General features: G+C 65.6%; 57 protein-coding genes and 3 tRNA genes (1 of these 60 cut by a window edge). 46 read left to right on the top strand and 14 right to left on the bottom strand.

Annotation, left to right across the window (positions count from 1 at the left end):
- From AC1DR7_RS06830 to AC1DR7_RS06710, 25 genes are all read left to right on the top strand, one after another.
- Positions 1-301 carry the 3' portion of an NADH-quinone oxidoreductase subunit A gene (locus tag AC1DR7_RS06830; protein ID WP_038691968.1) on the top strand. The gene continues 56 nt to the left of window position 1, outside the view, so the window shows 301 of its 357 coding nt (coding positions 57-357); the start codon falls outside the window, past its left edge; its stop codon occupies positions 299-301.
- Positions 292-846 carry a NuoB/complex I 20 kDa subunit family protein gene (locus tag AC1DR7_RS06825; protein WP_038687233.1) on the top strand — a complete coding sequence of 185 codons (555 nt, stop codon included), beginning with the start codon at positions 292-294 and terminating at the stop codon, positions 844-846. Before AC1DR7_RS06830 ends, AC1DR7_RS06825 begins: the two co-directional genes overlap by 10 nt.
- Before the next feature lie 32 nt (positions 847-878).
- Positions 879-1,631 carry an NADH-quinone oxidoreductase subunit C gene (locus AC1DR7_RS06820; protein WP_256774634.1) on the top strand — a complete coding sequence of 251 codons (753 nt, stop codon included), beginning with the start codon at positions 879-881 and terminating at the stop codon, positions 1,629-1,631.
- A complete protein-coding gene (locus AC1DR7_RS06815) occupies positions 1,628-2,935 on the top strand; it encodes an NADH-quinone oxidoreductase subunit D (protein WP_256774635.1) in 1,308 nt (435 codons plus the stop codon). The genes AC1DR7_RS06820 and AC1DR7_RS06815 overlap by 4 nt, the downstream gene beginning before the upstream one ends.
- Positions 2,936-3,029: 94 nt before the next feature.
- Positions 3,030-3,557: an NADH-quinone oxidoreductase subunit NuoE gene (nuoE, locus tag AC1DR7_RS06810; protein WP_121038421.1), complete on the top strand. Its 528-nt coding sequence runs from the start codon at positions 3,030-3,032 to the stop codon at positions 3,555-3,557.
- Positions 3,558-3,560: 3 nt separating this feature from the next.
- The gene (nuoF, locus tag AC1DR7_RS06805) at positions 3,561-4,901 is read left to right on the top strand and encodes an NADH-quinone oxidoreductase subunit NuoF (protein ID WP_123730636.1); all 1,341 of its coding nucleotides are present in this window, start codon (positions 3,561-3,563) and stop codon (positions 4,899-4,901) included.
- A complete protein-coding gene (nuoG, locus tag AC1DR7_RS06800; RefSeq protein WP_478052692.1) occupies positions 4,898-7,144 on the top strand; it encodes an NADH-quinone oxidoreductase subunit NuoG in 2,247 nt (748 codons plus the stop codon). The genes nuoF and nuoG overlap by 4 nt, the downstream gene beginning before the upstream one ends.
- A complete protein-coding gene (gene nuoH, locus AC1DR7_RS06795; protein WP_457319426.1) occupies positions 7,141-8,232 on the top strand; it encodes an NADH-quinone oxidoreductase subunit NuoH in 1,092 nt (363 codons plus the stop codon). Before nuoG ends, nuoH begins: the two co-directional genes overlap by 4 nt.
- Before the next feature lie 3 nt (positions 8,233-8,235).
- Positions 8,236-8,724 (top strand): NADH-quinone oxidoreductase subunit NuoI, encoded by a 489-nt coding sequence (gene nuoI, locus AC1DR7_RS06790; protein WP_038687244.1) that lies wholly within the window; start codon positions 8,236-8,238, stop codon positions 8,722-8,724.
- Between the two features lie 6 nt (positions 8,725-8,730).
- A complete protein-coding gene (locus AC1DR7_RS06785; RefSeq protein ID WP_256774638.1) occupies positions 8,731-9,390 on the top strand; it encodes an NADH-quinone oxidoreductase subunit J in 660 nt (219 codons plus the stop codon).
- Positions 9,387-9,692, top strand: coding sequence for an NADH-quinone oxidoreductase subunit NuoK (gene nuoK / locus AC1DR7_RS06780; protein WP_256774639.1), 306 nt, complete (start codon positions 9,387-9,389; stop codon positions 9,690-9,692). The genes AC1DR7_RS06785 and nuoK overlap by 4 nt, the downstream gene beginning before the upstream one ends.
- Positions 9,693-9,699: 7 nt before the next feature.
- On the top strand, positions 9,700-11,889 hold the full coding sequence (gene nuoL, locus AC1DR7_RS06775; protein WP_256774640.1) for an NADH-quinone oxidoreductase subunit L: 2,190 nt from the start codon (positions 9,700-9,702) through the stop codon (positions 11,887-11,889).
- Between the two features lie 23 nt (positions 11,890-11,912).
- Positions 11,913-13,421 carry an NADH-quinone oxidoreductase subunit M gene (locus AC1DR7_RS06770; RefSeq protein WP_256774641.1) on the top strand — a complete coding sequence of 503 codons (1,509 nt, stop codon included), beginning with the start codon at positions 11,913-11,915 and terminating at the stop codon, positions 13,419-13,421.
- A gap of 36 nt (positions 13,422-13,457) precedes the next feature.
- Entirely contained in the window at positions 13,458-14,918 is a 1,461-nt protein-coding gene (nuoN, locus tag AC1DR7_RS06765; RefSeq protein ID WP_256774642.1) for an NADH-quinone oxidoreductase subunit NuoN, read from the top strand.
- Positions 14,919-15,039: 121 nt separating this feature from the next.
- A tRNA-Met gene (locus AC1DR7_RS06760) sits at positions 15,040-15,116 on the top strand.
- A gap of 71 nt (positions 15,117-15,187) precedes the next feature.
- Positions 15,188-15,487: a hypothetical protein gene (locus tag AC1DR7_RS06755; RefSeq protein ID WP_478076429.1), complete on the top strand. Its 300-nt coding sequence runs from the start codon at positions 15,188-15,190 to the stop codon at positions 15,485-15,487.
- 113 nt (positions 15,488-15,600) lie between these two features.
- A tRNA-Met gene (locus AC1DR7_RS06750) sits at positions 15,601-15,677 on the top strand.
- Between the two features lie 1,117 nt (positions 15,678-16,794).
- Positions 16,795-17,385, top strand: a complete 591-nt coding sequence (rimP, locus tag AC1DR7_RS06745; RefSeq protein WP_256774644.1) for a ribosome maturation factor RimP — start codon at positions 16,795-16,797, stop codon at positions 17,383-17,385.
- 4 nt (positions 17,386-17,389) lie between these two features.
- On the top strand, positions 17,390-18,901 hold the full coding sequence (gene nusA / locus AC1DR7_RS06740; RefSeq protein ID WP_478076428.1) for a transcription termination factor NusA: 1,512 nt from the start codon (positions 17,390-17,392) through the stop codon (positions 18,899-18,901).
- A gap of 95 nt (positions 18,902-18,996) precedes the next feature.
- Entirely contained in the window at positions 18,997-21,642 is a 2,646-nt protein-coding gene (gene infB / locus AC1DR7_RS06735) for a translation initiation factor IF-2 (RefSeq protein WP_478076427.1), read from the top strand.
- 75 nt (positions 21,643-21,717) lie between these two features.
- The gene (rbfA, locus tag AC1DR7_RS06730) at positions 21,718-22,143 is read left to right on the top strand and encodes a 30S ribosome-binding factor RbfA (RefSeq protein WP_256774647.1); all 426 of its coding nucleotides are present in this window, start codon (positions 21,718-21,720) and stop codon (positions 22,141-22,143) included.
- Between the two features lie 118 nt (positions 22,144-22,261).
- Entirely contained in the window at positions 22,262-23,185 is a 924-nt protein-coding gene (gene truB / locus AC1DR7_RS06725; protein ID WP_457318549.1) for a tRNA pseudouridine(55) synthase TruB, read from the top strand.
- 161 nt (positions 23,186-23,346) lie between these two features.
- Positions 23,347-23,607: a 30S ribosomal protein S15 gene (gene rpsO / locus AC1DR7_RS06720; RefSeq protein WP_128097467.1), complete on the top strand. Its 261-nt coding sequence runs from the start codon at positions 23,347-23,349 to the stop codon at positions 23,605-23,607.
- Between the two features lie 147 nt (positions 23,608-23,754).
- Entirely contained in the window at positions 23,755-25,863 is a 2,109-nt protein-coding gene (gene pnp / locus AC1DR7_RS06715) for a polyribonucleotide nucleotidyltransferase (protein WP_478076425.1), read from the top strand.
- 303 nt (positions 25,864-26,166) lie between these two features.
- Complete coding sequence (locus AC1DR7_RS06710; protein WP_478076424.1) at positions 26,167-27,351, top strand: glycoside hydrolase family 18 protein; 1,185 nt, start codon at positions 26,167-26,169, stop codon at positions 27,349-27,351.
- Here AC1DR7_RS06710 and AC1DR7_RS06705 read toward each other — a convergent pair.
- The gene (locus tag AC1DR7_RS06705; RefSeq protein ID WP_478051690.1) at positions 27,339-27,722 is read right to left on the bottom strand and encodes a VOC family protein; all 384 of its coding nucleotides are present in this window, start codon (positions 27,720-27,722) and stop codon (positions 27,339-27,341) included. The two genes, AC1DR7_RS06710 and AC1DR7_RS06705, sit on opposite strands and share 13 nt — an antisense overlap.
- Before the next feature lie 122 nt (positions 27,723-27,844).
- Here AC1DR7_RS06705 and AC1DR7_RS06700 point away from each other — a divergent pair, with 122 nt between their 5' ends.
- Positions 27,845-29,416 carry a winged helix-turn-helix domain-containing protein gene (locus AC1DR7_RS06700; RefSeq protein ID WP_478051686.1) on the top strand — a complete coding sequence of 524 codons (1,572 nt, stop codon included), beginning with the start codon at positions 27,845-27,847 and terminating at the stop codon, positions 29,414-29,416.
- Here AC1DR7_RS06700 and AC1DR7_RS06695 read toward each other — a convergent pair.
- The 4 genes from AC1DR7_RS06695 to AC1DR7_RS06680 form a co-directional block, all read right to left on the bottom strand.
- Positions 29,385-30,461 (bottom strand): serine hydrolase domain-containing protein, encoded by a 1,077-nt coding sequence (locus tag AC1DR7_RS06695; RefSeq protein ID WP_256774652.1) that lies wholly within the window; start codon positions 30,459-30,461, stop codon positions 29,385-29,387. The genes AC1DR7_RS06700 and AC1DR7_RS06695 overlap by 32 nt on opposite strands.
- Positions 30,462-30,594: 133 nt before the next feature.
- Positions 30,595-32,175, bottom strand: coding sequence for a PepSY-associated TM helix domain-containing protein (locus AC1DR7_RS06690; RefSeq protein WP_478051688.1), 1,581 nt, complete (start codon positions 32,173-32,175; stop codon positions 30,595-30,597).
- Positions 32,176-32,185: 10 nt separating this feature from the next.
- Positions 32,186-32,449, bottom strand: coding sequence for a hypothetical protein (locus tag AC1DR7_RS06685; protein WP_256774654.1), 264 nt, complete (start codon positions 32,447-32,449; stop codon positions 32,186-32,188).
- A complete protein-coding gene (locus tag AC1DR7_RS06680) occupies positions 32,449-32,778 on the bottom strand; it encodes a hypothetical protein (RefSeq protein WP_256774655.1) in 330 nt (109 codons plus the stop codon). Before AC1DR7_RS06680 ends, AC1DR7_RS06685 begins: the two co-directional genes overlap by 1 nt.
- Before the next feature lie 366 nt (positions 32,779-33,144).
- Here AC1DR7_RS06680 and thrS point away from each other — a divergent pair, with 366 nt between their 5' ends.
- From thrS to panB, 11 genes are all read left to right on the top strand, one after another.
- A complete protein-coding gene (gene thrS / locus AC1DR7_RS06675) occupies positions 33,145-35,049 on the top strand; it encodes a threonine--tRNA ligase (RefSeq protein ID WP_478051689.1) in 1,905 nt (634 codons plus the stop codon).
- Between the two features lie 48 nt (positions 35,050-35,097).
- The gene (infC, locus tag AC1DR7_RS06670) at positions 35,098-35,637 is read left to right on the top strand and encodes a translation initiation factor IF-3 (protein ID WP_256774732.1); all 540 of its coding nucleotides are present in this window, start codon (positions 35,098-35,100) and stop codon (positions 35,635-35,637) included.
- A gap of 513 nt (positions 35,638-36,150) precedes the next feature.
- Positions 36,151-36,348 carry a 50S ribosomal protein L35 gene (gene rpmI / locus AC1DR7_RS06665; RefSeq protein ID WP_017355265.1) on the top strand — a complete coding sequence of 66 codons (198 nt, stop codon included), beginning with the start codon at positions 36,151-36,153 and terminating at the stop codon, positions 36,346-36,348.
- Positions 36,349-36,358: 10 nt separating this feature from the next.
- Complete coding sequence (gene rplT, locus AC1DR7_RS06660; RefSeq protein WP_017355264.1) at positions 36,359-36,718, top strand: 50S ribosomal protein L20; 360 nt, start codon at positions 36,359-36,361, stop codon at positions 36,716-36,718.
- 196 nt (positions 36,719-36,914) lie between these two features.
- Entirely contained in the window at positions 36,915-37,910 is a 996-nt protein-coding gene (gene pheS / locus AC1DR7_RS06655) for a phenylalanine--tRNA ligase subunit alpha (RefSeq protein WP_256774657.1), read from the top strand.
- 93 nt (positions 37,911-38,003) lie between these two features.
- Positions 38,004-40,385 (top strand): phenylalanine--tRNA ligase subunit beta, encoded by a 2,382-nt coding sequence (gene pheT / locus AC1DR7_RS06650; RefSeq protein WP_478076423.1) that lies wholly within the window; start codon positions 38,004-38,006, stop codon positions 40,383-40,385.
- A gap of 26 nt (positions 40,386-40,411) precedes the next feature.
- Positions 40,412-40,711: an integration host factor subunit alpha gene (locus AC1DR7_RS06645; RefSeq protein WP_005410432.1), complete on the top strand. Its 300-nt coding sequence runs from the start codon at positions 40,412-40,414 to the stop codon at positions 40,709-40,711.
- Complete coding sequence (locus AC1DR7_RS06640) at positions 40,692-41,048, top strand: MerR family transcriptional regulator (RefSeq protein ID WP_068853353.1); 357 nt, start codon at positions 40,692-40,694, stop codon at positions 41,046-41,048. Before AC1DR7_RS06645 ends, AC1DR7_RS06640 begins: the two co-directional genes overlap by 20 nt.
- 67 nt (positions 41,049-41,115) lie before the next feature.
- Positions 41,116-41,192: transfer RNA gene (locus AC1DR7_RS06635), tRNA-Pro, on the top strand.
- 154 nt (positions 41,193-41,346) lie between these two features.
- Complete coding sequence (locus AC1DR7_RS06630) at positions 41,347-41,607, top strand: hypothetical protein (RefSeq protein WP_256774661.1); 261 nt, start codon at positions 41,347-41,349, stop codon at positions 41,605-41,607.
- A gap of 107 nt (positions 41,608-41,714) precedes the next feature.
- Positions 41,715-42,566, top strand: coding sequence for a 3-methyl-2-oxobutanoate hydroxymethyltransferase (gene panB, locus AC1DR7_RS06625; protein ID WP_478052245.1), 852 nt, complete (start codon positions 41,715-41,717; stop codon positions 42,564-42,566).
- Between the two features lie 367 nt (positions 42,567-42,933).
- Here panB and AC1DR7_RS06620 read toward each other — a convergent pair whose 3' ends face one another.
- Complete coding sequence (locus AC1DR7_RS06620) at positions 42,934-43,407, bottom strand: hypothetical protein (RefSeq protein ID WP_478052699.1); 474 nt, start codon at positions 43,405-43,407, stop codon at positions 42,934-42,936.
- A gap of 115 nt (positions 43,408-43,522) precedes the next feature.
- Between AC1DR7_RS06620 and AC1DR7_RS06615 the strand changes: the two genes are divergently transcribed.
- Together AC1DR7_RS06615 and AC1DR7_RS06610 are read left to right on the top strand one after the other, a co-directional pair.
- Positions 43,523-43,993, top strand: a complete 471-nt coding sequence (locus tag AC1DR7_RS06615) for a GNAT family N-acetyltransferase (protein WP_457321081.1) — start codon at positions 43,523-43,525, stop codon at positions 43,991-43,993.
- A gap of 96 nt (positions 43,994-44,089) precedes the next feature.
- Positions 44,090-44,263, top strand: coding sequence for a DUF1328 domain-containing protein (locus AC1DR7_RS06610; RefSeq protein WP_256774665.1), 174 nt, complete (start codon positions 44,090-44,092; stop codon positions 44,261-44,263).
- A gap of 64 nt (positions 44,264-44,327) precedes the next feature.
- Here the strand turns inward: AC1DR7_RS06610 and AC1DR7_RS06605 are convergent, their stop codons facing one another.
- From AC1DR7_RS06605 to AC1DR7_RS06590, 4 genes are all read right to left on the bottom strand, one after another.
- A complete protein-coding gene (locus AC1DR7_RS06605) occupies positions 44,328-45,098 on the bottom strand; it encodes a transporter (protein ID WP_457320929.1) in 771 nt (256 codons plus the stop codon).
- Between the two features lie 75 nt (positions 45,099-45,173).
- On the bottom strand, positions 45,174-45,599 hold the full coding sequence (locus AC1DR7_RS06600; RefSeq protein WP_457320928.1) for a hypothetical protein: 426 nt from the start codon (positions 45,597-45,599) through the stop codon (positions 45,174-45,176).
- 44 nt (positions 45,600-45,643) lie between these two features.
- Positions 45,644-45,883, bottom strand: coding sequence for a hypothetical protein (locus AC1DR7_RS06595; protein ID WP_457320926.1), 240 nt, complete (start codon positions 45,881-45,883; stop codon positions 45,644-45,646).
- Between the two features lie 2 nt (positions 45,884-45,885).
- Entirely contained in the window at positions 45,886-46,728 is an 843-nt protein-coding gene (locus AC1DR7_RS06590) for a MipA/OmpV family protein (RefSeq protein WP_478076422.1), read from the bottom strand.
- Positions 46,729-46,840: 112 nt separating this feature from the next.
- Here AC1DR7_RS06590 and AC1DR7_RS06585 point away from each other — a divergent pair, with 112 nt between their 5' ends.
- Positions 46,841-47,515: a response regulator transcription factor gene (locus AC1DR7_RS06585; protein ID WP_457320922.1), complete on the top strand. Its 675-nt coding sequence runs from the start codon at positions 46,841-46,843 to the stop codon at positions 47,513-47,515.
- On the top strand, positions 47,512-48,867 hold the full coding sequence (locus AC1DR7_RS06580) for a sensor histidine kinase (RefSeq protein ID WP_478051841.1): 1,356 nt from the start codon (positions 47,512-47,514) through the stop codon (positions 48,865-48,867). The genes AC1DR7_RS06585 and AC1DR7_RS06580 overlap by 4 nt, the downstream gene beginning before the upstream one ends.
- 25 nt (positions 48,868-48,892) lie before the next feature.
- Here the strand turns inward: AC1DR7_RS06580 and AC1DR7_RS06575 are convergent, their stop codons facing one another.
- Entirely contained in the window at positions 48,893-49,135 is a 243-nt protein-coding gene (locus AC1DR7_RS06575; RefSeq protein WP_256774672.1) for a peptidase, read from the bottom strand.
- Between the two features lie 174 nt (positions 49,136-49,309).
- Between AC1DR7_RS06575 and AC1DR7_RS06570 the strand changes: the two genes are divergently transcribed.
- The gene (locus AC1DR7_RS06570) at positions 49,310-50,368 is read left to right on the top strand and encodes a linear amide C-N hydrolase (RefSeq protein WP_457321587.1); all 1,059 of its coding nucleotides are present in this window, start codon (positions 49,310-49,312) and stop codon (positions 50,366-50,368) included.
- Between the two features lie 136 nt (positions 50,369-50,504).
- Positions 50,505-50,711: a hypothetical protein gene (locus tag AC1DR7_RS06565; RefSeq protein ID WP_256774674.1), complete on the top strand. Its 207-nt coding sequence runs from the start codon at positions 50,505-50,507 to the stop codon at positions 50,709-50,711.
- Between the two features lie 12 nt (positions 50,712-50,723).
- On the opposite strand, the gene AC1DR7_RS06560 is transcribed toward AC1DR7_RS06565, so the two are convergent.
- A complete protein-coding gene (locus AC1DR7_RS06560; protein WP_457321585.1) occupies positions 50,724-51,161 on the bottom strand; it encodes a MarR family winged helix-turn-helix transcriptional regulator in 438 nt (145 codons plus the stop codon).
- A 78-nt stretch (positions 51,162-51,239) separates the two neighbouring features.
- Between AC1DR7_RS06560 and AC1DR7_RS06555 the strand changes: the two genes are divergently transcribed.
- From AC1DR7_RS06555 to AC1DR7_RS06545, 3 genes are all read left to right on the top strand, one after another.
- The gene (locus AC1DR7_RS06555) at positions 51,240-52,349 is read left to right on the top strand and encodes an FAD-dependent oxidoreductase (RefSeq protein WP_478051840.1); all 1,110 of its coding nucleotides are present in this window, start codon (positions 51,240-51,242) and stop codon (positions 52,347-52,349) included.
- 185 nt (positions 52,350-52,534) lie between these two features.
- The gene (locus AC1DR7_RS06550) at positions 52,535-53,074 is read left to right on the top strand and encodes a DUF3011 domain-containing protein (RefSeq protein WP_457320312.1); all 540 of its coding nucleotides are present in this window, start codon (positions 52,535-52,537) and stop codon (positions 53,072-53,074) included.
- 172 nt (positions 53,075-53,246) lie between these two features.
- Entirely contained in the window at positions 53,247-53,450 is a 204-nt protein-coding gene (locus AC1DR7_RS06545) for a hypothetical protein (protein ID WP_256774678.1), read from the top strand.
- A gap of 205 nt (positions 53,451-53,655) precedes the next feature.
- On the opposite strand, the gene dxs is transcribed toward AC1DR7_RS06545, so the two are convergent.
- The gene (dxs, locus tag AC1DR7_RS06540) at positions 53,656-55,566 is read right to left on the bottom strand and encodes a 1-deoxy-D-xylulose-5-phosphate synthase (protein WP_478076421.1); all 1,911 of its coding nucleotides are present in this window, start codon (positions 55,564-55,566) and stop codon (positions 53,656-53,658) included.
- 112 nt (positions 55,567-55,678) lie between these two features.
- On the bottom strand, positions 55,679-56,263 hold the full coding sequence (locus AC1DR7_RS06535) for an HNH endonuclease (RefSeq protein WP_478076430.1): 585 nt from the start codon (positions 56,261-56,263) through the stop codon (positions 55,679-55,681).
- Positions 56,264-56,269 lie beyond the last annotated feature (6 nt).

The following is a 56,269-nucleotide window of genomic DNA, read 5'->3' as shown; positions in this document are numbered from 1 at the left end:
CGTTTCGCTGATGCTGGTTGGCCGATTCCTCGGTCCACGACGTCCTGATCTGAAAAAGCTCTCGCCGTACGAATGCGGCTTCGAGGCTTTCGAGGACGCGCGCATGAAGTTCGATGTGCGCTACTACCTGATCGCGATCCAGTTCATCGTATTTGACTTGGAAATCATCTTCATCGTGCCGTGGACCCAGGTCTTCATGGAGCTGGGCGCACGTTCGCTGGTCACGATGGGCCTGTTCGTGGGCATGCTTTTCCTCGGTTTCATTTACGTCTGGAAGAAGGGAGCGCTGGAATGGGAGTGATTCAGACGCTCGACGGCCTGATGAACAACCCGGTCCCGGAAGGGCGGGTCGATGACATCCTGCGTCCCGAAGGCGACAACCCGCTGCTGGAAAAGGGTTACCTGACCACCAGTGTCGATGCGCTGCTCAACTGGGCACGCACCGGCTCGATGTGGCCGATGACCTTTGGTCTGGCGTGCTGCGCCGTGGAAATGATGCATGCCGGCGCCGCGCGTCTGGACCTTGACCGCTACGGGGTGGTGTTCCGCCCGTCGCCGCGTCAGTCCGACGTGATGATCGTCGCCGGTACCCTGGTCAACAAGATGGCCCCGGCGCTGCGCAAGGTCTATGACCAGATGCCGGACCCGAAGTGGGTCATCTCGATGGGCAGCTGCGCCAACGGTGGCGGCTACTACCACTACTCGTATGCAGTAGTGCGTGGCTGTGACCGCGTGGTGCCGGTGGACATTTATGTTCCCGGCTGCCCACCTACCGCCGAAGCGCTGGTGTACGGGATCCTGCAATTGCAGAAGAAGATCTGGCGTACGCAGACCATCGCCCGCTGACATCCCTCCTGACAAGAGCACGCCAAGCCCCCATGGCAGAGCAAGCACCTTCCTTCATCGACCGACTTTCCGCACGTTTCGCAGGTGCGCAGGTCTTCGTGGTCGAACCCCGCGGCGAAGTGACGCTGGAAGTGCCCGCCGCTGACTGGCATGCCACTGCTGTGGCGCTGCGCGACGAATTCGGTTTCGAGCAGGCCGTTGACCTGTGCGGCCTGGACTACCTCGGCTACGGCAGCGACGAATGGGATACGGCCGATGTGTCGTCCCAGGGCTTTAGCCGTGGCGTCGAGGGCAAGTCTGTCGGTCGTTTCGCCTGGGGTGAATTCCCCACCCGCGAAACCAGCGATGGCGCCCAGCCGCAGCCGATCCCGCTGCAGCGTTTCGCCGTGGTCGCCCAGCTGCGCTCCTACCAGCACAACCTCACCATGCGCATCCGTTGCTTTGCGCCGAATGAGGAACTGCCGGTGGTTGCCTCGCTGACCAACGTGTGGCCGGGCCTGAACTGGTTCGAGCGCGAAGCGTTCGACCTGTTCGGCGTGATCTTCGAAGGCCATCCGGACCTGCGCCGGATCCTGACCGACTACGGTTTCGTCGGCCATCCGTTCCGCAAGGATTTCCCGCTGATCGGCAACGTCGAAGTGCGCTACGACGAAGAAAAGCAGCGCGTCATCTACGAACCGGTCACCTCGGTCGAACCGCGCGTCGGCGTGCCGCGCGTGATCCGTGACGACGCCCGTTTCCAGACCGCTGCCGGTGAATCCGCGCAGTCGGAGGCAAGCAAGTGAGCGAATTCACCCAGGCCCACCAGGCCTTTGCGAGCAACCCGGCCGAACTGCGCCAGGAAATCCGCAACTACACCATGAACTTCGGTCCCCAGCATCCGGCCGCGCACGGTGTGCTGCGCCTGATCCTGGAAATGGACGGCGAAACCATCATGCGTGCCGACCCCCACGTGGGCCTGCTGCACCGTGGTACCGAAAAGCTGGCCGAATCCAAGCCGTTCAACCAGTCGATCGGTTACATGGATCGCCTGGATTACGTGTCGATGATGTGCAACGAGCACGCCTACGTGCGCGCGATCGAAACCCTGATGGGGATCGAAGCGCCTGAGCGTGCGCAGTACATCCGCACCATGTTCGACGAAATCACCCGCATCCTGAACCACCTGATGTGGCTGGGCTCCAACGCGCTCGATCTGGGCGCGATGGCGGTCATGCTGTACGCCTTCCGTGAACGCGAAGAGCTGATGGATTGCTATGAAGCGGTCTCCGGCGCGCGCATGCACGCGGCGTACTACCGTCCGGGCGGCGTTTACCGCGACCTGCCGGACCGCATGCCCAAGTACAAGGAATCGCGCTGGCACAAGGGCAACGCCCTGAAGAACCTCAACGCCTCGCGCGAAGGTTCGCTGCTCGATTTCCTGGAAAACTTCACCGCTGAGTTCCCCAAGCGCGTGGACGAGTATGAAACCCTGCTCACCGACAATCGCATCTGGAAGCAGCGCACTGTCGGCATCGGCGTGGTCACCCCCGAGCTGGCGCATGCCTGGGGCATGACCGGCGTGATGCTGCGCGGCTCGGGCATTGCTTGGGATCTGCGCAAGAAGCAGCCCTATGCCAAGTACGACGCGGTCGATTTCGACATCCCGCTCGGCAAGGAAGGCGACTGCTACGACCGTTACCTGGTGCGCGTGGCCGAGATGCGCGAGTCCAACCGCATCATCAAACAGTGCGTCACCTGGCTCAAGGCCAACCCCGGCCCGGTCATGGTCAAGAACTTCAAGGTCGCGCCGCCCAGCCGCGAAGACATGAAGGACGACATGGAAGCGCTGATCCATCACTTCAAGCTGTTCAGTGAAGGCTACTGCGTCCCGGCCGGCGAAACCTACGCCGCCGTCGAAGCGCCCAAGGGCGAGTTCGGCTGCTACCTGATGTCTGATGGTGCCAACAAGCCGTTCCGCGTGCACCTGCGCGCGCCGGGCTTCGCCCATCTGTCCTCGATCGACTCGATCGTGCGCGGGCACATGCTCGCCGACGTGGTCGCCATGATTGGTACCTACGATCTGGTGTTCGGCGAGGTGGACCGGTGATCGCATCCGCTTGCACGATGCCTGACACCCGCCGGCTGTTGCCGGCGCTGCAGGTTCTGGTTTTTAACGATTTCGTATTCGCTGAGGTCGGCCGATGAAGGCGACAGGTAATTTCGAGGCGGCGCGCGACGTCGACCCGATGGTGGTCTTGAACGACAAGACCCGTGCGCACATCGATCACTGGCTGGCCAAGTTCCCGCCGGATCGCAAGCGCTCGGCTGTCCTGCAGGGCCTGCACGCCGCACAGGAACAGAACGCAGGCTGGCTGACCGACGAGTTGATCGCCGGCGTCGCCAAGTACCTGGACCTGCCGCCGGTGTGGGCCTACGAAGTGGCCAGCTTCTACTCGATGTTCGAGCTGGAGAAGGTCGGTCGCCACAACGTTGCCTTCTGCACCAACATCAGCTGCTGGTTGAACGGCGCCGAAGACCTGGTCGCGCACGCCGAAAAGAAGCTCGGCTGCAAGACCGGTCAGTCCACCGCCGACGGCCGCATCTACCTCAAGCGCGAAGAAGAATGCCTGGCCGGTTGCGCCGGCGCGCCGATGATGGTCATCAATGGCCATTACCACGAGCGCCTGACCGTCGAGAAAGTCGACGAGCTGCTGGACGGGTTGGAGTAAGACATGGCACATCATCACGCACCCAGTGGTCCGGTCGGTCCCGCACCGTTGCCGCACCAGGTGGTCTACACCACCCTGCATTACGACACTCCGTGGTCGTATGAGAGCTACCTCAAGACCGGTGGCTATGCCGCGCTGCGCAAGATCCTCGAAGAGAAGATCTCGCCGGAGCAGGTCATCGAGATGGTCAAGCAGTCCAACCTGCGCGGCCGTGGCGGCGCGGGCTTCCCGACCGGCCTGAAGTGGTCCTTCATGCCCAAGGGCACCATGCAGAAGTACATCCTGTGCAACTCGGATGAATCCGAGCCGGGGACCTGCAAGGACCGCGACATCCTGCGCTACAACCCGCATTCGGTCGTGGAAGGCATGGCGATCGCCTGCTACGCCACCGGCTCGACCGTGGGCTACAACTACCTGCGCGGTGAGTTCCACCACGAGCCGTTCGAGAACTTCGAACAGGCCCTGGCCGACGCGTACGCGAACGGCTGGCTGGGCAAGGACATCCTCGGCAGCGGCGTGGACATCGATATTTACGGTGCGCTGGGCGCCGGCGCCTACATCTGCGGCGAAGAAACCGCGCTGATGGAATCGCTGGAAGGCAAGAAGGGCCAGCCGCGCTACAAGCCGCCGTTCCCGGCCAACTTCGGCCTGTACGGCAAGCCGTCGACGATCAACAACACCGAGACCTATGCCTCGGTGCCGGCGATCATCCGCAACGGCCCGGAATGGTTTGCAGGCCTGAGCCTGACCAAGAACGGCGGCCCGAAGATCTTCTCGGTCTCCGGCTGCGTGCAGAAGGGCGGCAACTTCGAAGTGCCGCTGGGCACCACCTTCGACGACCTGCTGGAAATGGCCGGTGGTCTGAAGCCGGGCCGCACCCTCAAGGGCGCAGTCCCGGGCGGCGTCTCGATGCCGGTGCTGAAGGCCGAAGAGCTCAAGGGCCTGCAGATGGACTACGACACCCTGCGTGCCTTGGGCACCGGTCTGGGCTCGGGGGCCATCGTGGTGCTCGACGACAGCGTCTGCTGCGTCAAGTTCGCCTGCCGCATCAGCCAGTTCTTCCACAAGGAATCCTGTGGGCAGTGCACCCCGTGCCGTGAAGGCACCGGCTGGATGCACCGCGTGCTGGAGCGCATCGTCGCCGGCAAGGCCACGATGGAGGACCTGCATCAGTTGAAGACGGTGGCCGGCCAGATCGAAGGCCACACCATCTGCGCGTTCGGTGAAGCGGCGGCATGGCCCATCCAGGGCTTCCTGCGCCAGTTCTGGGACGAATTCGAGTATTACATCGTCAACGGTCATTCGATGGTTGACGGCAAGAAGGTGGAGGCAGCCGCCGCATGAGCGCGCAACCCGTGAACCCGAGCGTGCCACCGGACCACGTGACCGTCGAAATCGACGGCCAGTCGCTGGTCGTGCCCAAGGGCTCGATGATCATCCAGGCCGCCGACAAGGCCGGCATTCCGATCCCGCGCTTCTGCTACCACGAGAAGCTGCCGATCGCCGCCAACTGCCGCATGTGCCTGGTCGACGTGGAAAAGTCGCCCAAGCCGGCACCGGCCTGCGCCACGCCGGTCATGGATGGCATGAAGGTCGCCACCCGCAGTGAAAAGGCGCTGAAGTTCCAGCGCTCGGTGATGGAATTCCTGCTGATCAACCACCCGCTGGACTGCCCGATCTGCGATCAGGGCGGCGAGTGCGAACTGCAGGACGTCTCGCTGGGCTATGGCCGTTCGGTCAGCCGTTTCAACGAGCGCAAGCGCGTGGTGCCCGATGAGGACATCGGTCCGCTGGTCGCCACCGAAATGACCCGCTGCATCCAGTGCACCCGCTGCGTCCGCTTCACCGCCGACGTCGCCGGTACCTACGAGCTGGGTGGCATGTACCGCGGTGAAAACCTGCAGATCGGCACCTACGACGGCAAGCCGCTGACCACCGAACTGTCCGGCAACGTCGTGGACGTCTGCCCGGTCGGCGCGTTGACCAACAAGGTGTTCCAGTTCCGCGCCCGTCCGTGGGAACTGACCGCACGCGAGTCGCTGGGTTACCACGACGCGATGGGCTCGAACCTGTTCCTGCACGTGCGTCGCGGCGAAGTGCTGCGCGCGGTGCCGCGCGACAACGAAGCGGTCAACGAATGCTGGCTGTCCGATCGCGACCGCTATTCGCACCAGGGCCTGTACAGCGAAGACCGCGCGGTCAAGCCGCTGCGCAAGGTCAATGGCGAGTGGAGGGAAGTGAGCTGGGCCGAAGGCCTGGCCGCGGCCAAGGACATCCTGACCGCCCACCAGGGCGATGACCTCGGCGTGCTGGTGCACCCGTCGGCCTCCAACGAGGAGGGCGCGCTGCTGGCCCGTCTTGCTGCCGGCCTGGGCACCACCAATATCGATCACCGCATCAACAACCGCGACTTCTCCGACGCCGCCACCGCCGAAGTGTTCGGCCTGCCGCTGGCCGAGATCGAAGGCGCCGACAGCATCGTCGTGCTCGGCAGCAACATCCGCCACGAACTGCCGCTGCTGCACGCCCGCCTGCGCAAGGCGCAGACCACGCGCAACGCGAAGATCCACGCCGTCAACCCGGTGGACTTCGATTTCGCGTTCAAGCTGGCCAGCAAGCAGATCGTCGCTCCGTCGGCCTTCATCGATGCGCTCGGCAACGCCGACCTGCGCGATGCGGTCAAGGGCGCCAGCAACGCCGTGCTGATCGTCGGTGGCATCGCTGAAAACCACCCGCAGGCGGCCGCGATCCGCGCCGCCGCGCGTGATTTCGCCGCCGCCACCGGTGCCAGGCTGTGCCGCATCCCGCAGGGCGCCAATGCCGTGGGCCTGACCCGTGCCGGCGTGCTGCCGGCCGGCAAGGACGTCAATGCCATGTTGGCCCAGCCGCGCAAGGCCTATGCCATCTACGGCATCGAGCCGGGCCTGGACTTCGCCGACGCCGCCGCTGCCCGCAAGGCGTTGGCCGGTGCCCAGGTGGTGGCTTTCAGCCAGTTCGCCTGTGCCTCGACCCGCGACGTCGCCGACGTGATCCTGCCGATCGGCGCACTGCCGGAAGTGGATGCCACCCTGACCAACCTCGATGGTCGCGAGCAGTCGGCCCGTGCCGGCGGCAAGCTGCCGGGCGAGGCGCGTGAAGGCTGGCGTGTGCTGCGTGCACTGGGCGGCGAGCTGTCGCTGGCCGGTTTCGAGTTCACCGACCTGGCCGGCCTGCGTGCCAGCCTGGCCCCGGTCAGCGTCACCGTTTCGTCCTCGGCGGCCGTGCCGGCGGCTGTGTCGGGCGCGGGCGAGGGCCTGGAAGTGACCTCCACCGCCGCGATCTACCGCACCGATGCGGTTGTCCGCCGCGCCCAGGCGCTGCAGTCGCATCCGCTCAACAACGCCCCGCGCATCGTGCTCAATGCCGACGATGCCGCCCGCCTGCAGTTGGTGGAAGGGCAGATGGCCAAGGTCGGCACCGACGCCGGCCTCGCCACCCTGCCGGTGGTGGTCGACACCCGCGTCGCCGCGGGCTCGGTCTGGATTGAATCGGGCCACGGTGCAACCGCACCGCTGGGTGCCGCACGCGTAACGGTGGTGGCTGCATGAACGAATTGCTGTTGAACGCGGTCGACCCGCTGCACCAGTGGCTGCTGTCACTGGGCGACATCGGTGCGCTGCTCTGGATCATCCTGAAGATCCTGGTGATCGCCATGCCGGTGATCATCTCGGTGGCCTTCTACGTGGTCTGGGAGCGCAAGCTGATCGGCTGGATGCACGTCCGCCACGGCCCGATGTATGTCGGCATGGGCATCTTCCAGGCCTTCGCCGACGTCTTCAAGCTGCTGTTCAAGGAAATCATCCAGCCCAGCAGCTCGCACAAGGCGATGTTCATCCTGGCGCCGCTGATCACGTTGGCCCCGGCCTTCGCGGCCTGGTCGGTGATCCCCTTCGATGCCCGGCTGGTGCTGTCCAACGCCAACGCTGGCCTGCTGTACCTGCTGGCGATGACCTCGCTGGGCGTGTACGGCATCATCCTGGCCGGTTGGGCCTCCAACTCCAAGTACGCCTTCCTCGGTGCGATGCGCGCCTCGGCGCAGATGATCAGCTACGAAATCGCCATGGGCTTTGCCCTGGTCGGCGTGATGATCGCCTCGGGCAGCCTCAACCTGAGCAGCATCGTGATGGCGCAGGCGGGCAACTCCGGTCTGTTCGACTGGTTCCTGCTGCCGCTGTTCCCGCTGTTCATCGTGTACTGGGTGTCCGGCGTCGCCGAAACCAACCGCGCGCCGTTCGACGTGGTGGAAGGTGAATCGGAAATCGTTGCCGGCCACATGGTCGAATACTCCGGTGGTGCGTTCGCGCTGTTCTTCCTGGCCGAATACGCCAACATGATCCTGATCAGCTTCCTGATCTCGATCTTCTTCCTCGGCGGCTGGCTGAGCCCGCTCCAGGGCTGGATCACGGCCGATATCTCGCCGTGGATCGACTGGATCTGGAAGGGCGGCTGGCCGTGGCTGCTGCTGAAGGTCTTCTTCTTCGCCAGCTCCTACATCTGGTTCCGTGCCAGCTTCCCGCGCTTCCGCTACGACCAGATCATGCGTCTGGGCTGGAAGGTCTTCATCCCGCTCACCATCTTCTGGATTGCAGTGACGGCGGTGATGGTGTTTTACGGCGTGATCCAGAAGGGCGTCTAAGTGATGAACAGAATTACCCATTACTTCAAAAGCCTGCTGCTCCTTGAGCTGCTCGGCGGTCTGTGGCTGACCCTGAAGTACGCCTTCAAGCCCAAGTACACGCTGATGTACCCGATGGAGAAGTTCCCGCAGTCGCCGCGTTTCCGCGGCCTGCATGCGCTTCGCCGGTATCCCAACGGCGAGGAACGCTGCATCGCATGCAAACTGTGCGAAGCGGTGTGCCCGGCGCTGGCGATCACCATCGATTCGGCCAAGCGCGAGGACGGCAGCCGTCGTACCACCCGTTACGACATCGATCTGTTCAAGTGCATCTTCTGCGGCTTCTGCGAAGAAAGCTGCCCGGTGGACTCGATCGTGGAGACCCACATCCTCGAGTACCACTTCGAGAATCGTGGCGAGAACATCGTCACCAAGCCGCAGCTGCTGGCCATCGGGGATCGGCTTGAAGCCGAAATCGCCGAGCGTCGCGCCGCCGATGCCGCTTTCCGCTGAGGTTCAATGATGGATTGGGTAAATATCAGTTTCTGGGTCTTCTCCATCGTGGCGGGCATTTCCGCCGCGGCGGTGATCAGCGTGCGCAATCCGGTCTATGCCGTGTTGTGCCTGATCCTGACCTTCTTCTCCGTGGCCTGCATCTGGATCCTGGTCGGCGCTGAGTTCCTCGGCGTGGCCCTGGTGCTGGTGTACGTGGGCGCGGTCATGGTGCTGTTCCTGTTCGTGGTGATGATGCTCGACATCGACGCCTCCAACCTGCGCGAGGGCTGGGTGCGCTACCTGCCGGTCGGGCTGGTGGTGGCCGTCACCATGCTGGTGCAGATGCTGGTGCTGATCGGGGTGAAGGGCAGGGCGGTCAATCCGTTCCCGGCCGACAACGCCGCCGCGCTGGCCGCCGACAGCTCCAACATCACCTGGCTGGCGCGCAGCCTGTTCACCGAATACCTGCTGCCGTTCGAGTTCGCCGCCGTCATCCTGACCGTGGCCGTGGTTGCCGCCGTGATGCTGACCCTGCGTCGCCGCACCGGCCTGAAGACCCAGAACCCGTCCGAGCAGACCATGGTCAAGGGCAGCGATCGCCTGCGCGTGGTCAAGATGGATGCCGAAACCCCGGTGGTCCACACCCGTACCCGTCCGTCCACCGACGAGGAGGCAACGCCATGATCACCCTCGGCCATATCCTGGCGCTGGGCGCGCTGCTGTTCTGCATCAGCCTCGCCGGCATCTTCCTCAACCGCAAGAACATCATCGTGCTGCTGATGTCCGTCGAGTTGATGCTGCTGTCGGTCAACATCAATTTCGTCGGGTTCTCGCGTGAACTGGGTGATACGGCCGGACAGCTGTTCGTCTTCTTCATCCTGACCGTGGCCGCGGCCGAGGCCGCCATCGGCCTCGCGATCCTGGTAACCCTGTTCCGTAACCGCCGCACCATCAATGTCGGCGAAATCGATTCGCTGAAGGGCTGATCCGTAGATGGAAATCACTCTCTCCAAGAGTCTGTTGATCGCAGTGGTGCTTGCACCGCTGATCGGCAGCATCATTGCCGGGCTGTTCGGCCGGCAGGTCGGTCGCATCGGCGCACAGACGGTCACCATCCTGGGCGTCGCCGCCAGCTGCATCATGTCCAGCTACGTGCTGTACATGCTGCTGTGGGGTGGCGCGCAGCCGTACAACGAGAACATCTACACGTTCTTTGAAGTCGGCCAGTACTCGGCGCATGTCGGTTTCATGATCGACAAGCTCACCGCGATGATGATGGTCGTGGTCACCTTCGTGTCGTTCCTGGTGCACGTGTACACCATCGGCTACATGCAGGATGACCCGGGTTACCAGCGGTTCTTCAGCTACATCTCGCTGTTCACCTTCTCCATGCTCACGCTGGTGATGAGCAACAACTTCCTGCAGCTGTTCTTCGGCTGGGAAGCGGTGGGCCTGGTGTCGTACCTGCTGATCGGTTTCTGGTTCAAGCGCCCGACCGCGATCTTCGCCAACATGAAGGCCTTCCTGGTCAACCGCGTGGGCGACTTCGGCTTCATCCTCGGCATCGCCGGCGTGTTGTGGGTGTTCGGCACCCTGGACTACGCCACCGTGTTCGCCAATGCGCCGATCCTGGGCAGCCCGCAGGCACAGCTGCAGGTCTGGTCCGGTGCGATCAACCTGTTCGGCACGTCCTTCCAGGTGTTCAACGAGCCGGTGATCTGGTCGATCGCCACCATCATCTGCATCTGCCTGTTCATCGGCGCCATGGGCAAGTCCGCCCAGGTCCCGCTGCACGTGTGGCTGCCGGACTCGATGGAAGGCCCGACCCCGATCTCGGCCCTGATCCACGCCGCGACCATGGTCACCGCGGGCATCTTCATGGTCACCCGCATGTCGCCGCTGTTCGAGCTGTCGCAGACCGCCCTGAACTTCGTGCTGTTCATCGGTGCGACCACCGCGTTCTTCACCGGCCTGATCGGCATCGTGCAGAACGACATCAAGCGCGTCGTCGCGTACTCCACGCTGTCCCAGCTGGGCTACATGACCGTGGCGCTGGGCGTGTCGGCCTATTCGGCAGCCGTGTTCCACCTGATGACCCACGCCTTCTTCAAGGCGCTGCTGTTCCTGGGTGCCGGCTCGGTCATCATCGCGATGCACCACGAGCAGGACATGCGCAAGATGGGCGGCCTGCGCAAGTACATGCCGATCACCTTCATCACCATGTGGATCGGCACGCTGGCCTTGGTGGGGACGCCGTTCTTCTCCGGCTTCTACTCCAAGGACACCATCATCGAAGCGGCGCAGCACCACGCGCACGTGTCCAACAGCTGGGTGGCCACCTACGGTTACTGGGCGGTGCTGGGCGGTGTGATCGTGACCAGCTTCTACAGCTTCCGCCTGCTGTTCCTGACCTTCCATGGCAAGGAACGCTTCCGCGACGCGCATGATGACCACGGCCACGGCCATGACGACCATCATGCTGACGCACACGCCGCCGACGCCCACCACGGCGACGCGCACCATGACGACCATGGCCATGGCCACGGTCCGCATGAGCCGCACGAGACCCCCTGGGTGGTGACCCTGCCGCTGATCCTGCTGGCGATCCCCTCGATCGTGATCGGTTTCTTCAGCATCGGTCCGATGCTGTACGGCACCGACTGGGCCGGCAAGCATGCCGACCACGCGGTCCCGGGCCAGGTGCATTCGTTCTTCACCGGCATCGTTGATTTCTACGACCCGGCACGCAACACCATTGGTGCCCTGGCTGAAGAGTTCCACGGTCCGGTGGCCTTCGCGCTCCATGGGATGATGGCCCCGGCCTTCTTCCTGACCGTGGCCGGCTTCCTGCTGGCGGCCCTGTTCTACCTGTGGAAGCCGGAGCTGGCGGGCAAGGCCCGCAAGACCTTCGCACCGCTGGTATCGGTACTGGAGAACAAGTACGGCTTCGACAAACTCTGGATCGGCGGTTTCGCCGGCGGCGGCATCAAGCTCGGCAAGGTTTCGCGCGCGATCGACACGAACATCGTCGATGGTGTGGTGGTCAACGGTTCGGCGCGCCTGATCGATCTGGCGGCCAACCTGCTGCGTCGCACCCAATCCGGTTTCCTCTATCACTACGCCTTCGCGATGATCATCGGCCTGATTGCCCTCCTGGGCGTCCTGATGCATTACCTGCGTTGATGACCTGTACGGAATAAGAAGACGTGTCGAACTGGCCTCTACTCAGTGTTCTCATCTGGCTGCCGATCCTCGGCGGTGCCTTGATCCTTGCCATCCGTGATGCCCGCACCGCCCGCTGGGCGTCGTTGGGTGTAGCGGTGCTGACCTTCGTGGCCAGCCTGTCGCTGCTCAGCGGCTATGACGTAGGGAACGACGCGCTGCAGTTCGTCGAGACCCGCGCCTGGATCCCCGCCTACGACATCGGCTACAACCTCGGCGTCGATGGCATCGCCATCGCGCTGATCCTGCTGACCACGCTGGTCTCGGTGCTGGCCCTGATTGGTGCGTGGAGCGCGATCGACAAGCGCGTCAACCAGTACGTGGCCGCCTTCCTGATCCTGGAAGGCGTCACGGTCGGCATCTTCGCTGCGACCGACGCGATGCTGTTCTACGTGTTCTTCGAAGCGATGCTGATCCCGATGTTCCTGATCATCGGTGTCTGGGGCGGCCCGCGCCGCATCTACGCCGCGCTGAAGTTCTTCCTGTACACCTTCCTCGGCTCGGTGCTGATGCTGGTGGCGCTGATCTACCTGTACCTGAAGGGTGGCAGCTTCCAGCTGGCCGACCTGTACCAGCTGCAGCTGTCGGGCAAGGAGCAGACCTGGATCTTCTTCGCGTTCCTGATCGCGTTCGCGGTCAAGGTGCCGATGTTCCCGGTCCACACCTGGTTGCCGGACGCCCACGTCGAGGCGCCGACCGCCGGCTCGGTGATCCTGGCCGCCATCGCCCTGAAGATTGGTGGTTACGGTTTCCTGCGCTTCAACCTGCCAATCGTCCCCGACGCCTCCCAGGAATGGGCATGGCTGGTGATCACGCTGTCGCTGATCGCGGTGATCTATGTCGGCCTGGTCGCCCTGGTCCAGGACGACATGAAGAAGCTGATCGCCTATTCGTCGATCGCGCACATGGGCTTTGTCACCCTGGGCACCTTCATCGCGCTGTGGCTGGTGCGTGACGCCGGCAGCCCGGATGCGGCCCGTCTGGGTCTGCAGGGCGCCATGGTGCAGATGGTGTCGCACGGCTTCGTCTCTGGCGCCATGTTCTCCTGCGTGGGCGTGCTGTACGACCGCATGCACAGCCGCCGGATCGCCGATTACGGCGGCGTGGTGAACGTGATGCCGTGGTTTGCCACCTTCGCCATGCTGTTCTTCATGGCCAATGCCGGCCTGCCGGGCACCAGCGGTTTCGTTGGCGAGTTCATGATCATCATGGCCAGCTTCCAGCGTCATCCGGCCCTGGCGCTGGGTGCGGCCAGTACCCTGGTGATCACGGCGGCGTATACGTTGTGGCTGTACAAGCGCGTGTTCTTCGGTGAAGTGGCCAATGCCCATGTCGCCGAACTGAAGGACATCAACGGTCGCGAATGGCTGGTGCTGGGTGTATTCGCCGTGGGCACTCTCGCCCTGGGCCTGTACCCCAAGCCGCTGACCGACCTGATGGAGCCCTCGATCGCGAAGCTCGTGATGCAGATTGCATCCAGCAAGCTGCTGTAATCGGGCCGTCGAGAGTATTGATTCCAGGATTTGATGATGACCACCTCGCCGCTGTTGCCATTGACCGCCGCTGACCTGCCCCCGCTCGCTCCCGAGCTGGTGCTGATCGCCAGTGCGTTCACCCTGTTGATCCTCGATCTGTTCATCAGCGACAAGAACAAGATCTGGACCCATCTGCTGTCGGTCGCCGCGCTGGCCGCGGTGCTGTTCATGCTCGCCACCGGAGTGGGCGGGCAGGGCGAGGTCTTCCACGGCATGTTCGTCCGCGATACCGCGGCCGACGTCATGAAGACCGTCATCGTGCTGTGCAGCGGCCTGACCCTGGTCTATGGCTGGAGCTACCTGCGCGAGCGCAAGCTGTACCAGGGCGAGATCCCGGTGCTGATCCTGTTCGGCACCGCCGGCATGATGATCCTGGTGTCCGCCGGCAGCCTGCTGATGGTCTACCTGGGCCTGGAACTGCTGGCGCTGTGCTCCTACGCCCTGGTGGCCAGCAACCGTGAAAACGGCCTGGCCTCGGAAGCGGCGATGAAGTACATCGTGCTCGGTTCGCTGGCTTCGGGGCTGCTGCTGTATGGCATGTCGCTGATCTACGGCGCCACCGGCTCGCTGCATCTGGACGCGATCCAGGCCGCCATTCCGCACTCGGAAGAGCGCGTACTACTGATGACCGGCGCGGTGTTCATGATCGCCGGCGTGGCCTTCAAGCTCGGCGCGGCCCCGTTCCACATGTGGCTGCCCGACGTGTACCAGGGTGCCCCGGCGCCGGTCGCGCTGTTCATCAGCTCGGCACCGAAGCTGGCCGCGTTCGGCATGGCCTACCGCCTGCTGGAAATGGGCCTGGGCCCGCTGTCGGATGAGTGGAAGTACCTGATCGCCGGCCTGGCCGCGCTGTCGCTGGTGATCGGCAACCTGATGGCGATCGCGCAGACCAACCTCAAGCGCATGCTGGCCTACTCGACCGTATCGCACATCGGCTTCCTGCTGCTCGGCATCGCCGGCGGTGGTGAGCGCGGTTACTCGGCGGCGCTGTTCTACGCCCTGAGCTACGCGATCATGTCGACCGCCGGCTTCGGCGCGATCATCGCGCTGTCGCGCAGCGGCTTCGAGGCCGAGAAGATCGAAGATTTCAAGGGCCTCAACGCACGCAATCCGTGGATGGCCGGCCTGGTGCTGTGCATCATGGCGTCGATGGCGGGTATTCCGCCGTTCCTGGGCTTCTGGACCAAGCTGGCGGTACTGGGCGCGGCGATCAACGGCGGCATGCTGTGGTTGGCGATCCTGGGCGTGCTGGCCGCGGTGGTGGGCTGCTTCTACTACCTGCGCGTGATCAAGGTCATGTACTTCGATGAGCCGGTGGGCGAGCCGCTGCCGGCCAACCACGACCGCGTGCTGGGTGTGGTGCTGGGCGTGAACGCCTTGGCACTGCTGGGCCTGGGCCTGGCGTGGAACCCGATCATGGTCTGGTGCCAGCAGGCGTTTGCACATATTTCATAAAAAACGATACAAACGTGCGCAACTCGTGTAATATTCATCTCCTGAGTTGTTGATGCAGCGGTTTCGCCAGAACATCGTTGCTTGGAAGCCCTCCGGGTCTTCCGCACTCATCCGCTTCTGCTGCGGGGTGGAGCAGTCTGGCAGCTCGTCGGGCTCATAACCCGAAGGTCGCAGGTTCAAATCCTGCCCCCGCTACCATATAGCTCCGGTGCAAGCCGGAGGCAGTGGACGAATCAAGCGATCCCGGCAACGGGGTCGCKTTTTTCGTTGTGTCGCCGGTGCCGGCGCCGGTGCCGAYGCCGAYGCCGACGCCGACGCCGAAGCCGAAGCCGAAGCCGAAGCCGCTGATGCCGGTGGTGGTGGTGGTGGTGGTGCTGGTGCTGGCGCTGATGCCGGTGGTGATGCTGATGCTGATGCCGGCGCTGACGCCGGCGCTGACGCTGACGCCGATGCCGATGCCGATGCCGATGCCGATGCCGATGCCGATGCGGTGCCGATGCGGTGCCGATGCCGATGCGGTGCCGATGCCGATGCCGATGCCGATGCCGATGCCGGCGAGGGCAGGGTAGAGCCGATCCATGGTCGGCTGCTCTTGCTCTGGCTTCGCATCTGCGGGTCAAATGGGTCATGTTTCAACAGGGGTTGCGCAGGGATGAAAACTCCCTTACAATTCCGCTTCTGCTGCGGGGTGGAGCAGTCTGGCAGCTCGTCGGGCTCATAACCCGAAGGTCGCAGGTTCAAATCCTGCCCCCGCTACCACAGAAAATCTGCAGTGCAGATGCAGTAGACGAAAAGGCGATTCCGGTGACGGGGTCGCCTTTTTCGTTGGTGGGGTTTGGTTTTTTGAAGGCGTAACCCAGGCCAAATGCCAGTGCCAGGTCAAATTAGGTGCGCAGGCTTCTGGAAGGGCGCTGGCCTGAGTAAGTTCGCGGGGCACGCTGCAAATCCCGCCCCGCGGCCCGCCTCGGCCCAGCCGCTGGCGGCTGGGCGTTCGGACGCTGGCGAGGCAGTGCCTCGCCGCAATGCTCCCTCACCCCTGTAAGCTCCTGAGCCGCCTCCATGCGGCTCAGGGCCCCGCAAAGCACCCGTAGTATGTCGGTGCCCAGCGGAGATCAAAGGCGCGGCATTATTTTTGGCGTTGCTTGCACTGGCTGGCGGATCGAAGGTTGCGGTGTTGGTGGATTCGGGAGTTGAATTGAAGGATTAGGAATTCGGAATTCGGAATTCGGGGATTCGGGGATTCGGAATGCGCCAGGCCTCCTCGCTCCCGGACTGACCCGCTCTTGAGCCCAATAACTCACAGGCCAACTCTCCAGGTGGCGGTGCGGGTGGGATGGCGGGACCGTTGGGCGCCATGGATGGCGCCCGCGAGCCCCCAGGGATGGGTTTACGGCGTGTCCCGCCATCCCRCCCGCGCCGACGCCCGCGACGTAGCCGAGATGCCGAGTGCCTTACCCGCGACGTAGCCGAGATGCCGAGTGCCGATACCCGCGACGCAGCCGCAGAGGCAAGGCCGTGGCCGTCAGCCCCTGCTGTTCAGCTTTTACAATACGGCAGCCGGAAGCATCCCAAACCATTGCACCAGCGCGGTGCAACGGCTATGATCAGTGGCTTAGCGGATTGACCACTCCCATCCCGTCAACGGATGAGAAGGGTCCCGCAACCGGCTTCCAGGAACGGCAACCTGTACCCAGGCCGCCGTGACCCCCCGGAACGCTGGGCTCGCAGGAACGCACACCGCGTGTGTTCCCGCTACCGGAATCCAGCATGACCGGAGTTGTACCGGACAAGGGGCCCAGCGGGCCCTTTGTTGTTTCCGGAAGGTGGTCCGTTCGCCRGACCAAGCCCGTATCTCTTTCAACGAACAAGGCAGACTGTGAGCGACAAGGCAACCGAAATCGCGAATCTGCTCGCCCCCACCGTTCAGTCGCTGGGTCTCGAGCTGCTGGGCGTGGAATACCTCACTGCCCCGGGTGGTGCGACGCTGCGCCTCTATATCGACGTGCCGCTGGCCGAACAGCCCGAGCGCATCGTCAACATCGACGACTGCGAACGCGTCAGCCGCGAAGTCTCCGCACAGCTGGACGTGGAAGACCCGATCACCGCCAATTACACCCTGGAAGTGTCCTCGCCTGGCGTCGACCGCCCGCTGTTCACCGGCGAGCAGTTCGAGCGCGCCATCGGCGAATCGGCCAAGGTCACGCTGAAACTCCCGCAGGACGGCCGTCGCCGACTGCAGGGTGAAATCCTCGCTGTGGACATCGAACAGGGCACCGTCACCTTCAAGGTCGACAATTCCCCGTTCACCGCCGATGTCGAGAATATCGACAAGGCACGCATCATGCCGGACTGGGCCGCCCTCGGCCTCGCTCCGACCAAACCGACTGGCCCGGCACCCAAGCAGGGTGGCAAGGCGAACAAGAAACCATCCAACGAGCCGGCGGCCAAAAAGCCGCGCGCGGAGTGAGCCAATGAGCAAGGAACTTTTGCTGGTAGTGGATGCGGTCGCCAATGAAAAGGGCGTTCCGCGTGAAGTGATCTTCGATGCCATCGAGGCAGCACTGGCGTCGGCGGCGAAGAAGCGCTACCCCGATGAAGAAGTGCTGGCCCGTGTGTCGATCGACCACAAGGACGGCAACTACGAGACCTTCCGCCGCTGGGAAGTGGTGGCCGATGACGTGGTGATGGAATCGCCCGACCGCCAGATTCGTCTGATGGATGCCATCGACGAAGCCGAAGGCGTGGAAGTCGGCGACTACATCGAAGAACAGATCGAAAACCCGGACTTCGGCCGTATCGCCGCACAGGCCGCCAAGCAGGTGATCGTCCAGCGCGTGCGCGAAGCCGAGCGCCAGCAGGTCGTCGATGCGTGGAAGGATCGTGTCGGCGAGCTGGTCACCGGTGTGGTCAAGCGCGCCGAGCGCGGCAACATCTATGTCGACCTCGGTGGCAACGCCGAAGCCTTCATCCCGAAGGACAAGGGCATTCCGCGCGACGTCCTGCGTGCCGGCGACCGCGTCCGCGGTTACCTGGCCGAAGTGCGCTCCGAGCCGCGTGGCCCGCAGCTGTTCATCAGCCGCGCCGCGCCGGAATTCATGATCGAACTGTTCAAGCTCGAAGTGCCGGAAGTCGGCCAGGGCCTGGTCGAGATCAAGGCCTGCGCACGTGATCCGGGCGACCGCGCCAAGATCGCCGTGCTCGCCCACGACGCCCGCACCGATCCGATCGGTGCCTGCATCGGCATGCGCGGTTCGCGTGTGCAGGCCGTGTCCAACGAGCTCAACGGTGAGCGCGTGGACATCGTGCTGTGGAACGAGAACCCGGCCAACTTCGTCATCAACGCGATGGCGCCGGCCGAAGTGCAGTCGATCATCGTCGACGAAGAAAAGCATTCGATGGACCTGGCCGTCGCTGAAGAGCGTCTGGCCCAGGCGATCGGCAAGGGCGGCCAGAATGTGCGCCTGGCCAGCCGCCTGACCGRTTGGCAGCTCAATGTGATGACCCAGGACCAGGTGACCGCCAAGTCCGAGGCAGAGCAGACCGTTGCCCGCCAGTTGTTCATGGACAAGCTGGAAGTGGATGAAGAAATCGCCGCCATCCTGGTGACCGAAGGCTTCAACACCGTGGAAGAAATCGCCTACGTCCCGGTCGGCGAATTGCTGGCCGTGGAAGGCTTCGACGAAGACATCGTCGAAGAGCTGCGTGCCCGTGCCCGCGATGCGCTGCTCAATGAAGCGCTGGCGGTGGAAGAAGGTCTGGAGGACGGCTCGCCGTCGGAAGACCTGCTCGCCCTGGAAGGCATGGACGAGGCGACTGCCTACGCCCTGGCCGGTCATGGCGTGCGTACCAGTGAGGACCTGTCGGACCTGGCCGCCGACGAGATCCTCGAGTTCGGTATCGAGGACATGGACCAGGAGCGCGCCGCCGCCCTGATCCTTGCCGCCCGAGCCGAGGAGATCGCCCGCCTGGAGCGCGGCGAATGAGCCAGCGATGAACAGTGCCCTGACCCGATCAGGGCTTAGACTCCGCGCTGCCTTCGCACGTTTCGAGGGAGCGCCAACCAGATCATAGGATCCGAATGTCGCAGCAAACCACCATCCGTAAGCTTGCCGAACTGGTCAACACGCCTGTCGATAAACTGCTCGTACAGCTTGCCGAAGCCGGCATGAAGTTCAGCGGTCCCGACCAGGTCGTGACCAGCACCGAGAAGGTGAAGCTCCTGGGCTTCCTTCGTCGTTCGCACGGCAAGACCGAGCAGCCCGTCGAGAGCACCGACGAGGCTGCCAAGAAGATCACCCTCAACCGTCGCAAGTTGCAGGAAGTGACGGTCAGCGCCGGCCGCAGCAAGACCACCGTCAACGTCGAAGTGCGCCAGAAGCGCACCTACATGAAGGACGCCAGCGGCAAGCCGATGACCGCGGATGAGGAGCGCGCCGACATCCTGCGCAAGCTGGAGGAATCCCGCCAGCGCAATCTGGACGAGCAGCGCGCACTGGCCGAGAAGGACCGTGCGCGCGATGAAGAAATCGCCCGCAAGCGTCAGGACGAAATCGACGCCAAGGAACGTGCCGAAGTCGAGCGCAAGGCGGCCGAAGCCGCTGCCGAAGCGGCCAAGAATGCACCGCCGGCCCCGGCCCCGGTTGCAGCCAAGCCTGCGGCCGCCAATGATGCCCCGGCGCGCAATCCGCGTCCGTCGGCGCCGTCGGCTGCACGTCCGGCCCCGCGTTCGGACGACCGCAACTCGAACAACACCAACAACCGCCCGGGCGCCAAGCGCGACGACGATGGTGGCAACCGCTTCGCCGGTCAGCTGCATCTGTCGGCCGCCGATCGCGCCCGTCGTGGCAACAACAGCAACTCGCGCGGTCGTCCGACCGGGCGCGTGCAGCACGGCAGCCGCCGTGACAGCAACCAGTCGCGCAGCGGCGGGGGTGCCCATGGTTTCKAGCGTCCGGTCGCCCCGATCGTGCGTGATGTGACCATCGGCGATACCGTCACCGTGGCCGATCTGGCCCAGAAGCTGGCCCTGAAGGGCGGCGATGTGGTCAAGGCGCTGTTCAAGATGGGCGTCATGGCGACCATCACCCAGACCATCGACCACGACACCGCTGCGCTGGTGACCGAAGAACTCGGCCACAACGTGATCCGTGCCAACACCAACGATGCCGAAGACGCGCTGCTGGCGCAGTCTGCTGGCAACCACGGCGACCCGGTGGCACGTCCGCCGGTGGTCACCATCATGGGCCACGTCGACCACGGCAAGACCTCGCTGCTGGATTACATCCGTCGCACCAAGGTCGCCACGGGCGAAGCCGGTGGCATCACCCAGCACATCGGTGCGTACCACGTTGAAACGCCCAAGGGCGTCATCAGCTTCCTGGATACCCCGGGCCACGCGGCGTTTACGTCCATGCGTGCCCGCGGTGCCAAGCTGACCGACATCGTGGTGCTGGTGGTGGCTGCCGACGATGGCGTCATGCCGCAGACCAAGGAAGCCATCCAGCACGCCCGTTCGGGGGGTGTGCCGCTGATCGTGGCGATCAACAAGATCGACAAGGCCGGCGCCGACCCGTTGCGGGTCAAGAACGAACTGCTCACCGAGCAGGTCGTGTCCGAAGACTTCGGTGGCGACACCCAGATGGTCGAGATCTCGGCCAAGGCTGGCCTGGGTATCRACGACCTGCTCGAGGCGATCTCGGTCCAGGCCGAACTGCTGGAACTGAAGGCCGTGGCCGACGGCCGCGCCAGCGGCGTGGTCATCGAGTCCTCGCTGGACAAGGGCCGTGGCCCGATCGCCACCGTGCTGGTGCAGCAGGGTTCGCTGAAGAAGGGCGACTACCTGGTCTGCGGTATCCAGTACGGCCGCGTGCGCGCCCTGTTCGACGAAACCGGCGCTCAGCCGGAGCAGGCGGGTCCGTCGATCCCGGTGCAGGTGCTGGGTCTGTCCGGCGTGCCGGATGCCGGCGATGACTTCGTCGTTGTCGAAGACGAGCGTCTGGCCAAGGACGTCGCGCAGCAGCGCGAAATCAAGCGCCGTGAATCGCGCCTGGTGCAGTCTGCCGGCAGCCGCATGGAAGACATCATGGCGACCCTGGGCAAGGGCGATGGCCAGCAGGTGCTGAACCTGGTGATCAAGGCCGACGTGCAGGGGTCGGTGCAGGCACTGAGCCAGGCACTGGTCGCGCTGTCCAACGAAGACATCCGCATCAACGTGATCCACTCCGGCGTGGGCGGCATCACCGAGTCCGATGCCAACTCCGCGGTTGCTTCCAAGGCCACCGTCATCGGCTTCAACGTGCGTGCCGATGCCTCCGCGCGTCGCATCATCGAATCCAATGGCGTGGACCTGCGTTACTTCTCGATCATCTATGACGTGATCGATCAGGTGAAGCAGGTGGCGTCCGGTCTGCTCGGCGTGGAAATCCGCGAAGAGATCATCGGTATCGCCCAGGTCCGCGACGTGTTCCGCAGCTCGAAGTTCGGTGCGGTCGCAGGCTGCATGATCATCGAAGGCACCGTGAAGCGCAGCAAGCCGATCCGCGTCCTGCGCGACAGCGTCGTGGTCTTCGAAGGCGAGCTGGAATCGCTGCGCCGCTTCAAGGAAAACGTCGAGGAAGTTCGCAACGGTACCGAATGCGGTATCGGCGTGAAGGCCTACAACGACGTCAAGCCGGGCGACCAGATCGAGTGCTTCGAGCGAATCGAAGTGCCGCGCACCCTGTAATGTTCCAGGCCGGACCGCTTCGCGCGGTCCGGCTTTTTCGCTTACGTACCACCCTTCAAGACGAGTCCGCCTACCGTGCCAAAGACCTTCCATCGAACCGACCGTGTTTCCGCCCAGATCCGCCGCGAACTGGGGACGCTCGTGCACAACGCCGTGCGTGTACACGGCCTGCCTTCGGTGAGCGTCTCCGACGTGGAAATCACCCGTGACATGGCGCATGCCAAGATCTTCGTCACCGCGCTGATGCCCGAACGTTCGGTAGAAGCCATGAAGGGCCTGAAGGAACTGGCCTGGGAGCTGCGGATGGAGCTGGCGCGTGCCATGAAGCTGCGCCATGTGCCCGAGCTGCACTTCCACTACGATGATTCGGTGGATCGCGGCGAGCGCATCGACAACATCCTGCGTGACCTGCCCGATACGCTGGCGGCTGAAAAAAGCCGACAGCCCGAGGACGACGCAGAGGATGGCGACGCGGACGAAAGCGACAAGAAATCTGATTGATGGACCAACAGCCCGCAAGGGCTGTTGTCTTATGGGACGGTGCCCGGGTCGACAAMGACCGCACCGTCGACCGCCGGGACTGCCGGCAGCGCCAGATGGCGCCGATTGAAACCACGACATGGCATCCCGAATCACATTCCGTCGCCTGGACGGCATTCTGCTGCTCGACAAGCCGGGCGGCATGAGCTCCAACGCCGCGCTGCAGATCGCGCGGCGCCTGTACCGCGCCGAGAAGGGCGGCCACACCGGCAGCCTGGACCCGCTGGCGACCGGCCTGCTGCCGCTGTGCTTCGGCGAGGCCACCAAGATTGCCGGCCTGCTGCTGGGCTCGGCCAAGGCCTACGACGCCGAGGTGGTGCTGGGCCAGACCACCGATACCGACGACGCCGATGGCGCGGTGCTGCGCGAACGGTCGGTCCCGCCGATCAGCGCCGAAGCGCTGGAGGCCGCGCTGGTACCGCTGAAGGGGCGCATCCTGCAGCGCGCGCCGATCTACTCAGCGCTCAAGCAGGGCGGCGAACCGCTGTACCTGAAGGCGCGCCGCGGCGAGGTCATCGAGGCGCCGGAGCGCCAGGTGGAGGTGCACGCCATCGAGGTACTGGAGCAGCAACCGACCCGTCTGCGCCTGCGCGTGACCTGCGGTTCAGGCACCTATATCCGCAGCCTGGCCCGCGACCTCGGGGAAACCCTGGGCTGTGGGGCACACATCGCCGGCCTGCGTCGGCTGTGGGTGGACCCCTTCCGCGACGTGCCGATGGTGTCCCTGGACACCCTGCGGACTCTGGTGGAGCAGGGCGACGAAGCCGCCATCGATGCGCTGCTGCTGCCGCTGGACGCGGGCCTGGCGCACTATCCACGGGTCACCCTGGATGCTGAACAGACCCCGCGCTTCTGCGTGGGCCAGCGCCTGCGCGACCCGGCCTGGGCCCAGGGCACGGTGGTGGTATACGGTCCGGACGAGGCCATCCAGGGCCTGGGCCAGGTCGACGAGAATGGCCGGCTGGCACCGCAGCGGCGCTTCAACCTGGCCGGCCAGGGCTGACCCCGGCGCAGCCGGTCCTTGTCCCGGACGGCTGCGCCCGTTACAATTTCGCGGCCTTTTCAGGCTTCCCGCGTTCTGCGGGTTCATCCTTTCGTTCACGGCGAGTCACGCGGTACGTCAATGGGACGTTTCTGCGGGCCACGCATCCAAGAGAAAATAAAATGTCGATCGACACCCAGAAAGTCATTGAAGACAACAAGCGCAGCGCCACCGACACCGGCTCCCCGGAAGTCCAGGTCGCTCTGCTGACCGCCCGCATCGAACTGCTGACCGGCCACTTCAAGACCCACAAGAAGGATCACCACAGCCGCCGCGGTCTGCTGCAGATGGTCAACCGCCGCCGCAGCCTGCTCGACTACCTGAAGAAGAAAGACGCTCCGCGTTACAAGGCCCTGATCGAAAAGCTCGGCCTGCGTCGCTAAGCACGAACCCCCACCGCGGCGCAGGAATGCGCCGCGGTTTTGTTTTGGCAGTACCGCATCAAACGTATGGGCCGGACAACCGGTCACCCGTCGGCGGCAAGGGTCGCCCGCGGTCCATTGAAGAAAGCATCATCCAAGGAAACCCCCGTGGCAAAAATCACCAAAACCTTCCAGTACGGCAAGCACACCGTCACGCTTGAAACCGGCGAAATCGCCCGTCAGGCCGGCGGTGCCGTCATCGTCAAGTTCGACGACACCGTGCTGCTGGTCTCCGCCGTTGCCGCCAAGAGCGCGCGTGAGGGCCAGGACTTCTTCCCCCTGACCTGCGACTATCAGGAGAAGTTCTACGCAGGTGGCCGTATCCCGGGCGGTTTCTTCAAGCGCGAAGGCCGCGCGACCGAAAAAGAGACGCTGATTTCGCGCCTGATCGATCGCCCGATCCGTCCGCTGTTCCCGGAAGACTACAAGAACGAAGTGCAGATCATCGCCACGGTGATGTCGCTGAACCCGGACATCGATGGTGACATCGCTGCCCTGATCGGTGCCTCGGCTGCGCTGTCGCTGGCCGGCACCCCGTTCAAGGGTCCGATCGCCGCCGCCAAGGTGGGTTACAAGAACGGTGAGTACATCCTCAACCCGACCGTGACCGAACTGAAGGATTCGGAGCTGGAACTGGTTGTCGCCGGTACCGCCAACGCCGTGCTGATGGTCGAATCCGAAGCCGCGCTGCTGTCCGAAGAGGTGATGCTGGGCGCTGTGACCTTCGGTCACCGCGAAATGCAGAAGGTCATCCACGCGATCAACGAACTGGTCGTGGAAGCCGGCACCAAGCCGTCGACCTGGGAAGCCCCGGCCAAGAACGACGTGCTGATCAGCGCCCTGCAGGAAGCCATCGGCCCGCGTCTGGGCGAAGCCTTCCAGGTGCGCGACAAGCTGCAGCGCCGTGACGCCATCTCGGCGATCAAGAAGGACGTGGTCGAGTCGCTGGCTGGCCGCGTGGCCGCCGAAGGCTGGAACCCGGCCGAGCTGTCGAAGGAATTCGGCGAGCTGGAATACAGCACCATGCGCAACTCGGTGCTGGACACCAAGGTCCGCATTGACGGCCGTGCGCTGGACACCGTCCGCCCGATCGCCGTGAAGACCGGCATCCTGCCGCGTACCCATGGTTCGGCGCTGTTCACCCGCGGTGAAACGCAGGCCATCGTGACCATCACCCTGGGCACCGCCCGTGATGGCCAGGTCATCGATGCCGTGTCCGGTGAGTACAAGGACAACTTCCTCTTCCATTACAACTTCCCCCCCTACTCGGTGGGCGAGACCGGCCGCATGATGGGCCCGAAGCGTCGCGAAATCGGCCACGGCCGCCTCGCCAAGCGCGGCGTGCTGGCAGTGATGCCGTCGCTGGAAGCCTTCCCGTACACCATCCGCGTGGTCTCGGAAATCACCGAATCCAACGGCTCCTCGTCGATGGCTTCGGTCTGCGGTTCGTCGCTGGCCCTGATGGACGCCGGCGTGCCGGTCAAGTCGCCGGTGGCCGGTATCGCCATGGGTCTGGTCAAGGAAGGCGAGCGCTTCGTCGTCCTGTCCGACATCCTGGGTGACGAAGATCACCTGGGTGACATGGACTTCAAGGTTGCCGGTACCGCTGAGGGCATCTCCGCCCTGCAGATGGATATCAAGATCGAAGKCATCACCGAAGAGATCATGAAGCAGGCACTGCAGCAGGCCAAGGCGGGCCGTCTGCACATCCTGGGCGAAATGGCCCATGGCCTGACCGCGCCGCGTCAGGAGCTGTCGGACTACGCGCCGCGCCTGCTGACCATCAAGATCCACCCGGACAAGATCCGCGAAGTGATCGGCAAGGGTGGTTCCACCATCCAGGCCATCACCAAGGAAACCGGCACCCAGATCGACATCCAGGATGACGGCACCATCGTCATCGCCTCGGTCAATGCCATCGCTGCACAGGCCGCCAAGGCCCGCATCGAGCAGATCACCTCGGACGTCGAGCCGGGCCGCATCTACGAAGGCAAGGTCGCCAAGATCATGGACTTCGGTGCGTTCGTCACCATCCTGCCGGGCAAGGATGGCCTGGTGCACGTGTCGCAGATCTCCAGCGACCGCGTCGAGAAGGTCGGCGACGTGCTTAAGGAAGGCGATGTGGTCAAGGTCAAGGTGCTGGAAGTGGACAAGCAGGGCCGTATCCGCTTGTCGATGAAGGCCGTCGAAGAAGGCGAAGGCGCGGTTGCAGAATAATCGGCAACGCCGACGACGCTGTAGCTGAGGACCGTTGGTCCTCAGGCTTTCGAACAGAAAAAGCGGGCTTCGGCCCGCTTTTTCTTTGCCTGCGGCTGCGCGCCATGCGTGGACGCATCGGATCCCCGGGATGCGGACGCATGCCCCGCAGTTGACTGTGTTTTACCCGGCATGGTGTCCGACAAGACCCCTCACGCAGGCGCGGTGGTGTCTGCAGGACAGGTTTGCAGGACTCGCCGTACAAACCCATTCCCGCCCCCTGCGGGTCTGCTAACGTGGCCTCGCCTTCAACCGGGAGTTCGCATGTTCCGTCATTCCGTGGCCGTGCTCGCCGTGCTGATTGCCAGCCTTCTACCGCGTGCCGCATCTGCTGCGGAATCGGCACCCAGGGTGATCGGCGCGTATTACCCCGGCGGTTCGGCCGAGCGCTATCCGGTCGAGCGCATCCCGGCCGACACGCTGACCCACCTGTTCTACGCGTTTGCCACCATCGAGCAGGGGCAGTGCGTGGTCGGATCACAGGCCGAGGCGCACTTCAGGGCACTGGCCACGCTCAAGCGTGCGCACCCCAAGCTGCACACGCTTATCTCCATCGGCGGCTGGAACGCCGGTGGTTTCTCCGATGCCGCGCTGACCGCCGACAGCCGCACGCGCTTCGTGGCCTCCTGTGTGGCGCTGTTCTTCGAACGCCATCGCGGCAGTTTCGACGGCGTGGATATCGACTGGGAATTTCCGATGTCTGGCGGTCCAGCCGACATCGCCCACCGCCCGGAAGACCGCCGCAACATGACCCTGCTGGTGCAGGAGTTCCGCCGTCAGCTCGATGCGGTCGGCAAGCCGCGCGCGCAGTCACTGCTGCTCACGGCCGCGCTGCCGGCCGGTCGCGTGCAGACCGACGGCCCTTATGACCCGGCGCTCAGCTATGACGTGAAGGCACTCGCCAGCGCGCTCGATTTCATCAATCTGATGAGCTATGACATGGGCACCGGCTTCTCCAAGGTGTCCACTTTCAACGCGCCCTTGCGGGAAGTGCCGACCGATCCGATGGACCCGGCGCTGCGCCGCTGGAACAACGTCGAAGGCGCGGTGCAGTACTACCAGCAGCACGGTGTACCCGCCGACAAGCTGGTGCTGGGCGTGCCGTTCTACGGGCGCGGTTTCCGTGTCACCACCGACGCGGGTGAGGGGCTGTACCAGCCTTATAGCGCGCCGTTCGATGCCGGCGACTGGCGGCGCATCCGCAGCGACTTCCTCGACCAGCCGGGCTGGCAGCGGCATTGGCACCCGGTGGCGCAGACGCCATGGCTGTACAACCCGGCCGAGCGCATCTTCATCAGCTACGAAGACCCGACCTCGATCGGTGTGCGCGCGGCGTACGCCAAGCAGGCGCAGCTGCGCGGCGTGTTCACCTGGGAACTGACCGGCGATGATGCGCRGGGCAGCCTGTTGCAGGCCATGTCCGCGCCGTTCCTGCCTCAGTCCAGGTAACGCGCGACCTCGATCAGGTTGGCGTCGGGGTCGCGGACGTACACGGACAGGATCGGACCGGTCGCGCCAGTGCGCTGCACCGGTCCTTCTTCCACGACCACGCCCTGCGCATCCAGGTGCGCGAGGATCTCCTCCATCGTCGCGTAAGTGATCAGGCACAGGTCCGCCGCGCCCGGCGTGGGGCGATCGGCCTTGGGCTCGAACTCCTTGCCGTGCGCATGCAGGTTGATCTTCTGCATCCCGAAACGCAGGGCCTTGCGCCCCGCACCAACGTCGATGACCTCCATGCCCAGCACGCGCTGGTAGAAGTCGCAGGCGGTGGCGATGTCGGCCACGGTCAGGACAAGGTGGTCGAGGCGGTCGATGTGCAGGTCGGTCATGGCGGCGCGGGCGAGAAGGGGCAAGGCACTGTAGCTGCGCCGTGGCGACTGGGCGGTGATGGGGTGCAATCGGCCACATCCGGCACGGTCTGCGGTGCCCTATGCTTGCCGGCATGGAGACTGTTCGCCTGCTGGACCTGGATATCGATCGCACCCTGCAACAGGTGCGACGCGACGGCGTGGTCCTGCCGGTCACCGGGCTCAGCTGGCGCCTGCTGGACTGCCTGCTCGCCCACGGCGATGCGGTGGTGGACTTCGACACGCTGGCCGCGCAGGTGTGGGCACCGGCGGTGGTTGGTGAGGATGCGATCAGTCAACGGGTGAAGCTGTTGCGACAGGCGCTGGGCGATGACGGCCGTCAGCCACGCTATGTGCGCTCGGTGCGCGGGCGGGGCTATCAGCTGTGCGCGCCGTTGCAGCCGATACGCCCCGAGGCCACCGCCATCGGACCCTCGCGGACACGTCGTTGGATATGGCCCACCGCAGCGATGGCCGCCCTCGTCGCGGCGGGCGTGGTCATCCTGGCATGGCCCACGCGCGCGCCGACCTCGCCGGCCGACCCGGTGCTGGAGCGCGCCACCTATTACGCCGGTATCGGACAGGCCAGCAACAACACGCGCGCCATTGCGCTGTATCGGCAGGCGTTGCAGATCGACCCGGATTCGCGGGTCGCCCGTCGCGGCCTGGCCCGTGCGCTTGCCGCCGATGCCTGCCTGTTCAATGGCAGCCGCGAGCGTGCGGAAGAAGCGCTGGTGCTGGCCGGGCAGGCGCTTCAGGCAGCACCGGACGATGCCGCCGCGTACGCCGCGCGCGGATATGCGCATGACTGCCTCGGGGCAATGCCGCAGGCGATCGCCGATTACCAGCAGGCGCTGCAGCGCGACCCGGACGACGAGCGCACCCGCGCCTCGCTGGCCTATCTGCACCAGGAGCAGGGCCACCTCGCGCTGGCGCTGCAGAACAACCTCGCCTTGCGTGCGCCCGAACGGATCCGCTTCCTGGATGTGCAGGTGGCGCGCGAACTGGAACTGCTCGGCTTCAAGGAGGCCGCCGCACGCCGCCACGAGCGCAATTTCCAGCTGTATCCGGATAACGTGTTCGCCAACATCGCCTGGCCCCGCACGCTGCTGGCCATGGGTGAGCCGGGCAGGGCGGGCGCGGTCCTGGAGCAGGCCCTGGCGCGCGGCACCCCGCATCCTGAACTGCTGCGGCTGCAGGGCGAAATGCGGTTGCTGGAAGATGACCGCGCGGGTGCCGCGCAGGCCTTCGAGCGCAGCCGCCAACTGCGTCCACAGCAGTCGATGGGGCAGACGCTGGCCGGGCTGCACGGCGTCGAAGCGGCCACGCCCGACTGGATCGCCGCGCGCCTGCGTGCACTGCACGGGCAGGCTGACGATGGCTGGTCGGACACCGCGCTGGAACGTGCGCTGCTGCACCAGGCCCAGGGCGACGCCGTCGCCGCCCTGGCCGACCTGCATCGCGCCGTGGATGCAGGCTTCCGTGATGCCGCCTGGCTGCGTGCCACGCCGCTGTTCGCGCCCCTGCACGATGCGGCAGGATGGCCGCAGCTATTGGCCAGAATCGATGCCGACGTGGCCGCACAGCGTGCGCAGGTGCTGGCGGCCCCGTGGCGTCCCGACGACCTGGGCGGTTTCAGCGCAGCGCGGGCAGCAGGAACTCGGTGAGGATGCGCCGCGATTGCGGATGGGCGTAGCTGCGGTTGTAGGCGCGGCTGGTGATGACCGCCACCAGCTTCTTTTCCGGCATCACGAACACATAGTTGCCGCCATTGCCGGACATCGTCCAGACGGTCTGTTCGCCACCGTCGACCGGCAGTTTGAGGCCCCACCACTGGTAACCGTAATCGCTGCCATCGTCGGTGCGCGCCTGCGCGCTGACCATCGCCTGCACGTAGTTGGCCGGGACCAGCTGCCGGCCCTGCCAGCGGCCACCGTCGCGCACCAGTTCGCCCAGCCGCGCCAGATCGCGGCTGCGGTAACGGGTGCCGCCGCCGCCCATGCCGATGCCCTCCGGGGAACGGTTCCACTGGCTGGCTGAAATGCCGAGCGGACGTTCCAGCACCTTGGCCGCGTAGTCGGCCAGCGGCATCTTCGTGGCACGCTCAAGCACCGCACCGAGCACGAACGAGTTGGCTGTGCAGTAGGCATGCGCGCGGCCGTGCGGGCTGTCCTCAGGCCGGGTCATCCACGGCGCGAAGCCCTTGACCGGCAGCGACAGGGCGAAGTCCAGCCACTTCTCGGTGACATACATGCGCTCCTCGTTGCCGGCAGAAAACGCGTTCTGGTCGTCACACTCCCACAGGCTGCTCATGGTCAGCAGGTCTTCCACGGTGGTGGCGCGCAGGCGCGGATCGACCGGATGCCGCGCGGTGAACTCGGGGAAGTAGTCATAGACCTTGGCCTGGACGCCGGGCAGGCTGCCGTCGCCAATCGCCGCGCCGACCATCAGGGCGGTGACGCTCTTGCTGGCCGAGCGCACGTCATTGAGCATCTCGACGCTGCCGCCATTGAAATAGCCTTCGTAGGCGATCTTGCCGTCCACCGTCAGCAGCACGCTGGTGACCTGCTTGATGTCGTCACTGGCGATGGCCGCTTCGAGGGCGGCGATCCGGGATGCGTCCAACGCTGGCGACGCCGCGAGGGCCGCGACGGGCAGGGCGGTGGCCAGCGACAGGATCAGGGGGACCAAACGGGGTAGGGTGCGGTGCATGGGTGAGGTTCCTCGGGATGAGGAACCGACTAGGCCCGAGCAGCGTCTGAAGTGCTGGAAACGCGGCTGAAGAATTCTGAAAGCGTGATACGCCGGGGCTTTCCGATGCGCGCGGCTGCCCGCGCGCACTGGATCAGCGCGCCGCCTGCTCCGTCGGGCGCGACCACACGCTGTTCGGTTCGCCGTGGATCGCCCGGCGGCTGCTCGCCCGGGCCATGGCCGCGAACCCGATCGCCATCGCCAGCGCCACCCCGTCCACCCAGAACAGCGGCCCGTAGCCGTGCTGCGCGCTGGTCCACAGCCACAGCCCACTCATCGCGCCGTGGACAAGCGGAATCAACGCGGTGGTGATCGCCGCTGCCCACAGCAGTTCGCGTACGGCCTGCCACGGCGCACGCAGGGCCGCCCACAAGGCGCAGCCGCCCCAGACCAGGAAGCAGGTCCAGCGCATGCCGGCGTCGGCGTGGGCCGGGGCCAGATACTCCAGCGCCTGCACACTGACGAACGCGGCCGAGACCGCCACGCACAGGCCGATGCACACCCCGACGGTGGCCCGCGCCATGTTGATCTGCGCACGTCCCTGCACCTGCTGGCGACGCTTGCGGCGCGACTCGATCCACAGCAGGTTGCCCGAATAGAACAGAAATGCACCGCCCAGTCCCAGCGCGAAGTACAGCCACGGCACCAGCGCGTTGCCGTACTCGCCGAAATGCAGCGCATAGGCAGCGGCCAGGGTGGCGTGGTTGGCATCGCGCCTGCCCGGTAACTGGGTGTGCAGCACCTCGCCGGTGTTGGCATCCAGTGCCACCGCACCCAGCGGACCCAGCGAGACCCCGCCATCGCCGGTGATCTCGATCACCGCGTTGGCATCGCCGGCATTGGCCAGCTTCAGGTACGCCGGCTCGAAGCGCTTCTGACCCTGGTCACGGGCCACCGCGATCGCGCGCGCGTACAGCATGCCCAGGCTGCCGGAGCGCACCGTCTCGCCAGCCGGGGCGCGGATTGGCGCGGTATCCATCGCCGCCGGCAGGGCCGCCATCAGCTTGCCGTCGTAGATCAGGGGATTGAGCGCGGCCATCTGCAGGAACACCAGGCACAGCAGCGCACCGGTGACCGCGAACAGCAGGTGGAAGGGCAGGCTCAGCACCCCGATCACGTTGTGCGCGTCCTGCCACATCTGCTTGAGGTTGCGGCCCGGCCGCAGCGCGAACAGGTCGCCCACCAGCTTGGGCAGGTGAATCACCAGCCCGGAGAGCAATGCCAGCCCGTAGAGCAGGCTGACCACCCCCATCAGGTAAATGCCGGCCACCGGCAGTCCCAGCGTGTAGTGCAGTTCGTTGACCAGCTCGGCCAACCCCGCCTGCGGTGGGGTCGGGCTGCCGTCGTACTGGTCGGCCCAGGCGAACAGCCAAGTGCCCTTGGCATCCTGCCAGTAGGCCACCGCCTGCGGCGTCTCGGCACCGGGGAAGGTCATGCCGATGTGCTTGCGCGCCTCCGGGTGCCGGGCCAGCACGCCGTCCAGCAGACGCTGGGCATCATCCAGCGTCTGCGCCGGCTGCTCCATGGCATGCGGCGATTGCCACAACGGCAGGTCGTGGTGGAACACGGTAATCGCACCGGCATAGAACGCCACGAACAGCGCGAAGCCGGCGACCAGGCCGACCCAGGTGTGCACCGTGGTGAACGTGCGCAGGGTGAGCGAGCTGAATTTCATCGGGACACCCTCATACCACCCAGTGATTGACGCGCAGCAACCACAGCAGCGCCAAGCCGGCCAGCGCGGTGCCCCCCAGCCAGATCCAGGCGCGCAGGCCGGTGCGGAACGCAAACGCCCACAACGCCGCCAGCATCCAGAACGGAATGAAGGCGATCAGGCTGGGCACGATGGCTGCCTGCCACGGGCCCGACGGCAGCCACACCACCAGCCCGGCCGCGGCGGCAGCGACGAAGAAACCGGCCACCAGCCCGGCCAGCGCACGTGCCCACATCAGCGCCGCGCCTCACGTTCCGGACCTGTCCACGCGGCCAGGTAGGGCAGCACCAGCGCGGTGAGCATCCAGCCGGCCAGCGTCACGCACAGCCCGGTCGCCAGGCCCAACTGGCCCATCCACAACCACAGCGAGGTGGCTGACGCGATCAGCCCGATCTGCCGGCCCAGGCGCCCGGCACGACGCAGTCGCGGCCAGCGGCAGTGCGGCGAAGCCGCGTAGAAGGCCAGTGCCGAGAAGGCCGATGCGGCGGTGGCCACGGCGCAGTAAAGCAGGGCCAGGGCGTTGCCGCTCAACACGGAGAGCCCATCGAACGGACGGCGGAACACATGGCAGATCCTTGGGGGAGGAAGCATTGCCGGGTCAGAGCGGCAATCCGCAGATGGTAATCATTGCGGTTTTCGTCCGCCACAGGCTGGCGTTCAGGCGCGCTGGATCCAGTGCGTGGAGCAAAAACCCGATGTTTGGTTTAAGATCATGGGCATCCACATCAAGGCAACAAGGTGGCCCGCGCCCAGCGCCGGTCCAGCGTGCGACATGAGCACTACCATCGCCCACCGCTGAATGCTCCCGACGGCCCCTTGCAGGCGCCTTCGTGGCGCTTTTTTTATGGCCGACCGGCCACGCCTCGTTGCCCACCTTCCCGAATTCGTCTCCCCGGCCTGCGTTGCAGGCCCACCAGAAAAAGTCCAGTCATGATCGCGATCACGCTCCCCGACGGCAGCCGCCGTGAGTTCGAAAACCCCGTCAGTGTCATGGACGTCGCCCAGTCGATCGGCGCCGGCCTGGCCAAGGCCACCATCGCCGGTTCGGTCGATGGCGTGCTGGTCGATGCCAGCGACATGATCGATCGCGATGCGACCCTGCGCATCATCACCGCCAAGGACGAGGAGGGCGTGGAGATCATCCGTCACTCCGCCGCCCACCTGGTCGGCCACGCGGTCAAGCAGCTGTACCCGGACGTCAAGATGGTGATTGGCCCGGTCATCGCCGAAGGCTTCTACTACGACATCTACTCCGAGCGCCCGTTCACGCCGGAGGACATGGCCGCCGTCGAAAAGCGCATGGGCGAGCTGATCGCGCAGGACTACGACGTCATCAAGAAGGTCACCCCGCGCGCGGAGGTCATCGAGATCTTCAAGGCGCGTGGCGAGGACTACAAGCTGCGCCTGATCGACGACATGTCGCCGGACATCCAGGCCATGGGCATGTACTACCACCAGGAATACGTGGACATGTGCCGCGGCCCGCACGTGCCCAACACGCGCTTCCTGAAGGCTTTCAAGCTGACCCGCATTTCCGGTGCCTACTGGCGCGGTGATGCCAAGAACGAGCAGCTGCAGCGCATCTACGGCACCGCGTGGGCCGACAAGAAGCAGCTGGAGTCCTACATCAAGCGCATCGAAGAAGCCGAAATGCGCGACCACCGCCGCATTGGCAAGCAGCAGGAACTGTTCCACCTGCAGGAAGAGGCGCCGGGCATGGTGTTCTGGCACCCCAAGGGCTGGGCGCTATGGCAGGTGGTGGAGCAGTACATGCGGGGCGTGTACCGCAAGACCGGCTACGGCGAAGTGCGCTGCCCGCAGGTGCTGGACGTGGCGCTGTGGAAGCAGTCCGGGCACTGGGACAACTTCAAGGACAACATGTTCTTCACCGAATCGGAGAAGGGCACCTACGCGCTGAAGCCGATGAACTGCCCGGGCCACATCCAGGTGTTCAACCAGGGCCTGCACAGCTACCGCGACCTGCCGATCCGCTATGGCGAGTTCGGTTCGTGCCACCGCAACGAGCCGTCCGGCGCGCTGCACGGCATCCTGCGTGTGCGCGGCTTCACCCAGGACGATGGCCACGTGTTCTGCACCGAGTCGCAGATCGAGGCGGAAGTGACGGCGTTCCACCAGCAGGCGCTGGCGGTCTACACGACCTTCGGCTTCGAGGACATCCAGATCAAGATCGCGCTGCGCCCGGAACAGCGCCTGGGCGATGACGCCACCTGGGACAAGGCCGAGGGCGCGCTGCGCGCGGCGCTGGGCAGCTGCGGCGTGGAATGGCAGGAGCTGCCGGGCGAGGGCGCCTTCTACGGCCCGAAGATCGAGTACCACCTCAAGGACGCCATCGGCCGTACCTGGCAGCTGGGCACCATGCAGGTCGATTTCATGATGCCCGGCCGCCTCGGCGCCGAGTACGTGGACGAAAACAGCCAGAAGAAGCACCCGGTCATGCTGCACCGGGCCATCGTGGGCTCGATGGAGCGTTTCATCGGCATCCTGATCGAGCACCATGCCGGGGCGTTCCCCTCCTGGCTGGCCCCGACCCAGGTGGTGGTGGCCAATATCACCGACGCCCAGGCTGAATACGTAAGCCAGGTGAGGAAAACCCTTGCAGATCAAGGCTTCCGGGCAAACGCCGATTTGCGCAACGAGAAGATCGGATATAAGATTCGCGAGCATACGCTGCAGCGGGTCCCGTACCTGCTGGTGGTCGGCGACCGTGAGAAGGAAAATGGCGCCGTGGCCGTGCGTACGCGCTCTGGCGAAGATCTGGGCAGCATGTCCGTCCAGGCCTTCATCGAGCGGTTGCAGGCAGAACAGTCCGTGTAAGAAAGTCCCGGCCCTGCGGATCCTCCGCTGAGGGCCGGTTTGATTCCTCTGGGAGATTGCAATATCAGTACCCCTGACAACAAACAGAACCGCAAGAATCAGGAAATCCGGGTGCCGCGCGTCCGCGTGATCGGCAGCGACGGAGAAATGATTGGTGTGTTGACGCGCGACGAAGCGCTGTCGAAGGCCGAAGACGAAGGTCTGGACCTGGTCGAGATCCAGCCGCAGGCGGATCCGCCGGTCTGCAAGATCATGGACTTCGGCAAGTTCAAGTTCGAAGCGCAGAAGAAGGCCAACGAGGCCAAGAAGAAGACCAAGCAGGTCGAGATCAAGGAAGTGAAGTTCCGTCCGGTCACCGATGAAGGCGACTACCAGATCAAGCTGCGCAAAATGCGCGGTTTCCTGGAAGAGGGCGACAAGATCAAGGTCAACATCCGCTTCCGTGGTCGCGAAATGAGCCATCAGGAACTGGGTCGCGAAATGGCCAACCGGATCGAAGGCGATCTGGGTGAGGACATCGTGATCGAGTCCCGTCCGCGCCTTGAAGGCCGGCAGATGGTGATGATGATCGCGCCGAAGAAGAAGTAACCGGCCATCGGGCGTAGAGCCGAGCGTTGCTCGGCTGCACACCCAAGGGGCAAGGTAGAGCCGAGCGTTGCTCGGCTGCACACCCGAGGGGCAAGGTAGAGCCGAGCGTTGCTCGGCTGCACACCCAAGGGGCGAGGTAGAGCCGAGCGTTGCTCGGCGTCCCGCTTCCCGCTTCGCGCACCCCACAGCAGGCGTCCACCGGCGCCGTCTGCGGTTTCCCGCGTGCGCGGCCCGGCATGACGCCGGCCCTTGCGACCGCTCCGTTCAGGTTCGGCCGCCCGCGGCAAACACATGCCCGATCAAAGGTTTGCAACCTCCCGTTTAGACGGGCATAATGGGCGGCCCCGTTTTTCGGGGCGCTGTTTTGAACGGTTACACGCTGTTTCAACGGCAACAGGACCGGCCTGGTTCCCATTGGGGATCCCGGGCTTACAAGCAGGCAAGGGCATGGACGGAAAGCGTGGTGAAAGCCACCGCCCTGGTCAGTGACAAAACATCATCAAGGACATTGCAATGCCCAAGATCAAAACCAACCGGGCGGCGGCCAAGCGTTTCCGCAAGACCGCCTCCGGCAAGTTCAAGGCTGGCCATGCCAACCGTAGCCACATCCTCACGAAGAAGTCGACCAAGCGGAAGCGCAATCTGCGTCAGACGAACCATGTTCGTGCAGAAGACGCAGGCCGTTTGAACCGTATGCTTCCCTACCTCTGAGGACTGACCCATGGCACGAGTAAAGCGTGGCGTACAGGCGCGTCGCCGCCACAAGAAAATTCTGACCCTGGCGAAGGGTTACTACAACGCTCGCCGCAAGGTCTTCCGCGTTGCCAAGCAGGCCGTGATCAAGGCACAGCAGTACGCCTACATCGGTCGTAAGCAGAAGAAGCGCAATTTCCGTTCGCTGTGGATCACCCGCATCAACGCGGCTGCCCGCATCAACGGCCTGAGCTACAGCCGTTTCATGAATGGCCTGCTCAAGTCCGGCATCACCCTGGACCGCAAGGTTCTGGCTGACATCGCCGTGCACGACGCAGCCGGTTTTGCTGCGCTGGCCGAAAAGGCCAAGGGCGCGCTGGCGGCATAAGTCCATTCCCCTGCCGTTGCCGTTTTCGCGCAGCGGTGGTGGGTAAGGCAAATGCATGGGGAAGGGCGCAAGTCCTTCCCCATTCTTTTTTGTGGTGGCGGTGGCCGGCAGCGTGCCATCGACCCGACAGCGGTGGCGACGGGTGTCGGCCCGGCGTGTATCGCGAAGGCATACCGACGCGAGGTCCCGGCTATCCATGAGTGACATCCAATCCCTGACCACCCAAGCGCTGGCCGACGTGGCCGCCGCCAGCAGCCCCGATGCGCTGGAAGCCCTGCGCGTTGCACTGCTTGGCAAGAACGGCAGCATCACCGCCCAGCTCAAGCAGCTTGGCGCGTTGCCGGCCGATGAGCGCAAGGCCGCCGGCGAAGCCATCAACCGTTCCCGCGATGCGCTGACCACCGCGCTGGGCGAACGCAAGGCCGTGCTGGAAGACGCCGCGCTGGACGTGCGCCTGGCCGCCGAAGCCATCGACATCACCCTGCCGGGACGCCGCGCCGATCGCGCTGGCCTGCATCCGGTCACCCGTACCCTGGAGCGCATCACCGAGATCTTCGGCCGGCTCGGGTACGAGTTGTCCGAAGGCCCGGAGATCGAAGACGACTGGCACAACTTCGAAGCCCTGAACTTCCCGCCGCACCATCCGGCGCGTGCGATGCACGACACCTTCTATTTCGGCGATGGCCGCCTGCTGCGCACGCACACCTCCGGGGTGCAGGTGCGCTACATGGGCGAGCACGCCCCGCCGCTGCGCATGATCGCCGCCGGCAAGGTCTACCGCAGCGACAGCGACCAGACCCACTCGCCGATGTTCCATCAGGTCGAAGGCCTGCTGGTGGACGAGCACTCGACCTTCGCCGACCTCAAGGGCACGCTGTCCGAGTTCGTGCGTGCGTTCTTCGAGCGCGATTTCGAGATGCGTTTCCGCCCCAGCTACTTCCCCTTCGTCGAACCCGGCGCGGAAGTGGACATCGCCTGGCAGCAGCCCGACGGCAGCACCCGCTGGCTGGAAGTGCTCGGCTGCGGCATGGTCCACCCCAACGTGCTGCGCAACGTCGGCATCGATCCGGAGCGCTACACCGGCTTTGCCTTCGGCCTGGGCGTGGAGCGCTTTGCGATGCTGCGGTATGGCGTCAACGACCTGCGCGCGTTCTTCGAGAACGACGTGCGGTTCCTGAAGCAGTTCGCGTAAGCGCGTCAGCGTAACGCCGGGCCATGCCCGGCGGGATTGGATCCAAGACCATTACGGCCCAGGCGCATGCGCCGGGCCCACCAGGGTGACACCATGAAATTCTCTGAAAACTGGCTGCGCAGCCACGTTCCCACCGCCGTCTCGCGCGATGAACTCGGCGCGGTGCTGACCGCCATCGGCCTGGAAGTGGAAGCGGTCGACGCGCTCGGCGTGGGCCTGGACCACGTGGTGGTGGCGCGGATCGTCTCGGCCGAACGCCATCCCGAAGCCGATCGCCTGCAGATCTGCCAGGTCGACGCGGGGCAGGGCGAACACCTGCAGATCGTCTGCGGCGCACCGAACGCGCGCCCGGGCCTGGTCGCGCCGCTGGCGATGGTGGGCGCGCAGATCGGTATGCTGGCGATCAAGCCGGCCAAGCTGCGTGGCGTGGACTCCAACGGCATGCTGTGCTCGGCCAAGGAACTGGGCCTGGACAGCGATGCCTCGGGTCTGTTCGAACTGCCCGCCGATGCGCCGGTCGGCCAGTCGCTGGTGGAGTACCTGGGCCTGCCCGATGCCAGCATCGAGATCAAGCTGACCCCCAACCGCGCCGACTGCTTCAGCATTCGCGGCATCGCCTTCGACGTGGCCGCCGCGTGCGCCAGTGAAGTGGTGCCGTTCGAGGCCGCGCCAGTGGCGCCGGTGGGCACGCGCGAACTGACCGTCGCACTGGACGCCGGCGCCGAAGCGCCGCGCTATGTCGGCCGCGTCATCGAGGGCATCAATGCGCGTGCCGCGACCCCGTTGTGGATGGCCGAACGCCTGCGCCGCAGTGGCGTGCGCCCGGTGTCGCTGCTGGTGGRCATCACCCAGTACGTGATGCTGGAACTGGGCCAGCCGATGCACGCCTTCGACCTGGGCGCCCTGCAGGGCAGCATCGGCGTGCGTCGCTCGCGCGCCGGTGAATCCCTGAAGCTGCTCGATGGTCGCGACGCGACGCTGGACGACAGCTTCCTGCTCATCACCGACGCCGACCGCCCGATCGCGCTGGCCGGCCTGATGGGCGGCTTCGACACCCGCGTCACCGACGACACCACCGCCGTGTTCCTGGAGGCCGCGCACTTCGCGCCCGCCGCGATCATGGGCCGTGGCCGCAAGCTGGGCCTGCATACCGATGCCGGGCACCGCTTCGAGCGTGGCGTTGACCCGGCGCTGCCGCGGACCGCGATCGAGTACGCCACCCGCCTGGTCCTGGACCTGGCCGGCGGCACCCCGTCGCCGGTCACCGAGGCCGTGCGCGAGGCCGACCTGCCGGCGATCGCCCCGATCGTCCTGCGCCGCGCGCGTATCGCCCGCGTGCTCGGCATCCAGATCGCCGATGCCGACGTCGAGCGCATCCTGCGCGCGCTGGGCATGGACGTGGCCGCCGTCGCCGAGGGCTGGCAGGTGACCGCGCCGAGCCGCCGTTTCGACATTGCCATCGAAGAAGACCTGATCGAGGAACTGGCCCGCATCCACGGTTACGAGCAGATCCCGACCACGCTGCCGGGCGGTGCCTCGCGCATCGCCATGCCCAGCGAAACGCGCCTGGACGATCTCACCGTGCGCCGCCAGCTGGTCGCCCGCGACCTGCAGGAAACCCTCAACTACGCCTTCGTCGACGCGGGTCTGTTGAGCGATTGGCACCTGCACCAGGACGTGGTGGCGCTGGCCAATCCGCTGTCGGCCGAACTGGCGGTGATGCGCCCGTCGCTGCTGCCGGGGCTGGTCGCCACGCTGGGCCGCAATGCCGCGCGCCAGTTGGGTCGCGTGCGCCTGTTTGAACTGGGACGCAGCTTCCACCCGCAGGCGGGCGAGGGCACGCCGGCACCGCTGGAAACCCAGCGCGTGGCCGCTGCCGTGTGTGGCGATGCCGACCCGCAGCAATGGGGCATGGCCACCCGCAAGGTCGATTTCCACGACCTCAAGGGCGACCTGGATTCGCTGGCGGCCGCCTCCGGCGCGGTGCTGGCGTTCCAGCCTTCGCAGCGTCCGTACGGGCACCCGGCGCGTTCGGCCGAGGTCCTGCGCGACGGCGTCAGCCTGGGCTGGATCGGCCAGATCCACCCGCGCCTGGCCAAGGCCATGGACATCGACGTGGACGTATTCGCCTTCGAGCTGGACCTGGCCCTGCTGGCCGCCCGCCAGCTGCCGCGTGCCGCCGAGTTGTCACGGTTCCCGTCGGTACGCCGCGACCTGGCTTTCCTGGTCCCCGAAGCCGCCGCCTGGGCCGACCTGGAAGCTACCCTGCGCCGCGCCGTGGGTCCGCTGCTGCGCCAGGTCACCCTGTTCGACCGCTATGTCGGCCAGGGGGTCGAGCCGGGCTTCAAGAGTCTCGCTATGGGCTTGATTTTGCAGGACAAGTCGCGCACTCTGACGGACCGCGACGTGGAGTCCGTGGTGGCCGAGGCAGTCTCTGCCATGGAGCGTGAACACCACGCCCGGATCCGCGGTTGAGCGGGCAGCATGGGGGGTAGCAGGCAATGGCATTGACCAAGGCTGAGATGGCCGAGAAGCTGTTCGACGAAGTGGGTCTGAACAAGCGCGAAGCCAAGGAATTTGTCGACGCGTTCTTCGATGTGTTGCGAGAGGCATTGGAACAGGGACGTCAGGTGAAGCTGTCCGGCTTCGGCAATTTCGACCTGCGGCGCAAGAACCAGCGCCCGGGCCGCAACCCGAAGACCGGTGAGGAAATTCCGATTTCCGCCCGTACGGTGGTTACCTTCCGTCCGGGCCAGAAGCTCAAGGAAAGGGTAGAGGCATATGCTGGATCCGGGCAGTAACCGCGAACTTCCGCCGATACCGGCCAAGCGCTACTTCACCATTGGTGAAGTCAGCGAGCTGTGCGACGTCAAGCCGCACGTGCTGCGCTACTGGGAGACCGAGTTTCCCAGCCTGGAGCCGGCCAAGCGCCGCGGCAACCGACGTTACTACCAGCGCCATGACGTGCTGATGGTGCGCCAGATCCGTGGCCTGCTCTACGAACAGGGCTACACCATCGGCGGCGCGCGGCTGCGCCTGGAAGGTGCCGGTGCCCGCGACGAATCGGCACTGAGCAACCAGATCATCAAGCAGACGCGGATGGAGTTGGAAGAAGTGCTCCAATTGCTGCGTCGCTGAACAAATACGCGGATAAAACCGTTATACTCGTCGGCCCGCTGAGAGGCGGGGACATTGCCAGCATCATCGGGGCGTAGCGCAGCCTGGTAGCGCATCTGCCTGGGGGGCAGAGGGTCGTCGGTTCAAATCCGGCCGTCCCGACCAATGTTGGTGATTCGATCAAAGGCTTGTGCAGCGATGCGCAGGCCTTTTTTCTTTTGGGGCACCCGCAAGTGCTTCCGCCGCGGCATAGGCGATACCATGGGCCATGAACACTCACTCCCCCGATCCAGGCGCTCCGCGGCTGCTTGGCTTCGACGTGCCCGACCTGCACACCCGCGTTGATCAGACCGAGGACGAGGCCATCGTGGCCATGCTCGATGTCGCGCCGTCTGCGGCGTGGCTCGAGGTTTTCCATGCGCATGTGGATGCGCTGAAAGGCGCGCTCGGCCTTGCCGGTGTGGAAATCGACGGGAGGACGATCCGCTTCTTCGGCTCCATCGCCGACAGCCGCCGCCTGGCCAACGAGATTACCGGGCTGATCAAGGACGTTGCACAGACGCTGTCCAGCCAACGCTGACGACCGGAATGCCGGACCCGCCGCGCGGTCGCGCGGCGTTGCGGATGCCATGACGTTTTTCGTAACGCAGCCGATCCACGGTCGGCGCTACATCCAAGGGTATTGCCATGAACGAACAACCCCCGCCGTACGCCACCCCGCAGAGTCCGCTGGCCCAGGCCAAGCGTGTGCGCATTCCGCACCTGCAGCAGATGAAAGAGCGTGGCGAAAAGTGGGCGATGCTCACCGCGTACGACATGTACACCGCCGCGATCTTCGAGGATGCCGGTATTCCGGTGCTGCTGATCGGGGATTCGGCGTCCAACAACGTATTCGGCAACGACAGTCTGTTGCCGGTCACCGTCGATGAGCTGATGCCGCTGGTGCGCGCGGTGAGCCGTTGCACGCGCCGTCCGCTGGTGATTGCCGATCTGCCGTTCGGGTCCTACCAGGCCTCGCCGGAGCAGTGCTTCCATACCGCGGTGCGTTTCATGAAGGAAGGCGGCGCGCACGCGGTCAAGCTCGAAGGCGGTATTGAAATGGTGCCGCAGGTGCGCAAGCTGGTGAGCTCGGGTATTCCGGTGATGGCGCACATCGGCTTCACCCCGCAATCGGAGCATCAGCTGGGCGGCTTCCGCGTGCAGGGCCGTGGCGACAGTGGCCCGGTGTTGGTGGAAGCGGCGCGCGCCCTCGAAGCGGCCGGTGCCTTCGCGGTGCTGATCGAGATGGTGCCGGCCGACGTCGCCGCGCAGATCACCGCAGCGGTCGCCGTGCCCACGGTGGGCATCGGCGCAGGGAGCGACTGCGACGCGCAGGTGCTGGTCTGGCAGGACATGGCCGGTCTGCGTACCGGGCAGCTACCGCGCTTCGTCAAGCAGTACGCGGACATGCACGGGCTGCTGCAGAAGGCCGCGCGCGACTTCGCGGCGGAGGTCGAGTCGGGTGTATTCCCCGGGCCGGAACACGCGTTCCAGTCGTAACCGGCCTGGGAGGGGTGGGCGCGTCGTTGGCCGTCCTAGCCGATGGCGCGCAGCACTTCTTCGATCAGAACCGCGTAACAGGCAACGAAGTAGAACTTCAGCAAAGCCGGATGTTGCTTGGTGATAATCGCGCGCATGGGCGTGGGCAGATTGGGTGGACGCCTCGATTGTGACGGAGGTGTGAATTTGTGGCAATGATCACAAATTAAATGCACTTAGCGAAGTGAGGGACGCTGACCCCGCATCCTCAAAGGTGCTCCAAGTAACTGATTTTCAGCAAGAAGCTCCAACTCACCCAGCCCCGTATCGACGGGACGATGGAGGCCCCGGCACGCCGTTTTGCCCCTGGCAGCCGATACCGGTGCGCTCAGCCCGGGCCCAGCACCCGCCGTATCAGACGCCGCAGCACGACCGCCGCCAGGGTGAGCGGGATCACAATCGGCCATTGCAGCAGGAACAGGCCGGCGGTGATTTCCCACTGGCTCCAGGTGTTACCGAATACCTGCGCAGCCGGCGGGCCGAGCCGGATGACCACCAGTGTGGCCAGGACGAAGGTCAGGTCCTGCCAGCGCAATGACCGGCGCACGCATGCCAGCCGGCCAACCAGCACCAACCCGGGCATCACCGCCAGGCTTGCCAGCAACGCATGTACCAGCACGTCGCCGCGTCCGTAATCGTAGGGAATCGACGGCCACATCCATCCGAGCCGCTCGGTCTTGAGCTGGGCGGTCAGCACACACGCGAAGACAATGGACGTGGCCAACAGCACGACGAGATCGATACCGGCGTGGCGCACACCTCGCGCGACATGCGATGCGGGTTCGGCAGGAGAGAGCGACATGGGGCGGGACTGCGCGGTGCGGCGGGCAATCTCAGCAGATTTCACCGGGTTTGGCGACTGTCGTGCGCGCGTGGCTTAGAGTGATGCTCCGTGCGTAGATGCGTCAGGAGACAGGATGATCAGGACAATGCTCGAGAGCGACCAGAAGGCGGCCAGCGCGATCTGCATGCGCGCGTTCCTGGCGGCGGTGGCGCCGTCGCTGTCATCGTTCGGCGTAGACACCTTCCGCCTGATTGCAGCGCCCGATGGCTTCGCACAGCGCAGGGCGCAGGACAACCTGCAGCTCGTCTACGAGGATGCGGGGCGGATCAAAGGCGTGGCTGAGCTGAAGCAACGTCGCCATGTGGCGATGCTGTTCGTCGACCCCGGCTGCCAACGACAGGGCATCGGTGAGGCGTTGTTGGCGGCACTGGTCGAACAGGCGCACGCCGGGCTGCTGACGGTGAGCGCCTCGGTGCCGTCGGTGGGTTTTTATGCACGCAACGGATTCCGGAGCATGGGCGAGGTGGCCGAGTCGGCCGGGCTGGTCTACCAGCCGATGGAGCGGTCGATCATCGACGCCGCCAACGGAGTCACCGCCGCCTGACTTCACGCGGTTCGCGCGAACCGTTCACGAGCGCGGGACAGCCGCGCGACTATGTTGAAGGTCTGTCAGTCATCCCGGTTGCGGGTAAGGATCAACATGATCAAGTGGGCCATCATCTTCGCCATCATCGGCCTCATTGCCGGTGCACTGGGCTTCGGCGGCCTCGCCGGTGCGTCCATCGGCATCGCCAAATTCCTGTTCTGGGCCGGCATCATCATCGCGGTGGTGTTGTTCCTGCTGGGCATGACCATCGCCAAGAAGGTCACCTGACCGCAGCAACATCGCAGTGGTGGAACACCAAGGCCTGCGCAGCGATGCGCAGGCCTTTTGCTTTTCAGCGGAAGAAGAACGACACGCCCAGCCCGGCCTGCACGTCGGGGCTGTCGTCGTCCAGGCCCAGGTCGAAGGAGGCGTCCAGCTGCACGTTGCGGGCCACCATCCAGGTCACGCCGGCGCCGGCGATCGCGGTAGAGGGTTCGCCGTTGGTATGGGTGAAGCCGGCTTCGATATAGCTGCTGACATCGTCGGTCAGCGCCACGCTCAAGCTCGGCGACCAGGTAAAGCTGTCCTCGCCCGCACCGCGGGTGGCATTGGCATACAGCGCGCCACTCCAGCGGTCGTTGAAGCTGTATTCGTAACTGGCGCCAAGCGCGTACTGGGTGCCACCTTCGCTGAAGTCGCGGGTGCCGGTGGCAAAGCTGCTGCTGGCCAGCAACGCGAGTGCATGTTTGTCCGAGGGCAGGGGCAGCGCGACCTTCAAGGCGAGGCCGCTGTCGCCGGCGCCGTTGGCGCTGCTGGACGGCGCACCGCGCGGCTTCAATTGCAGGTGGTTCCAGGGCGTGCTGAACACCTGCAGCTCCACGTGCTCGGCCAGGCCGATGCGCAGGTTGAGGTCGCTGCTGTATTGGGTGGAACGGGTGCCGTCGTCGTCGCGGTCACGCTCCAGGCTGGGCAGGCCCCACTCCACGGCGACGCTGCCACGCGGCAGCGTGGATGGTGCAAAGCCGATGCCGGGACGGTCGAACGCCGGTGGTTCGGCAGTGTCGTCCTGGGCAAAGGCAGGCGAGGCGAGCAATAGCAGGGCAAGGGCGGCAGGCAAACGCATGGTGCAATCTCCGGTGAGCGGCGCAGCTTCGGAGAGTGTGCGACAAGAACCCGTGAGGAGATCGCCGGGTGCGGCTCAGGCCTCGGGGTGGGTCAGCGCCAGCAGGCCATCGAGCAGGCGGTTGGCGCGCGGACGGCCGTCGACGTCGATCGGGTCGGCCAGCGACTGCAGCCAGAAGCCGTGCGCGGCCCGTCGTGCGGCAGTGAGCCGGTGGTCCCTGGCTTCACCGGGGTGCAGCAGCAGGCGGCCTTGTATCCACTGCTTGAGCGCTTGGGCGATCTCCGGGTCGGGGCGGCCGCGTGGCGCGCCGGGGCCGGGGCCCTCCGGGGTCAGGCAGGCACGGAAGACCGCGGTGACGTAGGCGCGCGAAAAGCGCCCATGCGTGATGGGATCGGCCGCGATCAGTGTCTGCACAGCATGATCRAAATCGACCAGTGCCTGCGCCAGCACGGGGACATCGTCGGCGTCGGGCGTGCTCATCATGGGGAAAGGGCGGCTCATGGGGGGGCTCCGTTTGGCAAGGCCAGGGGCGGGCGGTAGGCAGCTCAGTGCATCGCCTGCAGTGGGGCCTGCGGCAGCTGCGCAATGGCATCGGTCGGCTGCCGCAGAACGTCATTCAACAGCGCGATCACGCGCTCGCCTTCCCCGTTGCAGGCCAGCTCGAAGGTGGTCTGTCCACCCAATGCCGGCAGCGGGGTGTGCAGGATCCACTCGAGCACGGCGCTGCGATCGGGCTCGATGCGCAAGGCAAGTTCGGCGACACGACGAACGATTCCCTGGCGCATGCTCAGAACCCGTAGCTGAGTGAAAGAGCGGCCGAGTCCATGTGCTTGCCGCTGGTCATCGGGCTGTCTTCGACGGCAGTGGACAGGATGGAGCGGCGTACCGATGCGGTCGCGGTCCAGTGCGCACCGAGCGGCATCACGGCGGTCAGGTCCATGTAGGGCGATACGCCGCTGCCGGCACGATAGCGGGCCAGGCCGCTGCGCCGCGCTTCGGCTTCGCTGACGCCGAAGTAATAATCGTTGAGGGCGCTGCCGGCGTAGTTCACACCGACCCCGGGCACCAGCGTGACGCGGCCGGTGGGCAATGGATAGGCGTACTTGGCGTCGGCGGAAACGCCACCGCCATGACCACTCACTTCGGCCTGCACGTTGGCCTGCACCAGGCCCCACGGCGCGGTGTGCCGCACCGCTACGCCGGCCATCGMCGAGAAGCCGCGATTGGACAGCTGGCGCAGGCGCACGTCGTCGCTGTCGTTGTGTTTGAAGCGCATCATGTACGGCGCGGCCAGCACCGACAGTTCCGTGCTGTCGTTGTCGAACAGCGTGTAGCCGAAGCTGCCTCCACGGAAATGGAATCGGCGGCCTTCGTAGCTGATCACCGGCGCACCGACGGTGTCGGTCTTGTAGCCGGTGTAGGGCGATTTGAGCGCCACCACGGCCACGCCGAGGCTGCTGCGCGGCTTTGCCCCAGGCGCCTGGGCCAGGGCGCTGCCGGTGGCCAGCCAGGCGACGGTGGCCAGGGCGACGGCAACCAGATAGGGACCGATGGCCCGCTGGGCGCCTTCATTGGCGACGGTGGGGCAGCAGCCTGCCCGGGGGGAATCTTCCTTGCAACGCACGTGCATGTACCTGCCACACTGGGAATACCAAGGGGACATGGTGCCCGCGCTACATTGTCGGAACGTTGCGTCGGGCCGCGCGGTACCATCGGCAGCCGTCGCCCCTGTCCTTACGCCCATGCGCATCCTGCTGCTCGAAGACGATCCGGAACTGGCCAGTGCCATCCAGGCCAGCCTGGGTCGGCATGGGATGGTGGTGGACGTGGTGGCCAGCATGGCCCAGGCTGGCGAAGCGCTCAAAGCCGGCGTGCACCAGATCCTGCTGCTGGACCGGCAGCTTCCGGACGGCGATGGCGCCAGCTTCGTGCGCGTGGCGCGCAGCCTGGTGCCCAACCTGCCGGTGATCATGCTTACCGCGCGCGATTCGGTGGCCGACCGGGTGGTCGGGCTGGACGTGGGCGCCGACGACTACCTGACCAAACCCTTCGCGGTGGAAGAACTGCTGGCGCGGATCCGCGCGATCTCGCGGCGACCTTCGCAGATTGCGTTGCCGGTGCTGGCGCTGGGGCGGATGCACTTCGATTTTGTCGCGCGCGAGGCGACGGTCAATGGCGTGCTGCTGGCGTTGCCGCGCCGGCAGTTGCTGGTGCTCGAGGCGCTGGCGGTACGCCAGGGCCGCACGGTCGCGCGTGCGGCGTTGCTTGAAGCGGTGTACGGCTTCGATGACGCGATCCAGTCCAATGCGCTGGACGCGCACGTGTCCAAGCTGCGCAAGGCACTGGCCGAGGCGGAGGCGCAGGTGGAAATTCACGTCATGCGCGGTATCGGCTACCTGTTGAAGGACATCGCATGAAATTCCTCAAGCCCGGGTCGTTGTCCTTCAGCCTTGCCTGGAAGATCATCCTGATCCAGATCACCATGGTGGCCGTCGGCCTGATGGGCATGGTGCTGATGTATGGCGACAGTGGTGCCGGCTACATCGACTGGAAGATGAGCGAATCGATCGCCAAGTCGGTCCATATCCGCGGCGATGCATTGCACGTGGACTGGGCGGCATTGGACCGTGCCGCGCAGGATCGTCCTGCCACGTTCTGGTTCGCCGCCACCGATGAGGATGGCCGCCAGCTCACCCACGGCACCGTGCCGGAGGTCTTTCGCCCGCTGGTGGCGCAGCTGCAATACCTGGAGCCCACCGACATCCGCACGCGCACGCGCGCGGCCGAACTGGCGATGCGGATCTGGGTCAACGACACGCCGGAAGGACGCGTGCACGTGATGATCGGCGGCATGCCGCACCGCGGGTTGTGGCGGCAGATGCTGGTGGTGATCGGTTACCTCGGCGGCTGGATCACCGTGCCGCTGATCGTGATCACGCTGGTGGTGGCGCCGTGGGCGATCCACCGCTCGCTGCGCGGGGTCAACCGGGTAGCCGCGCAGGCGGCGGCGATCCAGATCAACGAGCGTGGCGGTGGCCTGGATACGCACGCGGTGCCGGCGGAAATCTTCCCGCTGGTGGATGCGTTCAATGCCGCGGTACGGCGCATCGGTGAAAGCTACGACGCGCAGGATCGTTTCCTGGTCGGTGCGGCGCATGAGCTACGCATGCCGATCGCGATCCTGGCCACGCGCATCGACGATCTGCCGATCGGTCCGGCGCGCTCGCGCCTGCAGCGCGACCTGAGCCGGCTCGGCAACATCGCCGAGCAGTTGCTGGACCTGCAGCGGCTGGATCACCACCGCAGCCAGTCCCAGCGCATCGACCTGGCCGCGCTCACCCGTGAGGTCGCCGCCGACGTGGCGCCGCTGGTGGTCGACGCCGGCTATGCGTTCTCGGTTGACGCGCCCGACACGCCGGTCTGGGTGCAGGGCGATCCCCACGCCCTGCACCGGGTCGTGGCCAGCCTGCTGCAGAACGCGATCGCCCACGGCGGCGACCAGGGCATGATTGCGATGACGCTGCAGCCCGATGGCGTGCTCGCGGTGACCGACGAAGGCTCCGGGGTGCCCGAACAGGAGCGTCAGGCGATCTTCGAGCCGTTCCACCGCCTGCGACCCAGTGGCAGTGGCAGCGGGCTGGGGCTGTATCTGGCGCGCGAAATCATGTTGCGTCACGGCGGCAGCATTGCAGCAGAAAGCGCGCCGGGCGGCGGCGCCCGCTTCGTGGTGGCGCTGCCGGTGGATCGCGAGGGCGCAGCGACGGGCTGAGCCGGCGCGACCTGCCGGTGCAGCGTCAGCGGGCGGGCGCTGCTTCGCAGTAGGCATCGAAGGCGACGGCGCTGTTGTCCAGCTGCTGCGCCTTGGCCAGCTCCCACGGCCGTTCGCACTGTTGGGTGCGCGCACACCAGCGGTACCCGGCCGAGCCGATGCAGCCATGCGGGTCGCGATCGGCGCCGGGCATCGCGGTGCGGACCGGGGCGGGGCTGCTGCAGGCGGACAGGATCAGGACAAGGCAGGCAATGAACAGTGGTTTCATGGCGGCACTCCCGGGCGTGCGCGCAGCGTAGCCCGGCGCTGGCAAGGTTGGGTGAGGAGGCGATCCGAGGGAGTGATTCACCCCTCCATCACCGCCGCTCCGGTGTGATCCGGGCCATCGGCCGGAGTGGGAAGGGACCGGCGTGGCGGCCCATTGACCTGTCAGGAGACGACCATGACGTCATTCGCATGTATGCGCATTTCCCTGCTTGCCCTCGCGTTGGTCTGCGCCGCGCCCCCGGTGGACGCGTGCACGCGGGTGGTCTACCTGGGCGACAACCAGGATGTGATCACGGCGCGCTCGATGGACTGGAAGAGCGATATCGCCACCAACCTGTGGGTGCTGCCGCGCGGCATCGCGCGCACCGGGCAGGCCGGCCCGCAGTCGATCCGCTGGACGGCGAAGTACGGCAGTGTGGTCGCCAGCGGCTACGACATTTCCACCACCGATGGGCTCAACGAGGCCGGTCTGTCGGCCAATCTGCTATGGCTGGCCGAGTCGGAATACCCCGCGCAGCGCGGCCGCAAGCCAGGCCTGGCCATCTCGTTGTGGGCGCAGTACATGCTCGACAATTTCGCCACCGTTGCCGAGGCGGTGGCGGCACTGCAGCGCGAGCCGTATTCGCTGGTGACCGACAAACTGCCGGGCGAGTCGCGGCTGGCGACGTTGCATCTGTCCTTGTCCGATGCCAGCGGCGACAGTGCGATCGTCGAGTACGTCGATGGCCGGCAGGTGATCCACCACGATCGCGCCTACCAGGTGATGACCAACTCGCCGGTGTTCGCGCAGCAACTGGCGCTCGATGCGTACTGGCAGCAGATCGGCGGCACGGTGATGCTGCCTGGCACCAACCGCTCCGCCGATCGTTTCGCGCGTGCCCGGTTCTACATTCATGCGATTCCCAAGGCCGAGGACCCGGTGGTGGCGCTGGCCAGTGTCTTCAGCGTTATCCGCAACGTGTCGGTGCCCTTTGGGATCACCACGCCGGATGAGCCCAATATTTCTTCAACGCGATGGCGCACCGTGGCCGACCACAAGCGCAGGCTGTACTTCTTCGAGTCCGCGCTGACCCCCAATACGTTCTGGGTGGATCTCAACAAGGCCGATTTCTCCAAGGGCGCGCGCGTGCTCAAGCTCGACCTGGGCGCCGACCAGCGCAATGTGTTCTCCGGTGATGCGCTGGGGCAGTTCCAGCCGTCGGCACCGTTCGCGTTCCTCGGCACGGGCGGCTGACCGCCATCAGGGGACGCCGCTTCAGCCGGTCAGAGGCGTCCTGATTTCAGACGAATCCGATATCCCGGCGTTGCTGCCGGACGTATGGTGCTGATCAAGGGATGGAACGCCCGATGCCGTAGCAGGAGCCATCAGCATGTTGATCAAGGTGCAGTGCCAGGACCACCACTGGCAGGTGATTCACCCGACCCGTCCGGACCCGATCGCATTTGCGAGCGGCGCGACGGCGTTCGATTTTGCCGACGCGCTGGCGCGTGAGCACCACGCCGAAACCGGCGTGGTCAGTGCGGTGCGCGTGGAGGCGTTGGAGAACTTCCTTGACGCGGTCCGCTACGGCGGATGACGCGCTTGCGCGTTACGCGTCGCGATCCAGGTTGGCACTGAGCCGCTGCAGGAACGTGGCCAGCAGCATGGTTTCGTCCACGCTGAAGCCGGCCAGCATCCGGGTATTGCCTTCGTTGAGGATTTCGCGCGCCTGCGGCAATCGCTGCAGCGCAAGCGGGGTGAGTTCGATGCGCTGCGCGCGCGGGCGGTGTGGGTCCGGGGAGCGGAGGATCAGCTGATCACGCTCCAGCCGTGCCAGGGTCTGCGCCATCGAGGGCTGTTCGACGCGTAGCAGCCGCGCCAGCTCGGACTGGGTGGCCGCCTTGCCCTGGCGGAGGGCTTCGAGCACCGGCAGGCTGGCCATGCCCAGGCCAAGCGGGCGCAGCTCGGTTTCGGCCATCCGGGTCAGCTCGCGCGCCACCCGCTTGATCAGGAAGGACGGCACGTTCCTCGGGTCGGGTCGGTCCATGCGTTCACTCCGGGTATTTGACATAGGGGCCTATGATGATAATCATAGGAGCCTATGTTAAAGCCCCGGAGACCTTCAGTGTCCCTTCTTCCCCGCATCGCGGTCGTCGGCGCCGGTCCTGCCGGGCTGCTGCTGGGCTGCCGGTTGCGCCAGGCCGGCATCCCGTTCCAGTTGTTTGAAGCCGATGCCGGGCCCGATACCCGTGGGCAGGGCGGCATGCTTGATCTCCACGCGGCGACCGGGCAGGCGGCGCTGCGCAGCGCCGGGCTGTTCGAGCGCTTCCAACAGCTGGCGCGCTATGAGGACCAGGGCCTGCGCATGTTCGACGCGCAGGGCCGGCTGCTGCTGGACGACGACGGTCTGGAGGGCGACCGTCCGGAGATTGACCGCGGCCACCTGCGCGACCTGCTGCTGGGCGCATTGCCGGCCGATTGCGTGCGCTGGGGCCACGCACTGCGCGAGGCGGTGGTCGACGGGAAGGAGGTCGTGCTGGAGTTCGGCAACGCGGTGATCGAGCGTTTCGATCTGGCCGTGGGCGCCGACGGTGCCTGGTCCAGGCTGCGCCCGCTGCTCACCGACGTGCGGCCCCGGCACGCCGGCATCAGTCTGTACGAGCTGTCGCTGCACAACGTGGAGGTGGACCATCCGCAGCTGGCGGCGCTGGTAGGACGGGGCACGCTGGTCGCCAAGGGCGGTGCGCGGACGCTGTTCGCCCAGCGCAACGCCGACGCCCGGGTGCGCGTGTATGCCTCGCTGCCGCAGGTACTCGCCGACGGTGCACCCGCACCCCGGGAAACGCGGGAGAGCCTGCTTGCGCATTTCGCGGACTGGCACCCGGACCTGCGCCGTCTGATCGCCGAGGCCGACGCCGCAGTGCGGCCGTGGCCGATCCACATGCTGCCGGTCGGGCACCGTTGGGACCACCGCAGCGCGGTGACCCTGATTGGCGATGCGGCGCACGTGATGCCCCCGGCAGGGGAGGGCGCCAACCTGGCGTTGCGCGATGCGGCCGACCTGGCCGACGCACTGTGCACCCCTGACTGGCGTGCGGCAGTGCAGGTCCACGAACAGGGGATGTTCGCGCGCGCGGCAGAGAGCGCGGCGACGGCGCAGCGAATGTTGGTGGCGGGCTCGGTCGCGGAGATGCTGGCGGAAATGCGCAGCGATGTAGAGACCGTCGCGCGCTAGCTCTGGCCCGGTGGCGGCGCAAATCGGATGTGACCTAGCCCAGGCACCCCCAGTCAGGTAAGCGTCGGTTACCTAAATAGGGCATGAAATCAGCGACTTTCGGCCTATGTCGCGCGTGGGCGCTTTGCCACATCCTGTGCGCCACCACCACACACGGTTATGAGGCAGGCATGAGGAGCAAGGCAATGGGGCACGGAAAGCACAAATGGCTGTGGGCGCTGCTGCCCTCTATGCTGCTGTTGGGCGCCACCGCGCACGCGCAGCAGTACGACCGCTATCGCGATGACGGGTACAACAGCGGGCCGGTGCGCTGCGAGTCGAACAAGGGCCGCACCCAGCAGTGTCCGCTGGAGGGACGCGCACGCCTGGTGCGGCAGATTTCGGGGACGCCCTGCGTGGAGGGCCAGACCTGGGGCCAGGCCCGTGGCGGCGTCTGGGTGACCCAGGGCTGCCGGGCCGAGTTCATCGCCGAAGGCGGCCGCGGTGGTCATTGGAATGGCGGCGGTGGCGGCGGCTGGGGCAACAATGGCGGCGGTCGCGGCCAGATCCTGACCTGCGATTCCAACGATCATCGCCGTCAGCGCTGTGTTGCCAACGTCCGTCGGGACGCGCGACTGGTGCGCCAGACCTCGCGCACTGCCTGCATCGAGGGGCGCACTTGGGGCTGGGACCGGACGGGCGTCTGGGTGGACGGCGGCTGCCGCGGCCAATTCCAAGTCAATTGATCCGTCTGGTTCAAGTGATGCGCTAAATCAGAAAAATCTGATACAGATCACACTTTTGATTGGGTATTGTCCGGAGCGGGAAGTCCCGGCTTCACCAATGACAGGGGCAGCGTCCGTCGCGATGGCGGGCGCCGGCCTCGCCCGATATGCCGCCTCATGGAGAGAGCACCGCATGTTGATCCGCCTGCAACTGGAACACCGCCTGTGGCGGGTGCTGCATCCGGACAAGCTGGAGTCGTTCCGTTTCAACGACAGCGCAAAGGCCTTTGATTTCGCCGATGCGCTGGCGCGCCTGCACCACGCCGAGACCGGCCACCGCAGTTCGGTGCGGGTGGAGGCGAGCGGGGCCTACGTGGAGGCGGTGCGCTACGGCTGAAGCCAGCGCGGCGCAGGACAGACCGCAAACCAGGAGGCCGCGTCGATGGGACGCGGCCTTTCGACGTCGGGCATCGACCCCACCGCAGGTCGACCGCTCGTTCCGCGTAGAGCCGACCGTTGGTCGGCTGCTCGTTCCGCGTAGAGCCGACCGTTGGTCGGCTGCTCGTTCCGCGTAGAGCCGACCGTTGGTCGGCTGCCGTACCTCAGCCCGCAGCGCTGAGCGGATGGGACTGCCCGGCCAGCGCCGGCCAGCGCTTGAGCACCGCCGCGCGGATGCCGACCGCATCGATACCGGCTTCGGCAAGCAGGTCTTCGCGGCTGGCATGGTGCTGGAAGCTGTCGGGCAGGCCCAGGTGCAGGATCGACTTGAGCACGTCCTCGGCATTGAACAGCTCGGCCACGCCGGAGCCGGCGCCACCGGCCACCACGTTGTCTTCGATGGTGACAAAGCCATCGTGGGTGCGCGCGAGTTCGAGCAGCAGGGTGCGGTCGAGCGGCTTGATGAAGCGCATGTTGACCACGCTCAGGCCCAGTTCGCGACCCACCGCTTCGGCGGCCGGCACGGTGCTGCCGAAGGCAAGCAGCGCCACTCGGCTGCCCTGCACGCGCAGGTCGGCCTTGCCGATCTCCAGCGTGGACAGGTCGGTGCCGGCGGCCACGCCGGTGCCGCTGCCGCGCGGATAGCGCACCGCGGCCGGACCGGCGTAACGCAGGCCGGTGCTCAGCATCTGTCGGCATTCGGCTTCATCGGCCGGGGCCATCACCACCATGTGCGGCACGCAGCGCAGGAAGCTCAGGTCGAGGTTGCCCGCGTGGGTGGCGCCATCGGGCCCGACGACGCCGGCGCGATCGATCGCGAACAGCACGTCCAGTTGCTGCACCGCCACGTCGTGGACCAACWGGTCATACGCGCGCTGCAGGAAGGTGGAATAGATCGCCACCACCGGCTTGGCGCCCTGGGTGGCCATGCCCGCCGCCAACGTCACTGCATGCTGCTCGGCGATGGCCACGTCGAAGTAGCGCTCCGGGTATTCCTTGCTGAAACGCACCAGGCCCGAGCCTTCGCGCATCGCCGGGGTGATGCCCATCAGCTTGGGTTCGGCGGCGGCGGCATCGCACAGCCAGTCGCTGAACACATCGGTGTAGGTTGGCTTCTTGGCGCCGCCCTTGGAGACCAGGCCCTTGTCCGGATCGAACGGGCCGACGGCGTGGTAGCCGATCTGGTCGCCCTCGGCGCGCTCATACCCTTTGCCCTTGGTGGTCATCACGTGGAGCAGCTTGAGGCCCTTGAGGCCCTTGAGCGTCTTCAGCGTGGCCACCAGTGCCGGCACATCGTGGCCGTCGATCGGGCCGGTGTAGTGGAAGCCCATCTCCTCGAAGAACGTGGACGGCACGAACATGCCCTTCCAGTGTTCTTCCCAGCGCTTGACGAAACGCGCGGTGGGGTTGTTCTTCTTGTCGCCGAGGATCTTCTTGCCGCCTTCGCGCAGCGCGTTGAGCGTGCGGCTACCGGTGGCGCGGCCGAGCATCTTGGTCAGCCCGCCGACGGCCTCGGAGATGGACATGTTGTTGTCGTTGAGGATCACCAACAGGTTCGGTTCGCTGTCCATGCCACCGGCATGGTTGAGCGCCTCGTAGGCCATGCCGGCGGTCATCGCGCCGTCGCCGATCACCGCCACCACCTTGCGGTCGTCGCCCTGCTGCTGGCGCGCGATGGCCATGCCGAGCGCGGCCGAGATCGAGGTCGAGGAATGGCCGACGCCGAACGTGTCGAATTCGCTTTCCTCGCGCTTGGGGAACGGCGCCACGCCGTCCTTCTGCTTGACGGTATGGATCTCGTCGCGGCGGCCGGTAAGGATCTTGTGCGGGTAGGTCTGGTGACCCACGTCCCAGACCAGCTGGTCGACCGGGGTCTGGTACAGGTAGTGCAGCGCGACGGTCAGTTCGATCACGCCCAGCCCGGCGCCGAAATGGCCGCCACTCTTGCCGACCGATTCGATCAGGTAGGCACGCAGTTCATCCGCGATGGCGGGGAGTTCGGACTCGTCGAACCTGCGCAGGTCATCCGGTGACTGGATGCGCGACAGGCGGGGATAGCGTGCGGAATCGATCATGTTTATCGCGCTTCTTCTGAGCGCCTATTTTCCCCCCCAAATACGGGTGGGGCAAGCAAACCGCCTTTTCAGTGACTAAACGGTGACGGTGCCTGCGTCAGTTGGTCGCAGGCTAGGCGGCCAGTTTGGAGCGTTTGGGCAGCTGTGCCCGCAGGAACGCCATCTGGTCGGCCAGGATGTTGCGGTTGGACAGGATCATGTGCTCGATCCAGCTGGGCCGGTACGGCACCGCCAGCAGCGGCATGCCGGCCTGCTGCGGGGTGCGGTCGCTCTTGCGCGAGTTGCAGTGGAAGCAGGCGCTGACCACGTTCTCCCAGACATCCAGCCCGCCCTTGGAGATCGGCATGACGTGGTCGCGGGTCAGTTGGGGGCGGTGGAACTGTTGGCCGCAGTACAGGCACAGGTGCGCATCGCGGGCGAACAGCGCCTGGTTGGACAAATTGGGGGTGGGATCGAGTGACCGTGAACGGGCGTGGCCGCGCGCGGCGATGATCGGGTGCAGGTCCATGCCGCTGCGCGTACCGGTCAGGCGGCTGATGCCCCCATGGATGTGCAGGCAGGGATCGCCCAGGGTCCAGGCGACGGCATCACGGGCGTAGAGGCAGGCCGCATCCTGCCAGTTGATCCAGTCGAGGACTCTGCCGTGGGCATCCAGCGAGAGCAGGCGGACGCTGCCGGGCCGATGCAGCGTGGCGATGGGCGA

This window comes from Stenotrophomonas sp. P5_A9, assembly GCF_056400525.1.
The sequence above is the reverse complement of the archived record's forward strand: the minus strand, read 5'-3'. Positions and strand labels throughout refer to the sequence as shown.

Excerpts from the sequence above, each read along its gene's own strand:
- AC1DR7_RS06620 (WP_478052699.1), bottom strand. The coding sequence starts at position 43,407 with ATGTCGCTCTCTCCTGCCGAACCCGCATCGCATGTCGCGCGAGGTGTG.
- AC1DR7_RS06565 (WP_256774674.1), top strand. The coding sequence starts at position 50,505 with ATGTTGATCAAGGTGCAGTGCCAGGACCACCACTGGCAGGTGATTCAC.
- rpsO (WP_128097467.1), top strand. The coding sequence starts at position 23,347 with ATGTCGATCGACACCCAGAAAGTCATTGAAGACAACAAGCGCAGCGCC.
- AC1DR7_RS06690 (WP_478051688.1), bottom strand. The coding sequence starts at position 32,175 with ATGAAATTCAGCTCGCTCACCCTGCGCACGTTCACCACGGTGCACACC.
- nuoN (WP_256774642.1), top strand. The coding sequence starts at position 13,458 with ATGACCACCTCGCCGCTGTTGCCATTGACCGCCGCTGACCTGCCCCCG.
- AC1DR7_RS06550 (WP_457320312.1), top strand. The coding sequence starts at position 52,535 with ATGGGGCACGGAAAGCACAAATGGCTGTGGGCGCTGCTGCCCTCTATG.
- nuoE (WP_121038421.1), top strand. The coding sequence starts at position 3,030 with ATGAAGGCGACAGGTAATTTCGAGGCGGCGCGCGACGTCGACCCGATG.
- AC1DR7_RS06785 (WP_256774638.1), top strand. The coding sequence starts at position 8,731 with ATGATGGATTGGGTAAATATCAGTTTCTGGGTCTTCTCCATCGTGGCG.
- panB (WP_478052245.1), top strand. The coding sequence starts at position 41,715 with ATGAACGAACAACCCCCGCCGTACGCCACCCCGCAGAGTCCGCTGGCC.
- nuoI (WP_038687244.1), top strand. The coding sequence starts at position 8,236 with ATGAACAGAATTACCCATTACTTCAAAAGCCTGCTGCTCCTTGAGCTG.
- rpmI (WP_017355265.1), top strand. The coding sequence starts at position 36,151 with ATGCCCAAGATCAAAACCAACCGGGCGGCGGCCAAGCGTTTCCGCAAG.
- AC1DR7_RS06700 (WP_478051686.1), top strand. The coding sequence starts at position 27,845 with ATGGAGACTGTTCGCCTGCTGGACCTGGATATCGATCGCACCCTGCAA.
- thrS (WP_478051689.1), top strand. The coding sequence starts at position 33,145 with ATGATCGCGATCACGCTCCCCGACGGCAGCCGCCGTGAGTTCGAAAAC.
- AC1DR7_RS06575 (WP_256774672.1), bottom strand. The coding sequence starts at position 49,135 with ATGAAACCACTGTTCATTGCCTGCCTTGTCCTGATCCTGTCCGCCTGC.
- AC1DR7_RS06685 (WP_256774654.1), bottom strand. The coding sequence starts at position 32,449 with ATGTGGGCACGTGCGCTGGCCGGGCTGGTGGCCGGTTTCTTCGTCGCT.
- AC1DR7_RS06825 (WP_038687233.1), top strand. The coding sequence starts at position 292 with ATGGGAGTGATTCAGACGCTCGACGGCCTGATGAACAACCCGGTCCCG.
- nuoK (WP_256774639.1), top strand. The coding sequence starts at position 9,387 with ATGATCACCCTCGGCCATATCCTGGCGCTGGGCGCGCTGCTGTTCTGC.
- AC1DR7_RS06820 (WP_256774634.1), top strand. The coding sequence starts at position 879 with ATGGCAGAGCAAGCACCTTCCTTCATCGACCGACTTTCCGCACGTTTC.
- AC1DR7_RS06640 (WP_068853353.1), top strand. The coding sequence starts at position 40,692 with ATGCTGGATCCGGGCAGTAACCGCGAACTTCCGCCGATACCGGCCAAG.
- AC1DR7_RS06560 (WP_457321585.1), bottom strand. The coding sequence starts at position 51,161 with ATGGACCGACCCGACCCGAGGAACGTGCCGTCCTTCCTGATCAAGCGG.
- AC1DR7_RS06585 (WP_457320922.1), top strand. The coding sequence starts at position 46,841 with ATGCGCATCCTGCTGCTCGAAGACGATCCGGAACTGGCCAGTGCCATC.
- AC1DR7_RS06610 (WP_256774665.1), top strand. The coding sequence starts at position 44,090 with ATGATCAAGTGGGCCATCATCTTCGCCATCATCGGCCTCATTGCCGGT.
- AC1DR7_RS06570 (WP_457321587.1), top strand. The coding sequence starts at position 49,310 with ATGACGTCATTCGCATGTATGCGCATTTCCCTGCTTGCCCTCGCGTTG.
- nuoF (WP_123730636.1), top strand. The coding sequence starts at position 3,561 with ATGGCACATCATCACGCACCCAGTGGTCCGGTCGGTCCCGCACCGTTG.
- AC1DR7_RS06595 (WP_457320926.1), bottom strand. The coding sequence starts at position 45,883 with ATGCGCCAGGGAATCGTTCGTCGTGTCGCCGAACTTGCCTTGCGCATC.
- pheS (WP_256774657.1), top strand. The coding sequence starts at position 36,915 with ATGAGTGACATCCAATCCCTGACCACCCAAGCGCTGGCCGACGTGGCC.
- nuoH (WP_457319426.1), top strand. The coding sequence starts at position 7,141 with ATGAACGAATTGCTGTTGAACGCGGTCGACCCGCTGCACCAGTGGCTG.
- AC1DR7_RS06615 (WP_457321081.1), top strand. The coding sequence starts at position 43,523 with ATGATCAGGACAATGCTCGAGAGCGACCAGAAGGCGGCCAGCGCGATC.
- AC1DR7_RS06545 (WP_256774678.1), top strand. The coding sequence starts at position 53,247 with ATGTTGATCCGCCTGCAACTGGAACACCGCCTGTGGCGGGTGCTGCAT.
- AC1DR7_RS06580 (WP_478051841.1), top strand. The coding sequence starts at position 47,512 with ATGAAATTCCTCAAGCCCGGGTCGTTGTCCTTCAGCCTTGCCTGGAAG.
- truB (WP_457318549.1), top strand. The coding sequence starts at position 22,262 with ATGGCATCCCGAATCACATTCCGTCGCCTGGACGGCATTCTGCTGCTC.
- AC1DR7_RS06695 (WP_256774652.1), bottom strand. The coding sequence starts at position 30,461 with ATGCACCGCACCCTACCCCGTTTGGTCCCCCTGATCCTGTCGCTGGCC.
- rplT (WP_017355264.1), top strand. The coding sequence starts at position 36,359 with ATGGCACGAGTAAAGCGTGGCGTACAGGCGCGTCGCCGCCACAAGAAA.
- AC1DR7_RS06645 (WP_005410432.1), top strand. The coding sequence starts at position 40,412 with ATGGCATTGACCAAGGCTGAGATGGCCGAGAAGCTGTTCGACGAAGTG.
- nuoG (WP_478052692.1), top strand. The coding sequence starts at position 4,898 with ATGAGCGCGCAACCCGTGAACCCGAGCGTGCCACCGGACCACGTGACC.
- AC1DR7_RS06605 (WP_457320929.1), bottom strand. The coding sequence starts at position 45,098 with ATGCGTTTGCCTGCCGCCCTTGCCCTGCTATTGCTCGCCTCGCCTGCC.
- nuoL (WP_256774640.1), top strand. The coding sequence starts at position 9,700 with ATGGAAATCACTCTCTCCAAGAGTCTGTTGATCGCAGTGGTGCTTGCA.